The sequence below is a fragment of the Bradyrhizobium sp. Ec3.3 genome, assembly GCF_000472925.1.
Lineage (GTDB): Bacteria > Pseudomonadota > Alphaproteobacteria > Rhizobiales > Xanthobacteraceae > Bradyrhizobium.
In genome coordinates this window covers 1-53,431 of the sequence record NZ_AXAS01000057.1, presented here as the reverse complement: position 1 = coordinate 53,431, position 53,431 = coordinate 1, and the positions used below count along the sequence as shown (strand labels likewise).

64 protein-coding genes (1 of these 64 cut by a window edge) are annotated in these 53,431 nt (G+C 63.7%); 28 read left to right on the top strand and 36 right to left on the bottom strand.

Features of this window, described 5'->3' with window-relative positions:
- The 4 genes from YUU_RS0136730 to YUU_RS0136715 all read right to left on the bottom strand — a co-directional run.
- Positions 1-237, bottom strand: the 5' portion of a protein-coding gene (locus YUU_RS0136730; protein WP_027526803.1) for a helix-turn-helix domain-containing protein. Its footprint begins 312 nt before the window's first position; only the first 237 of its 549 coding nucleotides appear in the window; it begins with the start codon at positions 235-237; the stop codon falls past the left edge of the window.
- Between the two features lie 319 nt (positions 238-556).
- Positions 557-754, bottom strand: coding sequence for a hypothetical protein (locus tag YUU_RS0136725; RefSeq protein ID WP_027526802.1), 198 nt, complete (start codon positions 752-754; stop codon positions 557-559).
- Positions 755-802: 48 nt separating this feature from the next.
- Positions 803-1,099, bottom strand: a complete 297-nt coding sequence (locus tag YUU_RS0136720; RefSeq protein WP_027526801.1) for a hypothetical protein — start codon at positions 1,097-1,099, stop codon at positions 803-805.
- A gap of 18 nt (positions 1,100-1,117) precedes the next feature.
- Complete coding sequence (locus YUU_RS0136715; protein WP_027526800.1) at positions 1,118-1,405, bottom strand: hypothetical protein; 288 nt, start codon at positions 1,403-1,405, stop codon at positions 1,118-1,120.
- 171 nt (positions 1,406-1,576) lie between these two features.
- On the opposite strand from YUU_RS0136715, the gene YUU_RS0136710 reads away from it, so the two are divergent.
- The gene (locus tag YUU_RS0136710; RefSeq protein WP_027526799.1) at positions 1,577-2,569 is read left to right on the top strand and encodes a hypothetical protein; all 993 of its coding nucleotides are present in this window, start codon (positions 1,577-1,579) and stop codon (positions 2,567-2,569) included.
- Between the two features lie 125 nt (positions 2,570-2,694).
- Here the strand turns inward: YUU_RS0136710 and YUU_RS60505 are convergent, their stop codons facing one another.
- The 3 genes from YUU_RS60505 to YUU_RS0136695 form a co-directional block, all read right to left on the bottom strand.
- Positions 2,695-2,841 carry a hypothetical protein gene (locus YUU_RS60505; protein ID WP_198031889.1) on the bottom strand — a complete coding sequence of 49 codons (147 nt, stop codon included), beginning with the start codon at positions 2,839-2,841 and terminating at the stop codon, positions 2,695-2,697.
- A gap of 246 nt (positions 2,842-3,087) precedes the next feature.
- On the bottom strand, positions 3,088-4,008 hold the full coding sequence (locus YUU_RS0136700) for a hypothetical protein (RefSeq protein ID WP_156944708.1): 921 nt from the start codon (positions 4,006-4,008) through the stop codon (positions 3,088-3,090).
- A 283-nt stretch (positions 4,009-4,291) separates the two neighbouring features.
- Positions 4,292-5,698, bottom strand: a complete 1,407-nt coding sequence (locus YUU_RS0136695; protein WP_027526797.1) for an adenylate/guanylate cyclase domain-containing protein — start codon at positions 5,696-5,698, stop codon at positions 4,292-4,294.
- A 190-nt stretch (positions 5,699-5,888) separates the two neighbouring features.
- Here YUU_RS0136695 and YUU_RS0136690 point away from each other — a divergent pair, with 190 nt between their 5' ends.
- A complete protein-coding gene (locus YUU_RS0136690; protein WP_027526796.1) occupies positions 5,889-6,239 on the top strand; it encodes a zinc ribbon domain-containing protein YjdM in 351 nt (116 codons plus the stop codon).
- Between the two features lie 32 nt (positions 6,240-6,271).
- Positions 6,272-6,445: a hypothetical protein gene (locus YUU_RS60500; protein ID WP_016840760.1), complete on the top strand. Its 174-nt coding sequence runs from the start codon at positions 6,272-6,274 to the stop codon at positions 6,443-6,445.
- Positions 6,446-6,569: 124 nt separating this feature from the next.
- On the opposite strand, the gene YUU_RS0136680 is transcribed toward YUU_RS60500, so the two are convergent.
- On the bottom strand, positions 6,570-6,734 hold the full coding sequence (locus YUU_RS0136680; RefSeq protein ID WP_027526795.1) for a Flp family type IVb pilin: 165 nt from the start codon (positions 6,732-6,734) through the stop codon (positions 6,570-6,572).
- Between the two features lie 197 nt (positions 6,735-6,931).
- On the bottom strand, positions 6,932-7,195 hold the full coding sequence (locus YUU_RS0136675; RefSeq protein WP_027526794.1) for a hypothetical protein: 264 nt from the start codon (positions 7,193-7,195) through the stop codon (positions 6,932-6,934).
- Positions 7,196-7,451: 256 nt separating this feature from the next.
- Between YUU_RS0136675 and YUU_RS0136670 the strand changes: the two genes are divergently transcribed.
- Positions 7,452-7,982, top strand: a complete 531-nt coding sequence (locus tag YUU_RS0136670; RefSeq protein ID WP_035664373.1) for a phasin family protein — start codon at positions 7,452-7,454, stop codon at positions 7,980-7,982.
- A 98-nt stretch (positions 7,983-8,080) separates the two neighbouring features.
- Here YUU_RS0136670 and YUU_RS52920 read toward each other — a convergent pair whose 3' ends face one another.
- Positions 8,081-8,557, bottom strand: coding sequence for a hypothetical protein (locus tag YUU_RS52920; protein ID WP_035664389.1), 477 nt, complete (start codon positions 8,555-8,557; stop codon positions 8,081-8,083).
- Positions 8,558-8,716: 159 nt separating this feature from the next.
- Complete coding sequence (gene pdxY / locus YUU_RS0136660; protein WP_027526792.1) at positions 8,717-9,523, bottom strand: pyridoxal kinase; 807 nt, start codon at positions 9,521-9,523, stop codon at positions 8,717-8,719.
- A gap of 287 nt (positions 9,524-9,810) precedes the next feature.
- Between pdxY and YUU_RS0136655 the strand changes: the two genes are divergently transcribed.
- Complete coding sequence (locus YUU_RS0136655; RefSeq protein ID WP_027526791.1) at positions 9,811-10,143, top strand: GYD domain-containing protein; 333 nt, start codon at positions 9,811-9,813, stop codon at positions 10,141-10,143.
- 513 nt (positions 10,144-10,656) lie between these two features.
- The gene (locus tag YUU_RS0136650; RefSeq protein WP_027526790.1) at positions 10,657-11,967 is read left to right on the top strand and encodes a hypothetical protein; all 1,311 of its coding nucleotides are present in this window, start codon (positions 10,657-10,659) and stop codon (positions 11,965-11,967) included.
- 22 nt (positions 11,968-11,989) lie between these two features.
- Here YUU_RS0136650 and YUU_RS0136645 read toward each other — a convergent pair whose 3' ends face one another.
- The 5 genes from YUU_RS0136645 to YUU_RS0136625 all read right to left on the bottom strand — a co-directional run bounded on the left by YUU_RS0136645 (position 11,990) and on the right by YUU_RS0136625 (position 16,308).
- Positions 11,990-12,370: a hypothetical protein gene (locus YUU_RS0136645; RefSeq protein WP_027526789.1), complete on the bottom strand. Its 381-nt coding sequence runs from the start codon at positions 12,368-12,370 to the stop codon at positions 11,990-11,992.
- A 30-nt stretch (positions 12,371-12,400) separates the two neighbouring features.
- The gene (locus YUU_RS0136640; RefSeq protein WP_156944707.1) at positions 12,401-12,592 is read right to left on the bottom strand and encodes a hypothetical protein; all 192 of its coding nucleotides are present in this window, start codon (positions 12,590-12,592) and stop codon (positions 12,401-12,403) included.
- A gap of 163 nt (positions 12,593-12,755) precedes the next feature.
- Positions 12,756-13,043: a hypothetical protein gene (locus tag YUU_RS0136635; protein ID WP_027526787.1), complete on the bottom strand. Its 288-nt coding sequence runs from the start codon at positions 13,041-13,043 to the stop codon at positions 12,756-12,758.
- A gap of 145 nt (positions 13,044-13,188) precedes the next feature.
- Positions 13,189-14,154 carry an SH3 domain-containing protein gene (locus YUU_RS0136630; protein WP_027526786.1) on the bottom strand — a complete coding sequence of 322 codons (966 nt, stop codon included), beginning with the start codon at positions 14,152-14,154 and terminating at the stop codon, positions 13,189-13,191.
- A 228-nt stretch (positions 14,155-14,382) separates the two neighbouring features.
- A complete protein-coding gene (locus tag YUU_RS0136625; protein WP_027526785.1) occupies positions 14,383-16,308 on the bottom strand; it encodes an FAD-binding monooxygenase in 1,926 nt (641 codons plus the stop codon).
- Positions 16,309-16,425: 117 nt separating this feature from the next.
- Between YUU_RS0136625 and YUU_RS0136620 the strand changes: the two genes are divergently transcribed.
- Positions 16,426-16,890, top strand: coding sequence for a MarR family winged helix-turn-helix transcriptional regulator (locus YUU_RS0136620; protein WP_027526784.1), 465 nt, complete (start codon positions 16,426-16,428; stop codon positions 16,888-16,890).
- 6 nt (positions 16,891-16,896) lie between these two features.
- Here the strand turns inward: YUU_RS0136620 and YUU_RS0136615 are convergent, their stop codons facing one another.
- Positions 16,897-17,418: a DUF1993 family protein gene (locus tag YUU_RS0136615; protein ID WP_027526783.1), complete on the bottom strand. Its 522-nt coding sequence runs from the start codon at positions 17,416-17,418 to the stop codon at positions 16,897-16,899.
- Between the two features lie 174 nt (positions 17,419-17,592).
- Between YUU_RS0136615 and YUU_RS0136610 the strand changes: the two genes are divergently transcribed.
- On the top strand, positions 17,593-18,024 hold the full coding sequence (locus YUU_RS0136610) for a hypothetical protein (RefSeq protein ID WP_027526782.1): 432 nt from the start codon (positions 17,593-17,595) through the stop codon (positions 18,022-18,024).
- Between the two features lie 16 nt (positions 18,025-18,040).
- Here YUU_RS0136610 and YUU_RS0136605 read toward each other — a convergent pair whose 3' ends face one another.
- Positions 18,041-18,238, bottom strand: a complete 198-nt coding sequence (locus YUU_RS0136605) for a hypothetical protein (protein WP_198031888.1) — start codon at positions 18,236-18,238, stop codon at positions 18,041-18,043.
- Between the two features lie 126 nt (positions 18,239-18,364).
- The gene (locus tag YUU_RS0136600) at positions 18,365-18,961 is read right to left on the bottom strand and encodes a L,D-transpeptidase (RefSeq protein ID WP_198031887.1); all 597 of its coding nucleotides are present in this window, start codon (positions 18,959-18,961) and stop codon (positions 18,365-18,367) included.
- A 322-nt stretch (positions 18,962-19,283) separates the two neighbouring features.
- Between YUU_RS0136600 and YUU_RS0136595 the strand changes: the two genes are divergently transcribed.
- The 6 genes from YUU_RS0136595 to YUU_RS0136570 all read left to right on the top strand — a co-directional run bounded on the left by YUU_RS0136595 (position 19,284) and on the right by YUU_RS0136570 (position 23,280).
- The gene (locus YUU_RS0136595; protein WP_027526779.1) at positions 19,284-20,228 is read left to right on the top strand and encodes a hypothetical protein; all 945 of its coding nucleotides are present in this window, start codon (positions 19,284-19,286) and stop codon (positions 20,226-20,228) included.
- A 92-nt stretch (positions 20,229-20,320) separates the two neighbouring features.
- Positions 20,321-20,590, top strand: coding sequence for a hypothetical protein (locus tag YUU_RS0136590; protein WP_156944705.1), 270 nt, complete (start codon positions 20,321-20,323; stop codon positions 20,588-20,590).
- 343 nt (positions 20,591-20,933) lie between these two features.
- On the top strand, positions 20,934-21,170 hold the full coding sequence (locus YUU_RS0136585) for a hypothetical protein (RefSeq protein ID WP_027526777.1): 237 nt from the start codon (positions 20,934-20,936) through the stop codon (positions 21,168-21,170).
- 165 nt (positions 21,171-21,335) lie between these two features.
- A complete protein-coding gene (locus YUU_RS0136580) occupies positions 21,336-21,713 on the top strand; it encodes a hypothetical protein (protein ID WP_027526776.1) in 378 nt (125 codons plus the stop codon).
- Between the two features lie 90 nt (positions 21,714-21,803).
- The gene (locus tag YUU_RS0136575; protein ID WP_027526775.1) at positions 21,804-22,925 is read left to right on the top strand and encodes a hypothetical protein; all 1,122 of its coding nucleotides are present in this window, start codon (positions 21,804-21,806) and stop codon (positions 22,923-22,925) included.
- 109 nt (positions 22,926-23,034) lie between these two features.
- Positions 23,035-23,280 carry a hypothetical protein gene (locus YUU_RS0136570; protein ID WP_027526774.1) on the top strand — a complete coding sequence of 82 codons (246 nt, stop codon included), beginning with the start codon at positions 23,035-23,037 and terminating at the stop codon, positions 23,278-23,280.
- A 99-nt stretch (positions 23,281-23,379) separates the two neighbouring features.
- Here YUU_RS0136570 and YUU_RS0136565 read toward each other — a convergent pair whose 3' ends face one another.
- The 4 genes from YUU_RS0136565 to minC form a co-directional block, all read right to left on the bottom strand.
- Positions 23,380-23,565: a hypothetical protein gene (locus YUU_RS0136565; protein WP_027526773.1), complete on the bottom strand. Its 186-nt coding sequence runs from the start codon at positions 23,563-23,565 to the stop codon at positions 23,380-23,382.
- Positions 23,566-23,780: 215 nt separating this feature from the next.
- The gene (minE, locus tag YUU_RS0136560; protein WP_027526772.1) at positions 23,781-24,062 is read right to left on the bottom strand and encodes a cell division topological specificity factor MinE; all 282 of its coding nucleotides are present in this window, start codon (positions 24,060-24,062) and stop codon (positions 23,781-23,783) included.
- A complete protein-coding gene (gene minD, locus YUU_RS0136555; RefSeq protein ID WP_027526771.1) occupies positions 24,059-24,874 on the bottom strand; it encodes a septum site-determining protein MinD in 816 nt (271 codons plus the stop codon). The genes minE and minD overlap by 4 nt, the downstream gene beginning before the upstream one ends.
- Positions 24,875-24,895: 21 nt before the next feature.
- The gene (minC, locus tag YUU_RS0136550; protein ID WP_027526770.1) at positions 24,896-25,591 is read right to left on the bottom strand and encodes a septum site-determining protein MinC; all 696 of its coding nucleotides are present in this window, start codon (positions 25,589-25,591) and stop codon (positions 24,896-24,898) included.
- Positions 25,592-26,012: 421 nt separating this feature from the next.
- Between minC and YUU_RS0136540 the strand changes: the two genes are divergently transcribed.
- Positions 26,013-27,002: a phosphotransferase enzyme family protein gene (locus YUU_RS0136540; protein ID WP_027526769.1), complete on the top strand. Its 990-nt coding sequence runs from the start codon at positions 26,013-26,015 to the stop codon at positions 27,000-27,002.
- A gap of 7 nt (positions 27,003-27,009) precedes the next feature.
- Here YUU_RS0136540 and YUU_RS0136535 read toward each other — a convergent pair whose 3' ends face one another.
- Complete coding sequence (locus YUU_RS0136535; protein ID WP_027526768.1) at positions 27,010-27,267, bottom strand: hypothetical protein; 258 nt, start codon at positions 27,265-27,267, stop codon at positions 27,010-27,012.
- 67 nt (positions 27,268-27,334) lie between these two features.
- Positions 27,335-28,363 (bottom strand): DUF2778 domain-containing protein, encoded by a 1,029-nt coding sequence (locus tag YUU_RS0136530; RefSeq protein WP_027526767.1) that lies wholly within the window; start codon positions 28,361-28,363, stop codon positions 27,335-27,337.
- A 139-nt stretch (positions 28,364-28,502) separates the two neighbouring features.
- Here YUU_RS0136530 and YUU_RS0136525 point away from each other — a divergent pair, with 139 nt between their 5' ends.
- A complete protein-coding gene (locus YUU_RS0136525) occupies positions 28,503-28,943 on the top strand; it encodes a DUF1810 domain-containing protein (protein WP_027526766.1) in 441 nt (146 codons plus the stop codon).
- A 97-nt stretch (positions 28,944-29,040) separates the two neighbouring features.
- Positions 29,041-31,125, top strand: coding sequence for a methyl-accepting chemotaxis protein (locus tag YUU_RS0136520; RefSeq protein WP_027526765.1), 2,085 nt, complete (start codon positions 29,041-29,043; stop codon positions 31,123-31,125).
- A gap of 2 nt (positions 31,126-31,127) precedes the next feature.
- Here YUU_RS0136520 and YUU_RS0136515 read toward each other — a convergent pair whose 3' ends face one another.
- Both YUU_RS0136515 and YUU_RS0136510 read right to left on the bottom strand, forming a co-directional pair.
- Positions 31,128-31,718 (bottom strand): NADPH-dependent FMN reductase, encoded by a 591-nt coding sequence (locus YUU_RS0136515; RefSeq protein WP_027526764.1) that lies wholly within the window; start codon positions 31,716-31,718, stop codon positions 31,128-31,130.
- A 61-nt stretch (positions 31,719-31,779) separates the two neighbouring features.
- Complete coding sequence (locus YUU_RS0136510) at positions 31,780-32,703, bottom strand: helix-turn-helix domain-containing protein (protein WP_371260543.1); 924 nt, start codon at positions 32,701-32,703, stop codon at positions 31,780-31,782.
- Between the two features lie 287 nt (positions 32,704-32,990).
- Here YUU_RS0136510 and YUU_RS0136505 point away from each other — a divergent pair, with 287 nt between their 5' ends.
- From YUU_RS0136505 to YUU_RS0136495, 3 genes are all read left to right on the top strand, one after another.
- Positions 32,991-34,130, top strand: a complete 1,140-nt coding sequence (locus YUU_RS0136505) for a DUF2336 domain-containing protein (RefSeq protein ID WP_027526762.1) — start codon at positions 32,991-32,993, stop codon at positions 34,128-34,130.
- The gene (locus tag YUU_RS0136500; RefSeq protein WP_027526761.1) at positions 34,127-34,459 is read left to right on the top strand and encodes a PilZ domain-containing protein; all 333 of its coding nucleotides are present in this window, start codon (positions 34,127-34,129) and stop codon (positions 34,457-34,459) included. Before YUU_RS0136505 ends, YUU_RS0136500 begins: the two co-directional genes overlap by 4 nt.
- Before the next feature lie 96 nt (positions 34,460-34,555).
- Entirely contained in the window at positions 34,556-35,599 is a 1,044-nt protein-coding gene (locus YUU_RS0136495; protein WP_027526760.1) for an HD-GYP domain-containing protein, read from the top strand.
- A 22-nt stretch (positions 35,600-35,621) separates the two neighbouring features.
- Here the strand turns inward: YUU_RS0136495 and YUU_RS0136490 are convergent, their stop codons facing one another.
- Positions 35,622-35,825 (bottom strand): hypothetical protein, encoded by a 204-nt coding sequence (locus tag YUU_RS0136490; protein ID WP_027526759.1) that lies wholly within the window; start codon positions 35,823-35,825, stop codon positions 35,622-35,624.
- Between the two features lie 257 nt (positions 35,826-36,082).
- Positions 36,083-36,760: a nitroreductase gene (locus YUU_RS0136485; protein ID WP_027526758.1), complete on the bottom strand. Its 678-nt coding sequence runs from the start codon at positions 36,758-36,760 to the stop codon at positions 36,083-36,085.
- A gap of 129 nt (positions 36,761-36,889) precedes the next feature.
- On the opposite strand from YUU_RS0136485, the gene YUU_RS0136480 reads away from it, so the two are divergent.
- Positions 36,890-37,864: an alpha/beta hydrolase gene (locus YUU_RS0136480; RefSeq protein ID WP_027526757.1), complete on the top strand. Its 975-nt coding sequence runs from the start codon at positions 36,890-36,892 to the stop codon at positions 37,862-37,864.
- On the opposite strand, the gene YUU_RS0136475 is transcribed toward YUU_RS0136480, so the two are convergent.
- Positions 37,861-38,319: a cupin domain-containing protein gene (locus YUU_RS0136475; protein WP_027526756.1), complete on the bottom strand. Its 459-nt coding sequence runs from the start codon at positions 38,317-38,319 to the stop codon at positions 37,861-37,863. The two genes, YUU_RS0136480 and YUU_RS0136475, sit on opposite strands and share 4 nt — an antisense overlap.
- A 172-nt stretch (positions 38,320-38,491) precedes the next feature.
- Here YUU_RS0136475 and YUU_RS52915 point away from each other — a divergent pair, with 172 nt between their 5' ends.
- Positions 38,492-39,337 carry a dienelactone hydrolase family protein gene (locus tag YUU_RS52915; protein ID WP_245288210.1) on the top strand — a complete coding sequence of 282 codons (846 nt, stop codon included), beginning with the start codon at positions 38,492-38,494 and terminating at the stop codon, positions 39,335-39,337.
- Positions 39,338-39,423: 86 nt separating this feature from the next.
- Positions 39,424-39,672: a hypothetical protein gene (locus YUU_RS0136465; protein WP_035664370.1), complete on the top strand. Its 249-nt coding sequence runs from the start codon at positions 39,424-39,426 to the stop codon at positions 39,670-39,672.
- Between the two features lie 92 nt (positions 39,673-39,764).
- On the opposite strand, the gene YUU_RS0136460 is transcribed toward YUU_RS0136465, so the two are convergent.
- The 4 genes from YUU_RS0136460 to YUU_RS0136445 form a co-directional block, all read right to left on the bottom strand.
- Entirely contained in the window at positions 39,765-40,700 is a 936-nt protein-coding gene (locus tag YUU_RS0136460) for a GTP-binding protein (protein WP_027526754.1), read from the bottom strand.
- A gap of 5 nt (positions 40,701-40,705) precedes the next feature.
- On the bottom strand, positions 40,706-42,196 hold the full coding sequence (locus YUU_RS0136455; RefSeq protein WP_027526753.1) for an amidohydrolase family protein: 1,491 nt from the start codon (positions 42,194-42,196) through the stop codon (positions 40,706-40,708).
- Positions 42,197-42,273: 77 nt separating this feature from the next.
- Entirely contained in the window at positions 42,274-43,896 is a 1,623-nt protein-coding gene (locus YUU_RS0136450; protein WP_027526752.1) for an ABC-F family ATP-binding cassette domain-containing protein, read from the bottom strand.
- A gap of 117 nt (positions 43,897-44,013) precedes the next feature.
- Positions 44,014-45,612 (bottom strand): multicopper oxidase family protein, encoded by a 1,599-nt coding sequence (locus YUU_RS0136445; protein WP_027526751.1) that lies wholly within the window; start codon positions 45,610-45,612, stop codon positions 44,014-44,016.
- A 247-nt stretch (positions 45,613-45,859) separates the two neighbouring features.
- On the opposite strand from YUU_RS0136445, the gene YUU_RS0136440 reads away from it, so the two are divergent.
- From YUU_RS0136440 to YUU_RS0136430, 3 genes are read left to right on the top strand one after another with little or no spacing between them, the layout of a single operon-like run.
- Positions 45,860-48,628 (top strand): xanthine dehydrogenase family protein molybdopterin-binding subunit, encoded by a 2,769-nt coding sequence (locus YUU_RS0136440; protein WP_027526750.1) that lies wholly within the window; start codon positions 45,860-45,862, stop codon positions 48,626-48,628.
- Positions 48,625-49,149, top strand: coding sequence for a (2Fe-2S)-binding protein (locus YUU_RS0136435; RefSeq protein WP_027526749.1), 525 nt, complete (start codon positions 48,625-48,627; stop codon positions 49,147-49,149). The genes YUU_RS0136440 and YUU_RS0136435 overlap by 4 nt, the downstream gene beginning before the upstream one ends.
- Before the next feature lie 20 nt (positions 49,150-49,169).
- Positions 49,170-49,787 (top strand): hypothetical protein, encoded by a 618-nt coding sequence (locus tag YUU_RS0136430; RefSeq protein ID WP_027526748.1) that lies wholly within the window; start codon positions 49,170-49,172, stop codon positions 49,785-49,787.
- A 219-nt stretch (positions 49,788-50,006) separates the two neighbouring features.
- On the opposite strand, the gene YUU_RS57155 is transcribed toward YUU_RS0136430, so the two are convergent.
- Positions 50,007-50,378 carry a hypothetical protein gene (locus YUU_RS57155; RefSeq protein WP_084801713.1) on the bottom strand — a complete coding sequence of 124 codons (372 nt, stop codon included), beginning with the start codon at positions 50,376-50,378 and terminating at the stop codon, positions 50,007-50,009.
- Between the two features lie 454 nt (positions 50,379-50,832).
- Between YUU_RS57155 and YUU_RS52910 the strand changes: the two genes are divergently transcribed.
- Both YUU_RS52910 and YUU_RS0136405 read left to right on the top strand, forming a co-directional pair.
- On the top strand, positions 50,833-51,183 hold the full coding sequence (locus tag YUU_RS52910) for an MOSC domain-containing protein (RefSeq protein ID WP_371260544.1): 351 nt from the start codon (positions 50,833-50,835) through the stop codon (positions 51,181-51,183).
- A 498-nt stretch (positions 51,184-51,681) separates the two neighbouring features.
- The gene (locus YUU_RS0136405) at positions 51,682-52,026 is read left to right on the top strand and encodes a hypothetical protein (RefSeq protein ID WP_027526745.1); all 345 of its coding nucleotides are present in this window, start codon (positions 51,682-51,684) and stop codon (positions 52,024-52,026) included.
- 541 nt (positions 52,027-52,567) lie between these two features.
- On the opposite strand, the gene YUU_RS60495 is transcribed toward YUU_RS0136405, so the two are convergent.
- On the bottom strand, positions 52,568-52,714 hold the full coding sequence (locus tag YUU_RS60495; RefSeq protein ID WP_198031886.1) for a hypothetical protein: 147 nt from the start codon (positions 52,712-52,714) through the stop codon (positions 52,568-52,570).
- Between the last annotated feature and the right edge of the window lie 717 nt (positions 52,715-53,431).

Genomic DNA, 53,431 nt, shown 5'->3' with positions numbered 1-53,431 from the left:
GCCGATCAGCCTCCCCTTGCGCCACGCGACCCGACAGTCCTTTCGCAGTCCGTTGCTGAAGACCAACGTGAATTGCTCCGGGATCCATCGCGAGCTGTTGAGTGCCTGGCGGGCGCCGGTGCCGGAAACATCGCGGATCGTACAGGGCACGTTGATGATGCGGCCGGTGCCGTTGTCGAATTCGATGATGCCGGTCCTCAGCGTGTGATGTCTGACTGCAGCACGATACTCGCTCATGACTCGTACGCTCCCGTAACCTGCGGCAACGTCGAACGGCGTAGCCGACGCATCCGTAAAATCCAGGCATAGATACCGCAGATTTTTTCCTTAATTCCTAAACCTCCATTGGTTCAACCGGGACTGGAAGCCATGGTAAAGGATTCCCTCCCAATCAATCTTTTCCGGCAGAATGTCTGCTGAGGGTAGATCGGCTCGCAACCCGTAGGATGAGCAGAGCGCAGCGAAACCCATCAATTGCCGCAGCGAAGATGATGGGTATCGCTTCCGCTCAACCCATCCTACAAGCTTTGCCTACCCTACAGACCTGCAGCCGTGGCTAGCCGGTTTTCTTGACCCGCAGCGCTTCGTGCGGGTGGCGACGATCGCCGCGCCGATTTGACTTGCGAACGTAGGTGACGAGGGCCTCGGGGTTCTCGAGCTTGATCTTCAGCGCCGCGACCAATGCATCCTCGGCGTCGATCGTGAGCGCCTTGGCGCGCATCCCGAGCTTCAACCCGACGGTATAGGATGTCATAGCAGGCTCCTCTGGCAGGCTCGATCGATGCTTCGAGACAAAACCGGATCACAAATGTTCTATCAGGGCCGGCGAACCCAGTTCGTCGAACCGAAACAGCTGAAAGACCCGCTGGCCGTTGAAGTCGAGGACCCTCAGATCATCGGTCTCGTGCAGATTGCTTTCGACCGCCTGAAAGTGCCCGCCGTAGCGCGCTCTCGCGAGCGCCAGGGGAACCTCGAAGCCGACGAACTTGCCGATCCCCTTGTTCCTGAGCACCTCAAGGAGCCTCTGGTCGTTCAGGGACTCGTGCGATGTAAGAATGAGCAGCGGCCCGCTCGCCGTGAGCAGCAAAAGCGATTTCATCGCATCCTCCTTTGCTCCCTACCTGATCTTCGCCAAACAATCCTTCAGGCGCTCCAGCTCCGAACGAACCTGCGTCTCCATGGTGTCTTGCAGTGCGCTTATGCCCCTGCTGGACAATTCCGCGGAGGCCTTCCTGTCCAGATTCTGCTTCCAGTCCCGGATGGCTTGCTTGGTGGCCCTTTGGGCCTCCGACGTCGCCTTGAGGTACTCCTTCATGCAGGCGTCGGCCATCGAGCATGTCTGGCAGTCCTGGGCGGAGGCCGGACTTGAAAGAAGCAGGGCGAGTATCGCGGTAAGGACTCTCATTGCACTTCCTCCACGCCATACCATAGCACAACGCACCGCGTGCCGAGGTCGCCATAAATTCTCCCACACCTTCGCGTTGTCTTGATCACGACGGCGGCGGGAACTATCCTCAGCAATCTCGGACTGCCGCACTCATTCCGTTGACGAACGGACTGAATGGAGAGCGCATCGGTGCCTGAGTCGCACGACCCCAAGCCTGACGACCCCATGCCGGACGAGCCCAAGCCGGACGAGCCGAAGCCGGATAATCCGCAGGGCCCGCAGCGCGCCGACGGCGAGCTGACGCGGGCCTATGAACGGATCAAGAGCGCCAATGAAGAACTCGCACGGCTGGACCGACTGGTTTCCGGATTGGAACGCGGCGACAGCCCGCCCCCGCCAGCCCCGCTAGTAGACGCCGGTGCGGAACGAGCCGACGCTCCTCCGGACAAAGCGCCGCCGCCGCCGAGCAAGGTTCGCCCTCAAGGCCTGAAAGCGGACCGGCCCATGCTGCGCGCCTTCGTTGGCCTGTTACTGGCGATAGGCGTCCTCGGTGCTGCCTTCGCTTCGCAATATCGCGACGAGGCCAAGGCGATCATGGCGCGATGGGCCCCGCCGGGCGCGAATCCGCCCCCGGAGGTATCAGAGATTCGCGGTCCGGCGCAGCCGCCAGCGGTCCAGCTGGCTGCTGCCGATGAGCCGACGTCCATGCCGGCACCGCCGGTCCCCAAGGACTCGGAAAAGCAAGCGACCAAGGAAGCGCAAAAGCAAGCCGAAAGCGCTCCGCCGGCCGCCGCCACACCGCCCGACCAGGCATCCGCCGAGCTTACGCAATCGCTCAAGACCATCACGCAGTCGCTTGCGAACATCAACGACAAGCTCGAGCAACTGAAGAGCCGTCACGAGCAAACGCTTCGCGAGCAGGCCGACGCCATTCAACAACTCAAGACGGCGCAGGAGAAAGATGCGGGGGACAATGCGCGCCTCGCCGCGCAGGTCCAGGCGTTGCAAGCGCAGCTTGCTGCGTCATCCGCGAAACCCGCCGCTCGGACCGTGATGAAGGAGAACGACACGGCTGCGCGCCAGCACATAGCCGCACCCGCACCTCGGCGGCCCAGGCCGCCGCGAGAACACTGGATGCCCCCGCCCTACATGATGGACCCTTACGGCTATCCGGAGTGGTGAGCCCTCACGATGGGTAGAGCGTATCCCGTAGCACGGGTGGAGCGAAGCGATACCCATCATCTTCACCGCGGCAAATGATGGGTTTCGCTGCAGCGAAACCCATCCTGCACCCTATGCACTTTCGCTCAGAAGAACCCCGGGCTGAGATCCAGCCCGTAGGTCAAGCTCAGCACGAACACGAACAGCGCGGCCGCGGCGAACAGCGCCATATGCCTGAGAATGAACGCACGCGGCGACGCGGTGGCAATGACAGCTTTCTGCGCAACGGGCATGACGGCCTCCAGTATGATTTCCAGAAATGACCGCTCAAAACGCGGCGGCCCCATCAAGCCGCGCGATCTGCAAAGCAACCATTAAGGAGATCACGTCCGTTTTGAACGGCCATACATAACGAGCCGCGCAGCAAGCGTAGCCCGTAGGATGGGTGGAGCGAAGCGATACCCATCGATCGCGGTTCGGAAAGACGATGGGTTTCGAAGAGCTCAACCCATCCTACAAGCGCTACCCCGCGCCTCGCATCACTTGCCCGCGGGCACCCAATCCACCGTGTTGAGGTCCGGCAGTTCAGGATGACGCGTGTCAGGCGTTTCGGTCCTGTAGAAATTGACAAGATCGCGAACGGCGACGAACTCGGCGTGGTGACGATCCCGCACCGGGCCGGGAATCGAGGCCAGGCCCGCGAAGACCGGTGCGATCTCGTTGAATTCTCCAGGCATCTGGTTTTCACCCTTGTCGCGAAACCGTCTCGCCTCGGCAAACACCGAGAGCCCGACCTTCCAGCACTTCTCCTGCACATCCTCATCCAGCGCGGCCGGCTTCAGGGTCAGCAGATAGGCCGGGCGTAAGGACCAGTAGTGGTTGCCATCGAGTTCGCGTGAGACCTGTTTCACCCAATCGGGATGTTTCTCGAGGCTCGCCAGAGTAGCCGTTGCGCCTCCCTCATTGTCGGGGTGGCGCACGATGTAGTCGACACTGGGAGAGATGGGCCAAACCACGGCAGCCAATGAAGCCGCGATGCCGATGACGAATACGGCGCGCGAGCCCAGATAGCCTCCCACCATCACGGTCAGAGGCAGCAGGATCATCAAAGAGCTAAAAAGCCAATGGAAAGGCGCAATGGAGTCGTCGAGGCGACGGAAGAGAATCTGGAACATGAAAATTTCCAGCACAATGAGTCCGACCATCGCCATGAGAAATCGCAGAATCCCGTAGGGCGCCCACGCCTGCAATCTTCCGTCGATCAGCAGGACGACAAACGCGGCTGACAGCGTCAGCCAGCGCAAAGGAGGCATGAGAACCATGATGCCGAGGCCGGCTTCCCGCCCCCCACCAAAGGGACTGGGCACGCCTGGTATTTGCTCCACAAGAGCCCAGAGCCACAGGGTGACCAGGAAGCTGGCAATCAGGAGCGACGCCGCGAGCGCGGTCTTCATATCCATCTGGTCACCTTGGTGATGAATGCGGATGAGCGTGGCGTGGCCCGGATCGAGCGCAGCGTAATCGGCGTATCGTCCCGCGGGCTCCAATTCCGGATTGCGCTGCGCTTCATCCGGACTACGGTGACGGGCTGTCGCCAAAAACCGCGATGATGAAATAATGCCGATGATTTGCCCGACGCGTCAAGCGACTTCGTAAAATCCGCAAACGCATCACAGGGGTGATCGGCTACTTTGCATGGGGTTGTTTTCGCGCTTTTTGTTTTGCCCCCACCCGGCCCCACCCTCAGGGAATCTCGTACACCGACACCCTGTCCGAGATGCCGCTCAGCGCCACGCTGCGTCGCGTTGGGCTTAGGCCGCCGGCCTCGAGCAAGGTCCGCGTGTCGGCATGCTCCAGCACCGGCTCCGTCACCACGATCGCGCGTGAGGCGGCAAGCCCCTGGACGCGCGAGGCGATGTTGACGGTCTGGCCAAAATAGTCCTGCTGGCCGTTGAGCGTGACCGCGAGGCACGAGCCTTCGTGGATGCCCATCTTGAGCAGCAGGCCCTGATGCTGCCGCTCGGCGCCGAGGTCGCTCATCGCCTCGCGCATGCGGATGGCGGCGGCAATGGCGCGGTCCGGCGTCTCGAAGGTCGCCATCACGGCATCGCCAATGGTCTTCACGATGGCGCCGCGCTCGGAGACGATGATCTCCTGCAAGAGGCGGAAGTGCTCGTTGACGAGATCGAAGGCGACGAGGTCGCCGACATGCTCGTAGAGCCCGGTGGAGTCGCGCAGGTCCGAGAACAGGAAGGTCAGGCTGAGGATCTTCAGGCGCTGGCCGATAGCGAGCGTGTCGGTGCGGTAGAGATCGCGGAAGGTCTGGTTGGTGAGGAGACGCTTTGCCGTCAGCGCCGGCTTGCGCCGCGTCAAGAGATCGTCGAGCGCCTTGTTCGCGACCCACACCGCCGGCAGCACGCGGCCGTCGGTGCGGTTGTCGAGCGCCAGCCGCAGCGGCCCGGGGCGCAAGCTGACCGCTTCGGCAGGCGTTTCCGCCTTGTTGAAGATCATCGAGAGGTTCTGCCGCTCGCTGGTCTCCTCGCCCTTGATATCGAGGAACTGGGCGGTATGCGTCACCGGATCGAACACGATCAACGTGCCCTCTGGCACCTGCAGGGACAGGATGGCCCGCTCGCCCGGCGGCAGGTCGAACGTCTCGAGCGTCACCTCGCGCAGCAGTGTCTCGACGTCGCCCGGAAGATCGATGGCCGAGCTCCAGAAGATCTGGCGATAGTAGTCGGCCAGCGGCAAATCGTCGGGATTGTGGGCCGCGATCTTGCGTACGCGCGGGCTGATCGTGAAGGTCACCTCGACGAGATTGTCGAGCGTCGTCTCATAGCCCGCGGCGCAGAAGGCGCAATGATAATGCGGGCTGTTGAGGGTCTTCAGGCTCTTGTTGGCGGACAGCACACCGGCGCAGCTCGGGCAGATCACGCTCCAGGTCATCTCGGCCATGCCGAGCTGCACCGCATGCAGCAGGCCCGCGACAACGCGCTCCTCATCGAGCCCGGCGCGAACCGCCAGGTCCAGCGCGTTCATGCGGTTCAAGGCATGGTCCGGCGCCTCCCGCACCATGCGCTCGAGCATGTCGACGACGCCTTCGTCGGCCGACTGACGCAACACACCAAACAAGGTCTCGATTTCGCTCATGCGATGATGTTACCTGAACGCGGCGCAAGCGGTAATCCGCTCCCTATCAGCTATGTTTCGCGAGGCTGAGCACAAGCGGTATCAGCCAAATGCTGCGTCACGATGATGGGAGGGACAGGTAGCCCGGATTTCCCTTGCTTTCCCCTCCCCGGCCCCTACGGTGCGCCCGCCTAAAAACGTTGGATTGACGATGACTGACGCCACGAAATGCCCCACCTGCAACTCCGAGCATGCCTACCAGGATCGCGATCTCTGGGTCTGCCCGGAATGCGGCCATGAATGGAGCACGTCGACTGAGGCGGCTTCGGAAGCCGCGCAGGAGGCGGGCGTGCGCGATGCCAACGGCAATGCGCTTGCCGATGGCGACAGCGTCATCGTGATCAAGGATCTCAAGATCAAGGGATCGTCCTCGGTGGTCAAAGGCGGCACCAAGGTCAGGAACATCCGCCTCCAGGACGCCACCGACGGGCACAACATCGCCTGCAAGATCGACGGCATCGGCGCGATGAATTTGAAATCGGAGTTCGTGCGGAAGGCGTAAGGCGGGTCGGGATCAGCGAAGCGAGGACGACGATGAACGGCAATCGCTACTACGGAGTTCGGGTCGAGGGCGCCAAATATGGCGTGGGCTTCGGTTCGGCGCTGGCCATCGCGATCTCCTACACCAAGAACCATTCGATCCTGTGGGCAATCATCCACGGCATTTTGGGCTGGCTCTACGTGATCTACGCGGCGCTGTTTGGTTGATCGGCTCCTCGGCCGGTAGATGCTCCTTTACAATACTTCGGATTTACGGTATTTCTTTAGGCGTCGCGATCCGAGAGGCCGTCGGTAGCCCGGATGGGCATCCGGGCTACGCAGACCGCTCTTGCTACTTCAACGCGGCGGCCAGCGCGTTGAGCTTCTCAACCAGATTGGTGCCGAGCGCATAGATGACTTCGATGATGGCAAGCGCGATGCCGGCGGCGATCAAGCCGTACTCGATCGCGGTCGCGCCGGACTCGTCAGCGATGAATTTTGCGAAAATGCGCTTCAAAAGCGTATCCTTTCCGGTTGTGCGAGGCATGGCCCGCGCGTAACCGGATAGGATGTGCAATCTACGATTGCGTTAATTCGGGTCTGACAATTTGACGATATGCGAGACGAAGGTGCGCCGGGATCGTGCTCGCGGAATGAGCCGGCAGGATGGGGCTGGCCAACGGCGCAGGCCCACCCTGCTCTTTCTGACCTCGCTCAGCGCGCGGTGCCGGTCGTGACCGGCGCGGTCGTTGCGGTCGTCACTTTGGCGCGCGGCGTCAGCACGCTCACCTGGTGCGGAGACGGCGCGGTCGTGGAAGCCGCCTGCTGGTTCACATGCGCGGCGCCGAGCAGGCTCACCTGCACGGGCGAGGCCGCAAAGCCATTGGCCTCATAGCTCGGCAGTTCCGCGGCGAAGGCGGCGGTGGCAGCAGCGACCCACATGGCAGCGGCTGCAATGGTTAACGGAATTGTTTTCACACCGAATCTCCTGGGTAGAACGTGAGATCCGGAACTATGTCCTTATGTTGCAGCGCGGTAGCCCACTTTGCTGCATTGCAACAATGCAGATTTTGCAGATGGCCGGACCGTCCTGAACGCGAAATCCCTCCGGCCTGGCGTTCACCCTGCCAAATCTCATCACACCCCCGCCACGCCTGTGACAAGCCGCAATCGCGATTTCAGCGCAAACGCAGCGGAGGGTTGCAGCTTCATCGATTTGGGGAGTCATTTTGTAATGTTGAGCGTGGACCAGACCAAGCAGACCGGAAAATCCGGCCAGCGCAACCGGAAGAAAAAGACGAAGCAGGCCAAGGCCGACGAGCAACACGCGGCCGCAACGGTTCAGTCGCCGGATCCCGAGCCGGAGACCAGTCAGGCAACCGAGCTGGAGACCGGCGTAGACCTCGAACCACAGTTCCCGTCGACTGAGGTTTCTGCCATCGAGACAGCAAACGTGCCGGCCGCTTCGATGGAACTCGTCCCGGTCAGCATGCAGTCGATTGCGGATGCCTATGGCGACTACACCAGGAAGTCACTTGAACGCGCCTGGTCCTTCATCGGGAAGCTTGCGAGCGCGCGCTCACCCGCGGAGGCGTTTGAGCTTCAGATGGAATTCGCGAAGCAGGCGTGTGAATCCTTCGTCGAAGAAACGCAGAAAATCGCCGACCTGCACGAACAATTGGTCAAGCAGCGGGTCGTAAACCTTGAGGGCTTCGTGGCCAGGATCACCCAGACCACGCTGGAAGTCCGTGCAACACGCCACTAGCTGGTCGTTCGGTATCCGAGGCCGCGAGGCAAAAAAAGAGACCGCCCGAAGGCGGTCTCACACCCCCCGGATCAAGGGGACCGGATCCGGGAGGGCACCTAGGCGCTTTCGGATACCTGTTCCTCTTGGGCGGGCTCCTCCTCCATGGAGGGAACGCTGCCCGCGGCTTCCATTCTGCGCTTCACCTGCTCGCATGTCTTGCGGACGTCCTCGGTGAACAGGGCGCATTCTTCGATCCTTTTGAAGATCTTGCGTCCTTCTTCACGGTAGCCCGCGGCCGTTTCGCGCATATACGCGATCGCATCGTGCACCTGGGCCGTCAGCTCTTCGCATTTTCGCGCAGCTCCGATCAACTCGGCCCCCATCGCCTCGATCTCTTTTGCGGCGGATTCATAATCGCGAATGACCGCCTCTGCGCTGAGGGCGCCCACACGCGTAACGCCCTCCGTGTGCTCGACATAATCAGGCAATGCAATTGAAGCTAATGAACTTCCGTGACGAACCGAAGCAATGTCCGCCTCAAGTTGAACCAGGTTTACCGAGTCCTTTCTTCGCAATTGTTCAACACTTGCCATGGGTGGGTTCTCCCGATACGCGCCCCGAACAACCCCAACGCTCCCAATGTATTACGGGGGTAACTCGCGTTCTAACTGTATATGCTGTTGACTGCCTCAAGCTTGCCGTATTTTACGACATCCGGCCGGACACCTGCAGATAATGAAATTAGCAGCCACTCAACCTGTCGGCGCAATAAGGCAAAGCTCCTCCGATCCCGTTTGATGCGTGCGCGCGAGCACCGTAAACACATGATCGACCGCCAACCGAACCGCCGTTTCGACCGTCGCCCCCTTCGCAAGCCCCGCCGCCACGAGCCCCGACAGCAGATCTCCCGTCCCGCACGGCCGGATCGGCAGCCGCGCTGTCGCAAAGCGCGACAGTTTTTCGCCCTGGCACAGGATCGTCTCCACCTGCCCTGCTTGCGTGTCGACGAGCGTGCAACCGGTAGCGATGACGCCTTTCGGGCCGTGCGCCGCGATGGCGGCGCTTGCTGCCGCCAACAGGCTGGATGCATCCTTGACTGCGATCCCTGACAGTTGTTCCAGCTCGAACTGGTTCGGCGTGATGAAGGTCGCGGCTGGCACGAGCCGCTTGCGAATGACATCCAAAATGCCGTCGGCGACATAGACGTTGCCGTCGTCCCCGATCACGGGATCGCAGAGATAGATAAGGTTTGGATTTCGTCGCAGCGCGCGCTCGACGAAATCGGCGATGGCTTTCGCGTTTGCAGTCGAGCCGAGATAACCGGTGACAAGGACGCTTGCCCGTTCGATCAGGCCACGCTCCTCGACGCCGAGCAGGAGATCGGCCACGAGCTCCGCGTCCAGCACGCGGCCGCGCAGCGTCGGATAGCGCGGGTGGTTCGACAGCAATGTTGTCGGTACCGCCGCGACATCCACGCCCTCCGCCTGCATGGGATAGACGGCGGCCGAATTGCCGACATGGCCGTGAACGACCTGGCTTTGAATGGAGATGACGAGCATGTGCGCGATTTGACTTCGAGGATGGCTGGGAGCGACAGCGATACCTGTCAATTGCTCCACCAAGATGATACCTTTCGCAAGGTCTCAACTCCGTGACCTCATGTGCGAGGCGAAGCATTGTGGCGCTCGAAAAAGGGACTATAGTCCCTCCCCGCTGCCACAACGGACGTGCCGAAGTCCGCTTTGCTTTGAGGCAGCTTGCATGCCGTCGGCAGGCTTGATCCTCGCCCCTGCGGGCGCCTTTTTCAAAAAGCTGATTGTGCGCTCATCACCCAACGGAGGGAACGATGCCACTGTTCATCACCTACGTCTCCTATTCGAATGCAGGCGTGAAGGGACTCGTCGAGAAGCCGTCTGATCGTTCGGAGGTCGTCAACAAGCTGGTCGAGAAGGCAGGCGGCAAGCTGCTCGGCGCGTTCATGACCACCGGCGCGCATGATGCCGTGATCGTCACCGATATGCCCGACGGCTCCGATGCCATCGCGATCGGCATGGCGGCTGCTGCAAGCGGCGCGGTGTCGAAGATCGAAACGGTCCGCGCCTGGAAAATGGGCGAGTTCAAGTCGGTCGCGGAAAAGGCCTCGCGTCTCGCCGCCGTCTACACGCCGCCGGGCAAATAGAGCCGGCGATCGCGCGCGATGCTGACGCGTTAGCACAATCTGCACATCGTTATGGCCGGGGCGTGTCCCCGCCAAGACGGTTCGCGCTGCATCGCGCGTTAAGGTTTTGCATTAAGCGAAGTCACAATTCCTCATTTACGCGTGCAACAATTTTCCATTAAGCTCCACGCGACCGGGCAGGACGTTTGAGCTCGTGCCGATTTTGAAAAACCCGGGGCTGGCTTTGCGGTACCTACTTTGATTGGCTCTGCGCTTTATGACTTCAAAGGCCGCCGCTGGGCGGCCTTTTTGTGTCTGAAGCATCGTGATCATGCGAGGCTCAGCGACGGCCGGCTGAGACTCTGAGGGAACTGCATGGAACCCGCGCGTGTCCGCCGGGCCACACTCGCGCTGAAAAGCTCTGCCTTCGCCTTTTACGCCATTGCGCCGCCATATCCTCGCCCGAACAATTGCTGCGTCGCATGCTTGGCTGTTGCAATCGGGTTCCGGCAGGAGCCTTTGGAGGCTGGGATGATGAACGATCAACGCTCTCTCATCGTGGCGGTGTCGTGCCCTGCGGCGGTTCTCGCGGGTTCCTTTGCACTGTGGCTTGCCTCGGCTGCTCCGGCGGCAATCGAGAACAGCAGTGCCAACGTCGCTGCGGACTCTTCCACACCAGCTCTCGCCGCGCACACTGAACTTGCCGACGTCCCGCGTGCTGCGAGCGCGAGCGAGCCCGTCGCCGTGATCGACGTGCCGACGATCGCACTGCCGGCGGTGAGCACGACGACCGACGTGGCACCAGCCACGGCCACACCCGAACCAGCCATCAAGCTTGCATCGTCCGATCCCGTGCAAATGCTGCCGGCGGAAAGTTCGCCGCCGCTCGCAAGTTCAAGCACGCCGGAGACTGTCACCACCACACAGGCGCAAGAGCCGACCGTCAAGCTCGCTTCCGCCGATCCGACGGACGTGCTGCCCGCGGACACGCCGCCGCTCGCCGCAGCGAGCGCGGAGCCCGTCGTGACCGACGCGAAAGCAACTACGCGCGAGGGTCCGGATCCGCTCGAAGTCGCCGACGAGTGCCTCGTCGTCGACGTCTGCATCGACCGCTATCTCTGGGCCCTCTATCAGCGCACGCCCAAGGAGGACTCGATCAAGGAGCAGGAGCGGCGCAGCGTCACGATCAAGCGGCGCGGTAAGATGGTGACGGTGATGAGAACCTTCACCAAGCTCGTTGACGAGGATTTCGCCTGGAAGGATCCGAAGGCCGCCGACAAGGCCGGCATGTCGCTGATGGATTACGTGATCGGCGGTATGGACCGCAGCTTCAAGCTCAAGCTGTTCCACGCGCTTCATGCTGCGCAGGCGGCGGGTCTCGAGCCCGGCATCACCAGCGCCTTCCGCGACGACTATCGTCAGTCGATCGCGAGCGGCCTGAAAGCCGCCTCCAACCGCTCGTATCATGGCGGCAGCACGCGTGGCGGTTATGGCCATGGGCTCGCCGCCGATATCGTGAGCGTCAAGGGTGAGAACCGCGCGCAGCGCTGGGTCTCCACCGAATTGCTGTGGAAGTGGGTCGATGCCAACGGCAAGGCGCTCGGAATCGGGCGGCCCTATCTCGACCACGATCCGCCGCATGTTGGCCCGATCGACGGCCAGGAATACGTCTCCCGCCGCGGCGGCGGCTCGACCTCCAAGCAGGCCGCGGCCGAGGCGAAGCCGCACAAGAAAGTTGCTGCGAGGAAGCTCGCGGCCGCACGCGCAGCCAGGCACACCGCCGCGCGCGATGCGCGAGGGAAACATCCGCAGGCTTCGCGTGCCTCCAAAGTGCGCACGAGCTGAGCGGGTAGCCGCGTAGGGCCGATTACCTTTGCGGAACCGGCGCTGGCGGCCGCAGAGACGACCGCGGCGCACCGGCCGGCTTCGAGGATTTCGCGGCCGCGCGCGGCTTGCCGGCAGGCGGGCTGTCGACGCTCTCCAGATAAGCTGCCAGCGCCTTCGCCGAGTCCGCGCTGCTCGCGTAATGGTCCTTCAGGAACCAGTAGAGCGTGAAGCTGAAGCGCCCCTTGGCAAGCCCGCGCGGGCTGCGGTGGCAGCTCGCGCAGCCATCGGCAAACAGTTTTTGCGGCGGCTTGCCCTCGTCGAGATTTTGCGCACGCGCAACGGTCGCGGTCAGCAGGACGGCTGCGGCCACGGCGAACAAGCGCGCGATCAGCCTGCGCCCCGATCGATCAGATGACGTCAAAATTGTCCCCTACCCCAATCGAGCAGCCGGTCAGGCCGCCGGCAACGCCTCGAACTCGGCTGGCGCGTAGGCCTTGCCATCCTGGTCGGTGATCACGACCTGCCAGCCTTCGCTCGCCCACACCCGAGCCTTCGCCACGATCACGAGCCGGCTCTCACGCTCGAACCTATACGTCTCATTGTCGCGTTCTGCGACCATCTTGTAAGCCACAATCGTCCCCATCGCACATCCCCTGCACCCGCTTCTCACGTGCCAGCGGGCTTTGGCGGCAATTCGCCGGGAGCATGGCAATTTGGTGCCGTCCAGAGCATCGTGCAGCCTCGCGACCGCCGCCGCGGCGCGCGAAACCCTCAGGTTATGGATGTCGGGGCGCGCTGGGCGGCGGTCAATGCACGCGAATGATGTGCGGCCGGCCGAGGTCGATCAATCCTTGCACCGCCGAGAGGCGGTCTTCCAATGCTGCAATCGTCACAAGCAAATTATTACGCCGCTCGTCCAAGATGCCTTTTTCGGCGTCGGACAATTTCGTCCGCGTCCGCTGCTGGTCGAGATCGAGAAGCGAACCGCGATAGCCGGCGATCACGCGGGCAAGCTGCTTCGCCTCCTTCGACATCGATTTCATCGCGACATTTTGCCGGCGCGTCTCCGACTGGCCTTGCTGTCTCATCGTCATCCTCCCGTAAGCCCCTTGCCCCGAGTGGACGAGCGAATCATCCGGTGAAGTTGTTACGTTCGATGAAATCTACCTCTGCGTAATTGCCTCAAATTGTGCACGCCGGAAAGAAAAAGCCCGGCTCTTGGCCGGGCTTTCGGTCTATTTAGTGCCGTTCGCGGCCCGGAGGGCCTCCGGCCGGCGCTCCGCCGCCATGCGGCGCGGCGTTGATATGGGGGGCACCGCCACCACCGCCGACATGGGGCGTCGCGGGTGCAGCCGCGTGCGGAGCCGGCATCTGCGCATGCGCGTTCATCGGCGCGCCGTGGCTGATATTGGGTTGCGCGACGTGCGGCATCGCGGGACGTGCCGCAGGGGCCGCCGAGACGCGCGGCGCCTCGTGGCCACGTGCGATTTGCGGCTGCGGACGTGCCATCGGCTGCACGCGGGCGGCGGCACGCGCGTTCTCATGGGCAGCGGCGCGCGCATTCTCATGCGTCGCACGCACCTCGTTCTCACGCGTCATCCGCGCCTGTGCATCCGCCGGGCGGCCGCGGATCTCGCGTGCCTGCGATTGCTCGCGCGTCACACGAGCTTGAGACTGCTCGCGCGTTACGCGCCCGGCTTCGCCTGCACGGGTCCGACCTTCGACGCCGATCGCGGCGTCACGCGTCGCGGCACGGCCGATGCGCGCGGCCCGCGGATCAAGCGTCAACCGCGTCACGTCGCGCTCGTGCGAGGTCCAATAGTTCGCCCAGTAGTCGCGGCGGTGATACCAGGGTCGGCCGGCGTAATAGCTCGACCAGTACGAGCTCAGCACGAACGGCACCACCGGAACGTCGATCTCGTCGACATAGTCGGGCAGATAGACGTAGTGGTTGCGGTAGAGATATTCGAGATATTGCGATGACACCCAGCCGCGGTCATCCGACCAGCTCACGTCGCACCAGGCATTGCCTCGCAGGCAGCCGTGAATGTTGACGCGTGCCCCACCGGGAATACGGTCGACCATCGGAAAGCCGGGCCCCGGCCCTGCCCTCAATCCGACGGACGCAGTGACGATGCCAGGCGCCGCAAGCGCGGCGGTCGGCGCGAGCAGCATGGCTGCAGCAAGAACAAGTCTAAGCTTCATGGCGTGATCCTCCTCGTACGAGCAGGAACGTCCGAACGGAACGAGCGTTCCGCGTCATCGCGTCGAACTAGCCAAAAGACCGTTGGCGGACGGGTTCAATATTCATCCGCCGTTCATCACACGCTCTTTGAAGCGTAGACCGGATGGAGCGAAGCGTAATCGGGGTATCGTCCCGCGGGCTCTAATCCCGGATTGCGATTTGCTCCATCCAGGCTACGATTTCCTCGCTCAATTCACCTGCAGCATGAAGTCGTCGAAGAACGCCGCCAGCTCTGCGTAGGCATCGAGCGGCAGCACATGTGCGACGTATTGATCCGGCCGCACCACGACCATGCATCCCGCATTGCGATCGATGCCGCGCATCGCAAAGATGTCGTGACCGCCCTTGAGATCGGGGCAGAACATCTTTTCGTAGTCGCGAAGTCCGTAGCGTCCTTTCGCTGGCAGAAGCAGTGACGGCATCGCACCGATTGCGAGCTCGCGATGATCGTGCTGGAACACCGCGCGCACATCGATCACCGAGTCGATATCCGCATCTCCGGGCGTATAGCGTCGCACCGGCGACTCCCGTCCCTGGCTCAGGAAATTGCAGAGCGCGGCAATTGGGCCCTCGCCCGCCGAGGGGTTGCCCGCACCCGCAAAGGCAAAAATGCGCCAGCGGCCGTCCGCCCTGGCGACGTGGCCGAGGTGAACGGGTTTTGCATCGGCAAGGCGGATGACCGGCCCAGAGTGAAAGCGCTTGCCGATCACGAGACCGCTGGCCAGATGCTGATGTGTGGTGTTGCCGGTGAGAAGGGCCGGCCGATAATGCGTCGCCGTGCCTGCGGTGTAGCGTCCGTGGCGGACAAAATAGTCCTGAGTCTTGGCGGCATCCGCAGCCTTGCCGTCGCCCTTGGCCGAGGCCAGGATCGTCGCCCATTCGCGATCGAACTCGATCAGCTCTTTGGCCACTGCCTGGCGTTCGGCCGAATAGCTGTGCAGAAGGCGCGGCGCGCACTGCTTGCGCAGCACTGCGGCGAGCTTCCAGCCCAGATTGAAAGCGTCCTGCATCGAGACGTTCATGCCTTGCCCCGCCTTCGGGCTGTGCGTGTGGCAGGCGTCGCCGACGATGAAGACGCGCGGCAGTCGCATCGCGATCTCCGCCTCCGGCACGTCGTCGAACTTGTCTGTCAGGCGCTGACCGATCTCGTAGACCGACCACCAGGCGATTTCCTTCACATCGAGCGTGTAGGGATTCAGAATGCGGCGCGCCTTTGCGATCAAATCGTCAGAGGTGATGTTGCGGCTCGCAACACGCTCGCCAATGTCGAGCGTCGTCAGCTCGACATAGAGGCGGACGAGATAGCCGCCCTCGCGCGGGATGATGATGATGCTGCCGTCATTGGCCGACTGAATCAGCGCCTTGAAACGGATGTCGGGAAAGTCGGTCACCGCGAGCACGTCCATCACGCCCCAGGCGTGGTTGGCGGAATCGCCATGCAGCTCACGGCCGATGGATTTGCGCACGGTGGAGCGCGCACCATCGCAACCGACGACATAGCGCGCCTTCACGGTTTCGATCTCGCCCTGATGGCCGGGATCAACGCGCTCCAGCCTCACCGTCACCGCGCGTTCCTCGAAGCGCGCCGCGGGATCGACATGGAGATCCATCAGACGCCGCGCGTAATGCGGCTCGAGCTTGGCGGGCGACTTGCGCATGACGTCGAGAAAGCCGTCATGCACGCGCGCCTGGTTCAGGATGACATGCGGAAATTCGGACAGCCCGTCCTCGACGTCCTGCACCCGGCCGCTGCGCACGATGTTTGCGCTGTGCTTGTCGTCGGGCTTCCAGAACGTCGTCTCGTTGACCCAATAGGCCTCCTTCAGCACCCGCTCGGCAAAGCCATAGGCGTGGAACATTTCCATGGTGCGGCAGGCAACGCCGTCGGCCTGGCCGACGAGAAGCCGGCCGGGCTTCTGCTCGACGATGCAGGTCTTGACGTCGGGAAACGCGGCGAGCTGCGCCGCGAGCGTGAGGCCGGCCGGACCGCAACCGACGATCAAAACGTCGACCTGGTCCGGAACGGAGCCGGTCGCACCGGAGGCTTGAATGCGCTCTGCGGGGTCGGCGATATCGGGGTCGCCGGGCAAAAATCCATTGAGATGGAACTGCATGAGACCTGCTCCTCCCCTCTTTCGGGCTTGCTGTCGGCGTTAGCCCCTTCTTCAATATTGATCAGTATACTGACCATCAGTATACTCGTCAACACCCCCCTATCCGAGGAGCGCCCGGTGAAAGACAACAACGACATGCCCGGCCATCTGGCCCGTCGCTTTCAGCAGATTGCAGTGGCGGTGTTCCTCGCCGAGGTGGAGGACGCGGGGTTCGATCTCACGCCCGTACAATATGCGGCGCTCGCGACCATCAAGGCCAATCCCGGGCTCGACCAGGTGACGTTGGCAGGCCTGATCGCCTACGACCGCACGACCATCACCGGTGTGATCGATCGCCTCGTGCAGAAGGGCCTCACCGAGCGTCGCGCCAGCAGCCGCGACCGGCGCGCTCGCGAACTCGAGATCACCGACGAAGGACGCAAGACGCTGCGCGCCATCACGCCGGCAGTCGAGGCGGCGCAGCGGATCATGCTGCGCGGCCTGACGGACAAGGAGGCCAATGAATTGACGCGGCTCTTGCGCAAGGCGATCGCCGCGGGCAACGAGCTCAGCCGCGCGCCGCTGCGCGAGGCGCCGACGTGAGCGCGCTCACGTCTTCAGATTCAGCCGGCCCATGAAATCGCGCTTGCCCAGCGGCGCGCCCTTGTGGCGGAGGATGGCATAGGTCGTGGTCGCATGGAAAAAGAAGTTCGGCAGCGAGAACGACATCAGAAAACCCTCCGCGGTGAACGGCAGCGTGCGGTCACCGACCTTGAAGGTGACATCGCGGCCGATCAGAGCATCGACGGCCTCGGGGGTCAGAGCGGAGATCTCGTTGCGTGCTTCGGTCACCAGCGCCTGAAGCGCGGCGTAGTCGAGATCGGGCTTGATGCTAGGCGGGACGAACACCCCGTCCCTCGCCGCTGCGAGCGCGCCGCGCGAATGATGCGCGACCGAAATCACCTGGGCGCGCAGCGGCCACATGTCCGGCGCAAGGCGCGTCTCCACGACCTCGGCCGGATCGATGCCCTTCTCCTTGAAATGGACAAGGCTCTTGTCGAGGAAGCCGCCGACCGCACCCAAAATCTGGAGATAGTTGGCAACCGTTGCGTCGTAGAGCGAAAAGGCCATGGCGTAACTCCCACTTGGATATCGCGTGCGATAGAGTTCCCGCAAATCCTCGCCGATTGCAACCGGTGCCCAAATTTGTCGCAACGCGGCGAAACCTGGAACTAACTTTCGGCTGCTACCGTCGCCCCCATTCTGCGCTTAACGCGTGCTTAACTTTGCGATCGGGGGCCTTGGATGTTCAGGTTCGTCATGGCGGCCTTAGCCGCACTGCTCTTTTCCGGGCAGGCGCTCGCCAACGGACACGGCTCGGATGCTCCGCCGCCGCCAAAGCCCGACGCCACGACCGCGCCTGCGCGCGTGATCCTGACCAAGCAAGGGCCAAAGCTGGTCGATCTCAAGGGTATGACCCTTTATTACTATGAGCGTGACACCAGCGGCAAGACGTCGAATTGCGACGGCAAATGCACCCAGAGCTGGACGCCGCTGTCAGCGCCCACCGACGCCAAGGCGGTCGGCGACTTCACCGTGATCACCCGCAATGACGGCAGCAAGATGTGGGCCTACCGCTATCGCCCGCTCTATACGTCTCCCGCCGACAAGGAGCCCGGCGACACCAATGGCAACGCCACGACATTGCAATGGCGGATTGCCCGGCCCGACGAATAGCAGGACCGCTCGAATCTCAGTGCCTCAGGCTGCTCGCGACCTTTACATGCGCCACGGAATCGACGGCGGCGTAGTTCACCTCCGGATTCCAATGCAGCGCCGCGTACAGGATCATTCCCGCGAGGATTGAGGCGTAGAAGCCGACACTGGCCCACCGCCATTTTCGCGCAATGCGGCGGTCGTCATCTTTCAATTGATGAAAGAATTTCTGCATGGTGCCTCCCATGGCAGCCAGCCCGTGAGGCATCGCGCGCATGCAGCAAATCCGCTGTGCGGCAGTTCACGTTTTGCAGTTCCATAGCGCCACGCGCAGAGGTGATTTCGCCTCTGCGGTTATTCGCTACCCGCGCAAGCCATCTGCCGCCCCGAACTGCGCTGTCCGTCCCGGCGGCAGCACCACCACGGTCGACCCCATCTTCACCCGGTCGTAGAGATCGATCACATCCTCATTGCGCATCCGGATGCAGCCGGACGAGATCGCCTGGCCGATATATTCAGGCTGGTTGGTGCCGTGGATGCGGTAGAGCGTGTCCTTGTTTCCGGCGTAGAGGTAAAGCGCCCGCGCGCCGAGCGGATTGGCTGCGCCACCGGGAACGCGCGAAGGATAAGGCCCCAGCCTCTCCTGGATCTCCGGCGTCGGGATCCAGTCCGGCCACGCGGCCATTTTGCCAACCCGCGCCACCCCGGAGAATGCCATCGCTTCCTCGCCGACGGCGACGCCGTAGCGGATCGCCTTTCCGTCCGGCAGGACGTAGTAGAGATAGCGCGCGTCGGTATCGACCAGGATCGTGCCCGGCTGCTCCTTGCGCGAATAGTCGACGATGTGGCGGAGATATTGTTCGGGCACGCTCGCCTGCGCGTAGGGCGTATGCGCCAGCAACTGCCGGTCGCGCGGCGTCATGCTCGCGTTGTTGGACGGCGACAGTGTCGCCTGCATGCAACCGCCCAGTGGCAGCAACGCGGCTACCAGTATTGCGATAGAGGATTTTTGCACAGCCTGCCCCAGGTTGCGCCCCCAACCATAGACATCTGCTGCCCAAATCGTGCTGAAAAAATGGCAGCACCGCGGGAAAATTGACAAGTGTACGGGAGCGAGGGTTCCGCCGGCATGTCCGGCAAGGGGCGGCCCCACACTCTCCTTCCCGGCGCCTTGCTTTCGTCAAACCCGGCTGGACTCGTGCGCACTGGGGGCGGAGGACCGACTAATCTCGTTCAATCGGCTCGCGCAAATGCGGACGACCAAGGTTTAAGGAGCCTCGATGCTCGCGACGCTGAACAGCAAGCAAATCGTCGATGAAATCGTCAAGGACACGGCGAAGGATAACGATCCGCACGACGCGCTCGATATTGCACCCGAGATCGTCCTCGCCTCGCGCCCGGACAAGGCCGCGCCCACGCTCGTGCCTGACAGCGCACTACGTCCGGAGCCGAAGATCAATCTGGTGACGGAGGCTCCCGCTGCGGCGCCGTCGGTCGACACCGCAGTTCGCGCAGCGGCCGGCGACATCAGACGCAAGCGCTCGTCGGTCGGCAGATGGCTCAGGGGCGCGTTCGTCACCCTGCTGTTCGCCGCAGGCAGCGCCGCCGCCACCGTCGCCTGGCAGACTCACGGTGATACCGCGAAAGCGATGGTCGCTGCATGGATGCCGGCCCTGGTCGCTTCGCCGTCGCAGGCAACGCCGCCGGTGACGGAGCAGCCTGCGTCAACCGAGCAGCAAGCCACCACGGCTGATCAACCCGCCGAGCAACCGGCAACTCCGGTTCAGGCGCAGGACAACAGCAACACGAGCGCACCGGCGACCGCGTCCGACGCGCCGCAGTCGCTCCAGTCGATGACGCGCGATCTCGCCGCGATGACGCAGCAGATCGAGCAGCTCAAGGCCAACATCGCCGAACTGAAAGCAAGCCAGGAGCAGATGGCACGCGAGATCGCGAAGGCCTCCGCACCGCCGAGACCGGCTGAGGCCAGGATTGCCGATCCACGCGCGAAGCTCTCTGCTCTGCCGCCGCGGCCGCCCGCGCCGCCTGTGCGCAAACCCAGGCCCGTGGCCGCCGCCCCGGCCTATGCACCGACTTACGCGCCGGCGCCGATCGCACCTCCGCCGCAAGCTGCTGCCGTTCCGCCGCCGCCACCGCCTGCTTCCGCTTCGCAGCTCGCTGATGACGACGGACCTGTGGTGCGCCCGCCGATGCCGGTGCACTAGTCTCAGGCTCGTGAACCCTTCGGCGGCACAGCGAGACCAAGGCAGAGGACCGGTTCGCTCACCGACCGGACATGCGCCTCGGGCTGACCACCATGCTGACGATCAGACGCTTCATTTCGAATCTATCGCTGGCGGCAACCCCGCTGGTCATTCTGTTCGCGATCGTCGGACTGTTTGCGCTGATCGGACTGGCAAGCTGGATCATTTCAGCGATCGCAGGGCCGCAGGCCGCGGACAACTTCGTCGCCAACGTCATGACGCTGTTCGGCATGCTGGTGCTGTTCGCACCGCTTGCGATTATGATCTACGCGCTCGTCTCGCTCGTGCGCTGGCTCACGCGAAGCAGAGGTGACGCTGTCTGAGTCGTCGTGAGACATTGAGTCCGGGCGACTACGGTAGCGGGGATTTGTGCTTGTGCACGGAAAGAGAAAAGGCCGTCGGGATCTATGCCGCCGGCCTTCTCTTGCAACTGCCGGTTCCCGGAGCCCGGTTCTGCTGCAATTTCATGCCGCGAGCATGACGCGCGCATACTTAATAAAATCTTAATGACCTCGCGCGCTGCACATGATTTTTGCGTCATACGCACAGAGATTACGCGGACGCTTCGTTCGGAAGATGTCGACTCAGTGGTATCATCTTCGATGTGAGACTTGTCGCAGAGCTTGAGAATTCAGGACTTGAGTAGCCAAGACTTGGGGACCTCAGATGCCTTACTACTCTTTCGATCTCGTCGTTGGTGAAGAGTTCAAGAACCAGGGCGGCATTATCCTCGAAGACCTCGAGGTCGCCTCCGATCGCGCTGAACAACTGGCCAACGAGTTGTCGCAGGTGAATCCTGATCTTCAGCACAGGGGCTGCGCCGTGCGCGTCACCGACCGCGATCACAACGAGGTCTATCGGACGCCGCTCGATCCCGTTCCGAGCTGGCAACGGTCCGGTTAACTCGTCACGCACCGCCATCCCGAATTTGCTATCGCACGACGGGGCGGCATTCCTCGTGTGTGGCGTCCTGACCTGACGGCCCGCACCAGCGCGCGCGATCTTCCACCCCCATTGCGCAGCGGGACGCCGGACGCTAGCCTCCCAAAAAAACGGGAGGACATTGGAATGCGCTATGGTTGGTTGATCGCGGGCTTGATGCTGATTGCTGCACCCGCCCAGGCCACGCCGCGGTCGGTTTATGTGACGATGGTCCTGCAGGCCTTCGCCGCCAAGGTCGAATGCCCGGGCACCGATCTCGTCTACCAGGACCTGGTGAAGCGAGCGCAGGACATGCAACTGCCCGACGGCACGACCGAAAAAGTGCGCAAGGCCATCGCCTTTATGCACACCGGCGGCAAGATGGGCGAGAAGCAGGACGATGACCTGATGGCCGAGGTTGCGGTCGCAACCCAATCGACCGATCTCGACCAGCGTCGGCTCGGGATGAGCGGCTGGTGCGAAGCCCAGAAGACCAACCTCGCCGGGCTCATTCACGCCAAATGACGGTCCCGCAGCCCATCCTGCGCCCCCGGTGAACCTCAGCTCCCTCCTTCGCGTCCAACCCCTCAAGCTCAGGAAAACGCGAGAGGGGCCATGCCTCGGGGACATACGCATTGGAAGCGCTGGACGGCGGCGCTTGCGGCGCTCATCGCCGCAACATTGCCCGCCTGCGCCGCGACGGCGGACAAACCCGTTGCGGGGCAGCAGGTGCGCTTTCCGCAAGGCGTCTGGAGCGCCGTGCCCCAGGTCGGACCGGACGGCAAGGTGAGGCAATGCGTGCTGGTCGCGCCGAGGCAGCGCACCGAGGCGGGCGGCAAGGTCGATACCCGCTTCGTGCTAAACATCAGCCGCGGCTCGGGCTTTGTGATCTCGATGATGGATGACGGAATGCCCACTGAGCAGGTGCTGGACGACCAGGCCGAGATCGTGATCGATAATCGCAGCTTTCCGGCGGTCGGCTTCCCGGTCGGCACCGTATTCGCGCTCCATCCCGGCGATACCGACGGCGCGCTCACGGCGCTCGGCAAAGCCAACGCCGTGACACTGCGCTCGCAAGGCGCCGGTGTCGATTCCGGCGCGATCGCGCTCAACCTGCCTGCGGACGCGCTTGCGTGGCTGAAGCAGTGCAGCAAGATCTTCGATATCGCAATCGACAGGCCGACCGATCCCAACACGCCGGAGATGCCCGCGCCGCGGGCGCGCTCGCCGAAGATCGCCGTGATGCAGCCAACGCCGGCCGGCCCGCCCGGAATCGAGGACAAGCAGAAGATCGAGGGCTGGGACGCCTCCGAGCTCCGCAACCGCGACGGCGCGATCATCATCTGCCTCATCCGCCGTCACTATGTCGGCGGCACGGACACGCCATCGCGCCGCCTCGGAACTTTCCTGATGGTGAGCCGCGCGAAGGGCCTGACCATGATGCTGAAGGATTCCAAGCTCAACCTGCCGGAAGGCCAGGCCATCGAGGCGACGCTGAAGGTCGGCAACGCGCCGTTCGGCGACTTCTCCGCGCAGGTCCAGGGCCCCGACGAGATCGGCATCTTCCCGCAGCACGGCGCCGCGCTTGCGGCGGCGATCGAGAAGGACTCGAGCCTTATTGTCAGGGCCAAGATGGTCGAGGACAGTTACGGATTCTCGGTGCAGCCCGGCATCATCGGCTGGCTGCGCGCCTGCGCCCGCCGCAACGACATCGCCATCGAGCCCGCGGGACACTGAGGCGTTCGTGCGCAAACGTTAGCCATGCCGCGATGGAACCGCTGGCATTGGCCAACAATCGTCACAATCCTCGCAAGCATGCAGGCGGCTTCGTCAAGGAGACCCCAAAATGCGGATTGCCCACATTCTGCTTGCAGGTGTGCTCGCAGGCGCGTTGACCGCGCCCGTGCTCGCCAGGAATTCCAATAACCAGCCCGCTGAAGACAAATCGGCAGCGTCAACGTGCAGCGCCTATCAGCAGGCGCCGGACGGTTCGTGGACACAGCTTCCCTGCAAGGAGACCGGCGAGCGCAACAACCAGGCGCAGACGCAGCACAAGCCGCCGGCGCCGGGCACTCAACCGGACGCGCACTAGAGCATGATCCGGAAAAGTGTGAAACGGTTTTCCGAAAAGATCATGCTCAAACAAAAAAACTAAAGCGCGATGAGCGCTTGAGGCGACCGCCGCGTCAGCTCAGCTATGGTGCGGGCCTTTCATGATCTTCATGGCGTCCTCGATGTGGCGCCACTCCTTCGCCTCCTCGGCCTCGCCGCGGCTCTCGCAGGCCTGCGCCTGCTGGGCGGCCTGAGCAATCGCAGCAAAGCCGTGCTTCTCGAGCATCTGACGCGCGATGGTATGGACCTGGACCTCGGACATCATGGGCGCTCTCCCGGTTGACGCATCGCAGCCGCGGCATAGACGCCGCCACGACCTCTAACAAACGGCCGAGCGTAAGCCGGGTTCCCGCGCGTCACATCACGTCGGCAGGCCCGGGAATTTGAAGGGCTCGGCCTTGCGAACGCAACAAAGGCAGCCCGCTGTCGCCAGCGGACTGCCTTTTCATCCACCCCAAGTTAGACGACTCCGCCGGGCCCCTACCCGACCGCCACCCGCTTGCGCTCGACATCGTTGGGCACCTCGATGTCGACCTCGAGCGTCGAGACTTCGTCCCCGCGCTCCAGCCGCACGATCACCTTGGTCGGGTCGAGCTTGACGTGTTTCGAGACGACGGCGAGGATTTCCTCACGCAGCACGCTCAGCAGATCGGGCTGGCCGCGCAGCCCGCGTTCATGCGCAAGCAGGATCTGCAACCGCTCGCGCGCGACCGGAGCGGTGGCCTTGTTGCCGCGGAGAAGCCGGAGCAGACCCATGCTCATGCTGCCCTCCGTCGCAGGAGGCGATCCATGAAGCCTTTTTTCTCGGCAGGCACTGTCATCCGAATGCTTTCGCCGCACAACCGCTTCGCCGCGTCCATGTAGGCCCGCGCTGGCGCGCCGTCCGCATTGGACAGCGTCACGGGCGTACCGACGTTGGAGGCCTTCAGCACGTCCTGGCTCTCCGGGATGATGCCGAGCAGCGGCGTTGCGAGTATCTCGAGGATGTCGTCGATGTTCAGCATCTCGCCGCGCGATGCACGCGAAGAATCGTAGCGCGTGATCAGGACGTGCTTTTCGACGCGCTCGCCCTTCTCGGCCCGCACCGTCTTGGAGTCGAGCATGCCGATGATGCGGTCGGAGTCGCGCACCGAGGAGACCTCCGGGTTTGTGACGATCACGGCCTCATCGGCAAAGCGCATCGCCATGGATGCGCCGCGCTCGATTCCGGCGGGGCTGTCGCAGATCACCCAGTCGAACCGGCTGCGCAGATCGGCGATGACGGCGCGAACGCCCTCCTCGGTCAACGCGTCCTTGTCGCGGGTTTGCGATGCCGGCAGCAGCCAGAGGTTCTCCAGCCGCTTGTCGCGGATCAGGGCCTGCGGGAGCTTTGCAACCCCCTGCACCACGTTGATGAGGTCGAACACCACGCGCCGCTCGGCGCCCATCACGAGGTCAAGGTTGCGCAAGCCAACGTCGAAATCGACCACCACGACCTTGTCGCCGCGCTGCGCCAGCGCCGCCCCCAAGGCTGCGGTCGTCGTGGTCTTGCCGACCCCGCCCTTGCCTGATGTCACGACCAGTACCTTACTCATCTGAAATCTCTCCTTTGCTGGTCAGTTCAGTGCTGTAATTCGCATGGTATTCCCCTGCAGCCAGGCCTGCGCCGGCTTGCCGCGCAAGGAGGCGTCGATGTCGTCCGCAGTCTGGTAAAATCCATCAATTGCAAGCAGTTCAGCCTCGATCTTCTGACAATAGATACGCGCGGAGGAGTGGCCGTTGACGCCGGCCATGGCGCGCCCGCGCAGCGCGCCGTAGACGTGGATGGAGCCGCCTGCGACGACCTCGGCCCCGGAGCCGACCGAGCCAAGGATCGTCACGTCACCGTCGGGGAAGATCACGGTCTGGCCCGACCGTACGGGGGTTTCGAGCAGCAGCGAGCTCGGCTGCTTCGTGACCTCGACCTTCTTCGGCGCGCTCGGCTCGAGCCCGCAAGACCGTCCGCCCGAGAGCAACGGCGGCATGTTCGGCGTGAGCCGCGCCTCCTCCACCCCCTCGAGGCCGAGCACGCGGATCCCGCGCTCCTGGAGGCTTCCGAGCAGATGCGTGATGCCGGACTGGCTGAGATCGACCGAGGACAGGTCGACCACCACCGGCCGACCGGCAAAGAATCCCGGCGAGCGCGCGATCGTGGCGTCGATCTCCTGGAGCCAGTCGACGATCGGAACCGTCGGCACGAAGACGAAGGCGACGTAGGATCGGCCGCGCAGGCGCACCAATTGGCGTTGTGGTCTTGCTGCTGCTGCCTCCATGGCTGCCGACTCGTCCTTGTTATTGAATGGTTAACGATGCGGCGGATTTGGTTAACGGCCGGTTAATTTCCCATTGGGTTACATCTCTCGGAGTGTGCGCCTTGGGCACCGTTCCTGGCCCTACCCGACTGGCGAACTTTTTGATCTGCGGATTATCCGAAGATTCCGGCCTACGAGGGCAGCGGCATGACCAACGACGCAGCGAACTTTGCCTGCGTCGATCCGGGCGGCGATCAAGACTTCTTCGATGACGACGACGGTCGCGGCCAGAACGCGCAGTAATCGTCTCAGTCGCTCACACTACGACAAAGATGCCGCGCTCCATCCAACGCGGCGCGGCATCGCTGTTTTCGAGGCTCCGCCTTCCCTCGCTGAAGAGCCCGCATTAGGATCGCCGCCGGTCCCCGCTTGAGCTTCAGTCTTGGTCGATTTCGAACCCATCTACACGATATCTCCAGCGGAGGCGGTCGCGCGCTTCCTCGCCGAGCGCTATGCGCTGGCAGCGCCCCTTCAGTGCCGCATGGTCAGGCGCGGCTTCAACGACACCTACCGCATCGTTACGGCCAGCGACGAGCGCTACATCTTCCGCTTGTCGCATCATCGCGCACGCGGGGCTGCCGACGTGGGGACGGAAACGGATTTCCTGGCTCACCTCGCCCGATCCGGCGTGCCGGTCGCTGCGGCCGTCCGAACACCTGATGGCGCTCTCTTCGTTCGGGCACAAGCGCGCGAGGGCCAGCGCGAAGGCGTGCTCTTCCATGAACTCCAGGGGCGCGCGCCTGAAGCAACATCCCTTGCCGATGCGCGCGCCAACGGCGTGACACTGGCCAAGCTGCACAACGCCGCGGACTCCTACAGCGCGCCTGCGCCACTTTACAGACTCGATCTCGATCATTTGTTGCGCCGGCCGCTTGCGAGAATCCGCAAGAGCGGACTCTTGGAGGACGCGAGCGCCGAAGCCGCCGATCTCGAGGCCATCGCGACACGAACCACTGAGCGGATCGAAGCCCATAACGAATTGACCTGGACCCATTGTCACGGCGACTGCCACGGCTCCAATGCATTCATCACCGAGGCGGGCGAAGCGGAATTCTTCGATTTCGACGATGGCGGCCCGGGCTATCTTGCCTACGACCTCTCGGTCTTCCTGTGGGCAAAGGTGTCCTTTGGCCGCAAGCTTCACGCTGTGTGGCACGCCTTCGTCGATGGCTATCGAAGCGTTCGTCCCATCACGCAAAGCGATTTCGAGGCCGCGCATGCGTTCGTCATCGTCAGGCACTTCTGGCTGATGGGCGAGTACGCAAGCCGCACGCGGGAATGGGGCACCGAGCTGACCAAGTGGGTCGCCCGCGAGGGTGAATTCCTGAGGGCATGGGAGCGAGAGCAGCTCGACGGTCGACTGCTCTTGTAGATCCGCGCTACAACAGCTTCGCGCTCACGAACAGCGCGCGCACGGCGTTCGTCGCCTGCACGGCAAGCATCGCGTTGTCCGCGGCGCCTTCGAGCGCGGCGACGGCCTCCTCATGGAGCGAACGAAATTCCATCCACTCCATCGAATTGTAGTTGGTGAGGAATTGATAGGCCTGCCCGACGGTCGCGATCGCCAGCGTGTTGCCGTTCAGGCGAATCTTGAACGTCGTGCGCAGCGGAGTGTCGGAGCTGGATGGATCGGTCATGGGCTGCTTCTGCACGAGAACGGCTTAACGAAGGGAAAACGGCCGCCCCCGCCGTTTGTTCAGACTTTTAGGAGTCCGAGGCCGATGCGCGCTGCGACACCGACGTGGCGCCCTTCAGGTTCGGCACCACGATCAGACGGTTGATCTCGCCGTCGTCATAGGCCTTCAGGAAACGATCATAGAACTTGATCGAGACGCAGCCGTTCGAGTCGCCGCGCGGTCCGAGCATGTAGCTGTGCGTGAGCAGCCCGACGCGGCCAAGAGCGCTGGTCCCGTCGACCGGCGTCATTCGCAGCGCGCGCACGCCATGGAACAGCTTTTCGCGCGGCTTCAGCTCGTAGGTCGCCGGTGGGGTCGCGCCAACCATGCGCTGGTCGACATGGTCGGGGTCGTCCATCATGGAGCCCATGCCCGAATGCGCTTCCAGCGCCACGCCGTTCGGCAGGTACACTGCCTTCGCCGAGATGTCGTATACCGCGGTCTGCGAACTGTAGCCGAGCGCGGCGAGGTCAGGCCCCTGGCGGAACAGGCCGCTGTCGGGCGTCAGCGAGGCGAGCCTGATCTTGCCCGGGAACATGTCGGAGAATTTTTGCAGCAGGCTGCGGTTGTCGCCCTTCGGCAGGGAATCGGCGAAGGCCTGGCTGGAGGCGACCTGGGAGGCGAGATCGGCCTGGACCGGGCGCGACCGGGGCATCGGGACGTCAGGCTTCTGCGATGACGGCGGCGCCGCCTCGGCCACCTGCTTATCGTCTTCGGTCAGGGTCGAGCGCCAGTCGTCACGGACGAGCTGCTGGGCGAGCAGCGCCTTGGCATCGCGGAGCTTGAGTTGGAGCATGCTGACCGCCGAGCGCTCGACGGGGCGTACACTGGCGTCACGCGCCGGCGAACTGGGCTGGAATCGGTCCTCAAAGGATGTCGTTGGGCCGCTGGGCGGCAAAGCGGCAGAGGCAAGCGAGGCGCTGTCGTTGCCACAGGCGATCCAGGCAGCCGCGCCGACCGATAGCGCTACTGCGGCCAAAGACAGCAAAAGTGTTTCCGACCGCCCGATACGGCGGCGCGACAAGAGCTTGTTGGCCCGTGCTGCGTCGGAAACCATCAGATCCCCAAATCGACCCGCTCAACCCCGTCTCGAACCCCTTGGGGTGCCCAACCCCGTCGAGACTCTATAGTAGCTACCACATCAGGAGCCAAAAGTTAGGCATAATCGCGGCCGGGGCGGTAGCTGGAGGCGGTTAATGAGCGATCCTTTTGACCTTAAACGCTTCATTCAGGCCCAGAACGCCATCTATCCGGGGGTCGTCGGGGAGCTTTCGGCTGGGCGGAAGCGCAGCCACTGGATGTGGTTCATCTTCCCGCAAGTGGCGGGACTCGGCTTCAGTGCCATGTCGCAGCGTTATGCCATCGCCTCTCGGGCAGAGGCCGAGGCCTACCTCACCCACCCCGTGCTCGGGCCGCGCCTCGTCGAATGCACGGGCCTCGTGCTCGCGGTGAAGGATCGCAGCATCAACGCGATCCTCGGCGCGCCCGACGACGCCAAGTTCCGCTCATCGATGACGCTGTTCGAAGCCGTATCGGGTGAGGCGATCTTCGGCCAGGCGCTTGCCCGCTATTTTGCCGGCGCGCGCGATGGTGCGACGCTCGAGATCCTTGCCGCAATGGACCGCAGCACGGGCTGACCGGCTGAGGCCTGCGCCTACCATCGTAAACCCCGGATTAAGCGGCCCCGCATATCCTTTGGAGCGATTTTTACCCGCGACCATTGCCGGACAACCCATGAAAATTGGTACGCTTCTGACTGCCGCCATCGTCTCGCTGTCGACCGTCGGCGGCGGACTCGCCGTCTTTGTCGCGGTGACCAAATATCAGACCATGGACCGGGTCGCGGAGGCCCAGAGTCGGCTTCAGATCGTGCGCACGGTCGGCGATATCCCGCGCTATCTCAATCCCGAGCGCGGCTACGCCACCAACATCCTCTATGGCCCGGCGACGGTCGATCCCGCCATGCGCACCGAGTACGAGAAGCTGCGGAAGCTGACGGATGGCGCCCGCGACAAGATGAACGCGCTGCGCAAGGAGCAGCTTCCCGGCGGTCTCGACGACGGCAACACCATCGCGAGCAGCATCGATGCGCTGAATGCGAAGTTCTCCGCCCTGCGCGAGGCCATCGACAAGGCGATCGACGGGCCGGCCGAGGCCCGCAAGGACGCGGCGCGCAAGATCGTCGCCGACAATGCCGTGTTCAATAACGGCATCACCGCGCTGCTCAACGAGCAGGTTCGCCGCATGGCGATCCTCAATGGTGATGCCTATCGCCAGGCGAGCTACGCCAATATCGCCTGGGCGCTGCGTGACGTCGGCGGCTTCAATGCCAGCCTGTACAAGAACCTCGTCGGCTCCAAGAAGGTGGCGAGCGAGGCCGAGAAGATCGACATCAGCCGCGCGCAGGGCCGCAACGACCAGATCCTGATGTCGCTCCAGGAGTTGCGCGGCAATCCGACGACGCCGGCGAACGTCGCGGCCGCGCTCGAGAAGATGAATGCCGACTATGTCGAGAGCTTTGGCCGCGACCTCAAGCTCATCAAGGACGGCAGCGCGAGCGGCAAATACGACATCGACGTCGACACGTTGTATGCGAGCTCGCAGCGCGGCCTGGGCGCCGTCATCGGCGTGCGCGAGGCCTTCTACGAGAATGCCGAGCAGATCCTCGGCACTGCCTCGGCCGCCGCGCGGCTGAGCTTCATGGTCGCGCTGGCAGGCCTGGCGGCCGTGCTCGTCGCAAGCATCGGCCTGATCGTCATGGTCCGCCGCCGCGTCTGCGCGCCGATCGTCAACCTGACGACGCGGATGTCGCGGCTTGCCGCCGGCGAGATGGCGGACGAAATTCCGGGCGCCGCACGCTCCGACGAGATCGGCGCGATGGCGGCCGCCGTGCAGGTTTTCAAGGACAACATGATCGAGGCCGAGCAGCTCGCGGCCGAGAAGCAGGCCGAGAACGACGGCAAGATGCGGCGGGCCCAGATCCTCGACGAGCTCACCCGCGCCTTCGAGGCCAAGGTCTCCGAGCTCGTCGGCGGCCTGTCCTCGGCGTCGGTCACGATGGAGAGCACGGCGCAGTCGATGACCTCGACGGCGTCCGCGACCAATAGCCAGGCCGCGGTCGTCGCGGCCGCCTCCGAACAGACCTCGACCAACGTGCAGACAGTCGCAAGCGCGACCGAGGAGCTCAGCTCCTCGATCGCCGAGATCGGCCGCCAGGTCGCTCAGTCCACCGAGATCGCGGCGCGCGCCGTCGACAATGCGCGCCGCACCGGTGACACCGCTCGCACCCTTGCCGAGGGCGCGCAGAAGATCGGCGACGTCGTCACGCTGATCCAGAGCATCGCCGAGCAAACCAACCTGCTGGCACTGAACGCGACCATCGAGGCGGCGCGCGCCGGTGACGCCGGCCGCGGCTTTGCCGTAGTCGCCTCCGAGGTCAAATCGCTGGCCGGACAGACCGCGAAGGCCACGACCGAAATCTCTGAGCAGATTTCCGCGATCCAGTCCGCGAGCGACGAGACGATCGCCGCTATCCGCAACGTCGCCGACGTTATTGCCGAGATCGACCAGATCGGCACCGCGATCGCCGCCGCGATCGAGGAGCAAGGTTCGGCGACCAAGGAGATCTCCCGCAGCGTCCAGGAGGCCGCGCGCGGCACCCAGGAGGTCAATTCCAACATCACAGGCGTGCAGCGCGCCGCCGACGATACGGGAGCTGCCGCCAATCAGGTGCTGGGAGCGGCCGAGCAGCTCTCCTCGCAGTCACGCGACCTTGCCGGCCAGGTCAACCGCTTCCTCAGCGAAGTCAGGGCCGCGTAACGTCAGTACGGCGGCTGCTTGCGCGCGCGCTGGGCCTTGGCAGCCTCGACCCACCAGGTGAGATCGTCGGCAAAACGCGGGAACGAGCGTTCCAGCGCCTTGCCGCCCTCGCCCGTCGGCTCGCCCTCGGCCGACAGCGTCTGCGCGATCGGGCCGACCGCGATCGTGCTCGAGATCACCACCATGCCCATTTCCGACAGCGTGCCGTGCCATGCGGTTGCGGCGCGGGCGCCGGAGAAGCGACCGGCGGAGTAGCTGGCGATTGCGGCCGGGCGCCAGAACCACTCCTCGAGAAAATGGTCGGTGAGGTTCTTTAGTCCCGGCTGAATCCCCCAATTGTATTCGCCCGAGACGAACACGAAGCCGTCGGCATCGCGGATCTGCGTCGCCAGCCTCTCGAGTGCCTCCGGCGCCTCCCCTTTGGGATGCTCCTTGTACATGCGGTCGAGCATGGGAAGGCCGACCGCCTTGGCGTCGATCAAGGTGACCTCGTCGCCGCGGCTCCGCAACCCGTCGACGACGAAATGCGCGAGGCGAATGCCCATGCGATCTGAGCGGTAGGAGCCGTAGAAGACGAGGATGCGATTGCCCATGATGGGCCCATCTTAGCATGAAGCGTGATGCCGACCTATTCACGAAAGCCGCGACGAAAGGTCAGGCCCTTCGGGCTCGCTCCAGCGTCTGCGACGGCGTTTCGCCGAACTGGTGCCGATAGCTTCTCGAGAAGTCGCTGAGGTGCCAGAAGCCGAAGGCGAGTGCGGCGGCCTTCACGCTCTCGGGGCCCGTCAGCAGTCGTTTGCGCACGAGCCAGAGCCGCCAGAGCCGCAAATAGCGGTGCAGGCTCATGCCGCGATAGCGCTGGACCGCATCGTGCATGCTGCGCACGGACAGGCCAAGCTTGCTGGCCAACTCCTCGCTGTAGATGGGCTGAGCGAGGTCATCCAACAGAAGTGCGCGGATGTCCTGGAATGTCCTGAAGTGCCGCTCGTCGTTGGCCCGTGCGGTCCAGCGCGCCGGAACGACGCCAGCAAACGCCGCATCGATCGCGGCGAGCAGGGATTCCCTCATCGCCGATGCTTTCATCGGCCATTCAACGGCATCGACGGGTTCCGAGGCAGCACTGATCACCTCCCTGATCAGCTTGCGCAGCCAGCTCAGTGTTAGCGCGCTCGTTTCATAGATCCGGAAATTCGCTCTCGTCTCCGGCCAGCCGCGCCCCGTCACCTCCGGCGTGAACATCACCGAGGCGTATTGCCGCTCGACTTCCTCGACCGTGTTGAAGGCAGCACCACCGCCGCCGATGATGATGGCCGCCCGATCCCGCTGCGCTCCGTTGAAACGGATGGGAACCTCGTGATCGTCCATCGTGAAGCCGACCGCGGTGCAGTTCTTCACGAGCTGCGCATCCACGATACGTGGAAAGGATTTCGTGAAATTGACGTCGCAACCCGGCAGATTCAGGATGGTCTGCTCGGCCGCGATCTTCCGCACGAGCGGCGTGAACTCTACGTCAAGGGTTCGTATCGCACTGCGAAATTCATCAACATCGTCAAATCTAAATATCTTTGGCGCCGACATCGGCATCCCAAAATGTCATTCATCGCGAATCAAGAAATCGGTTCAACAACGGTCACCCAATCCGGCCATCAGCTCAACTGTATCTTCGGTTCCGTCGGGAGCGCTTGTCTGAGCGCGCAAAAATAGAAAAAATCCCGCAGTCGCTTTGCCGAATTTCGATATCGATTCAAATTCGGAGGACGGTGCGATGGCACCACCGACAACTCAGCTATAACCGATGTTTAACAACTTTGGCGCGCAATTGATTCCGTAGAAACACAGTCGTTTTTTTGCGGACCAGGCCCGCCATGAATGCCATTTTGCCTGCCGATATTGTTGCCGAGCTCGAGAGCACCATCGCAGGCTGCGCCTATGAGCGCCGCGTCCGCATGCTCCGGCGGACGACCGATCTGCTCGTTGCAGGTCGCGATCGTCTTCAGGAGCCCGAGATCAGTGCGCTGGACCAGGTCCTGCTTCGCATTGCGGAACGCATTGAGCCGAAGGCCCTCGCGCAGCTGAGCATAGCGCTGGTCGATCTGAGTTTGGCACCGAGGGAAACGTCGCGCCGTCTTGCTTTCCATGAAGACCCGATGGTTGCGGGCCCGCTCCTTCTCAAATCGCGCACGATTTCGGCGAATGACCTCGAGACGATTGCAACCTCGCGCGGGGAGCAGCATCTGCTGGCGATCTCAGGAAGGAACCCGGTTGATCCGGCCCTGACGGACATCCTGCTGAAGCGCGGCGGCAAGAATGTCGGTCGCGCGCTGGTGAACAATCCGGGCGCCGCTTTTTCCGCCGCAGGCTATGCCATGCTGATCGCCAGGGCCGAACATGACGGCGAGATCGCGAGGGCGCTGGCATTCCGCCCCGACACGCCCGACAAAATTGTCCGCGGGCTCTTCCCCAGGCTGACGCCGGACGCGAGGGCCTCCATACTTGATGCTGCCGCCCCCGCTTTGCGCCATCGGATCGAGACCGTGCTCAGTCCCACACCGGCCGCGGCACGGCCGAAGCTTCCATCATCGATCGACTATGCGGAAGCCCGGCTCTCCGTCGTCGCGCTCAACCGCGTCGGCAAGCTCAACGACTCAACCGTCAACCGCTTCGCGATCCGGGGCGAGGCAGCCAATCTGATCGCCTCGCTCTCGGTGCTGTCGGGTACGCCGATCGACGTGATTGAAAAGATCATCGCAGACGAGGATTGCGAAGCACTGGTCATGGCCTGCCGCGCCTCCCGCCTGAACTGGCAGACGACGCTTGCCATCCTCTGCAATCGCGGCGGCCCGCGCCTTTCCTACGAGCAGCGCGAGCGGGCCCAAAAGCTGTTCGACGAGCTCTATCTTTCAACAAGCCAGTGGGCGGTGCGCTGGGGCGAAATGGCCGCCAGCGGCGGCGCCGTTACTGCTGACAATAACAACAAGCGCGGGAAATCCGGGGGCAGCCGATGAGATTTAACGGTCGCAAAGCACACCGCGTTCGGATGGATCACAAGCAGCCGGTCAATCTGATGGGGGCGGATGGCACCTGGCGCCGCGCCTGCGTGCTGCTCGATGTTTCGGATAGCGGCGCCAAGATCGAGGTTGAAGGAACTCTCGACGTGCTACAAGCGAGGGAATTCTTCATGCTGCTGTCCTCGACGGGCCTCGCCTATCGCCGCTGCGAACTGGTCTGGATCGACGGAACGATGGCAGGGATTCACTTCGTCAAGGCGGGAACCAAGAAAGGGTCAGCGAAAGCCGACAACGAACAAGCGACGCATAAGAACGCGAGCAAGTAGCCGTCGCCGAAAGCCACAGTCGTGCCAAGTTCCAGTTTCGTCGCATCAGTCAGAGCTCAAAGCAGCGTCCCGGAGCCTCGGGCCGCGCACGCGTTCGTGCATGTGCTGGCTGACAGCTCTGACAAGCTGTCCGGAGTCTGCTCGATCGTCGAACGGAAATTCGCCGTAGCTGGCGAGCGGCTCGATGCCGAGGCACGCCTGCCGCACTCCCCGCTTGCCGTCGTCGTGCGCGCGGACCTTCGCGACGTCGGCAACATTGCTGCGCTGAAGAAACGGGCTGCACGGCTGGCCAAGGCGGGCAAGCGCATCTTCCTGGTCGAGCCGCCCACTCACGTTTGCATCTCGCAGGCCTACGCCCTCGGCGCCACGCACGTCCTGCCGGGCGCGCCCAACCAGACCAAGCTCCTGGCGGCGCTATTCGGGTCGCCGAACCCGGATGCGACATCCGCGGATGGACAGTCGCAACCCGACGATGCCGTCGAGGCGGGCGCGAGCGCCATCGGCTCGATGTTCAACTCGGTCATGCTCGGTGAGACCATCGACGTCGACGGAACGAAGGAGGCCGGCCGCAAGATCGCCAACCGCATCGCCGAGCACGGCCTGTCGGAATGGCTCACGACTGTGCGGCGTCATCACGAGGGAACCTACCAGCATTGCCTGCTGGTCACCGGCGTCGCCATCGATTTTGGCTTGAGTCTGGGTGTCAGGAAAGACGACCTCGAACGACTGTACTCGGCGGCCATGTTCCACGACATCGGCAAGGCAAAGATTCCGCTGGCGATCCTCGACAAGCCGGGACGCCTCGACGCCGAGGAGCGCACGCTGATCGAGACGCATCCGATCGCGGGATACGAGGTTCTGAAGGATTATGCCAACATCTCGCCCGAGATCCTCGATGCGGTGCGTCACCACCACGAATATCTCGACGGCAGCGGCTATCCGGACGCGCTTTGCGCCGACAGCATTGCGGATGTCGTTCGAATTCTCACCATCTCCGACATCTTCGCCGCGCTGATCGAGCACCGGTCGTACCGACCGACAATGCCGCGCGAGGAGGCCTACGGCATTCTGCTGGGAATGCAGGGCAAGCTGGAAAAGGCGCTGGTCGCCTCATTCAAGCAGGTCGCGCTGACCCGCTGATCGTGCATTCAATGCGTTGGCCTTAATGCGTCGCGCGGTATTTGGCGCGGCGCGGGATCGACCGGCACGCCAAGCGCTCCGCCAGCCGCTTCATGTCTTCATGTTTGCCGCTGCTGATCAGCCGGCCAAACTCTTCGGGAGTGAAGGGAAGGCTTGGATCATCATCAACCGGATACCGCACTCGCGGCCCGAACAACCAACGCACCAGGCTAGCCAGCCGCCGCATGTCAATTCCCTCGCGCCAGCAACAAACCTTTCACCGCGCTTATTGTTCCTCCTGACGAGTCGAGATTGCAAGAGCCGGTTGGGAGTCCGCACTAAAAATTTCGGCGGAAAAATACTTCGTTCGTAACCCGCAACGCGCACCTTGAGTATGCAACCTTTAGAGCATGATCCGGAAAAGTGTGAAGCGGTTTTCCGAAAAGATCACGCTCAAACAATAACCTGAATCGCGATGACGATTCACCCCAATCTCATCGCGCTTTAGTCGGCAAATCCGACGAAGCGCACGAACTCGCTGTTCTCCTCCCGATCCGATCGCACGGCGTTGGCGGCAAACGTGTCGTCCGGATATCCCATCGCAACGCAGGTCATGATGACCTCGTCGTCGGGGATATCTGCGACCCCGCGCACGATGTCGGAGCGCATGATGCCCTGCCCGTTGATCACCGAGCCGAGCCCGCGATCCCATGCCGCGAGCACGATGCCGTAGCAGAGCGCGCCGAGATCGAAGTGGCAGACCGCACCGGGGTCGAGCACACGGTCATAGGTGAGCACCAGCGAGACCGGCGCATCGAACTGGCGGAAGCCGCGCAACACCCAATCCTGCCGCATCGGCTTGTCGTCGCGCGCGATCCCCATCGCGCCGAACAATTTCTTGGCGATATCGACCTGACGCGTGCGGTGAATGCCCTGGTATTCGCCATGGCTGACGATGTCGCGCTTGACCTTGGCGCCGGCGACCATCTCTTCCATGTTGCGCCGGCGCACCTCTTCGAGCGGCGTGCCGGTGAGCACGTGAACGTGCCAGGGCTGGGTGTTCATCGAGGACGGTGCGCGCTTGGCCACATCGATGATCGCCTCGATCTCCGCACGCGGCACCGGGTCCTTTTTGAAACCGCGCACGCTACGACGGGACTGCACCAGCGTTTCGAAATCCACCTTTTCCCCCTGCTTCTGCTGCTTTCCGTGCCACGCAATTCGGCAAGACGCGGCCGCCGGTTGCCCAAGCGGCGCTCGGAACCTATGCTAGCGCGCAAGCAAAACCAAGAACCTGGAAGGACCCCGCCGATGGCCGCGCCGCTCGATCCCGTCATTGCAGAGATCATTCCGACGCTGCCGCTGCGCGATCCCGCGACGATGACACCGCAAAGCGCCCGCGAGTCCCTGCGCGCACTTGCTGCCGCGCGCGCCGCCGTGCCGCCCCCGCCCGTGGACGAGGTCCGGGATATCGAGGTGAAGGGCGGCGCGGGACCGCTCGCTGCGCGCGTCTATCGCGTCGGCTCGGCCCCATCGCCGACGGTCGTCTTCTTCCACGGTGGCGGCTGGGTTGCAGGCGATCTCGACACCCATGACCGGCAGGCGCGCTTTCTTGCGATCGAGACCGGCGCGGTCGTGATCTCCATCGACTATCGGCGCCCGCCCGAGACGCGCTTTCCCGGCGCATTCGAGGATGCCTTTGCCGCGGCACGCGACGTGTTCGACCGCATCGCGGAATTTGGCGGCGACGCAAAGCGCGTCGGCGTCGCCGGTGACAGCGCCGGCGGCAATCTCGCGGCAGTCACGGCAATTGCCTGCCGCGACGCCGGCATCGAACTCGCCGGGCAGTTTCTAGTCTATCCCGCGACCGACACGGTCGGCAGTTATGCTGATACGACCGAGAACGCGCGCTTCCCCTCGCGCAGCGAAAACGCGGAGGGCTACTTCCTGTCGCGCGCGGTGATGGAGTGGTTTGCCGGCCATTACCTCGCCGATCCCTCGCACGGGCAGGACTGGCGCGTCTCGCCGCTGCGGGCCAAATCGCTCGCCGGCGTTGCGCCGGCCGTGGTCACGACGGCCTGGTTCGATCCGCTGCGCGACGAGGGCGCGGCCTATGCGCAGGCGCTGGAAGCCGCCGGCGTTCCCGTCAGGCATCACGAGGGCGCCGGCCTGATCCACGGCTATTTCAGCATGGGTGAAGCCTCCGAGGTTGCGCGCCTCGAGGCTCAGCGCGCACGTGCCGATTTCAAGGCATTGCTCGCCCGCGGCGCCGTGAGGAGCGGTTAGCTGCGGCGCGCCCGTTGCGCAGCCCTGTGGCCCCAGGCCTCGTCCCAATCCGCACCCGAGGCGTCGACCACCCGGCCGTCCGCCTCGAAGAACTTGTTGGGCACCTGGAAGATCGCAAGGATCAGCGCTCCCTCCGGGCACCAGGCGGCGAGACGGCTACCGGCCTCGCGCCAGATGAACTCGCCGGCCCCGCACGCGATGTCCTTGGCGGGCCCCTCCTTGTCGACCAACGCCCCTTCAATCACGTAGCTCTGCTCGATGCCGACATGCTCGTGATCGGGCAGCACCGCCCCGGGCGCAAAGCGCATCAGGGCCGTCATCAGTCCCGTTCTGCGATCGAACAGCAACGTCTTGGCCTCGCAGCCCGGAAAGCGCGTCTTCTGCCAGTCCATGATTTGGGGTTGAACCAGGTGGGAATGCCGGTCGGCGGTTTGCGGGCCTGTCGAGGCGTCCATCGCAATGCTCCATTCCTGCTGGATTATGAACGAGGCTAACAGGTTCGCAGTAGCCGGTCAGCGCGCGGTGCAGCAAGCCGGGTTGAATCTTCGCCTCCGCCAGTGTCTCCTGTCGGCAGACCCGCGATTCTCGACGAGCATGCCAGCCCATTTCTTCCGTATTGTCTTAGCCGTGATCACCTTGACATGGCTCATCTCCGAGGCGGCGGCCGCACCAGAGACGGTCTATTTCCGCAGCGCCGACGGCCGCACGCAGCTCGTCGGCTACCTGTTCCGGCCGCAGGCGGCGGGTCCCGCTCCGGCCATCGTGTTGCTGCACGGCCGCGGCGGGCCCTATTCCAGCAACGTCAACGCGGACTGCACCGTCGTTGGCCCCAAGATCTCCTCACCGTGCAACGCCACGACCCTGGCGAAACGGCACGCGATGTGGGGCCAATACTGGGCCGCGCGCGGCTACCTCGCGCTGCTGCCGGACAGTTTTGGTCCACGCGGCAAGGCCTACGGTTTCGGCCGCTTCACCCATGACGATCCCGATCGCGATGACGTGAACGAGAAGACCGTGCGCCCGCTCGATGCCGAAGGGGCGCTTGCCTATTTGCGCGGCCGCGGCGATGTGATCGGCAACCAGATCTTCCTCCAGGGCTGGTCGAATGGCGGCAGCACCGCGCTGAACGTGATGATCCGGCAAGGCGCAAACCTGGCAGCCGGCTTTCGCGGCGTACTGGCGTTCTATCCGGGTTGCGGACCGAAGGCGCTGTTGCAGCCGACGATCTCCACGACCGCGCCAATCGCCATGTTCCTGGGCGCCGACGACGACCAGGTGTCGCCCGCTTTCTGCCAGCAGGCCGCCGACCGGGCGCGCCAGGCCGGCAGCAAGATCGACGTCACGGTCTATCCCGGCGCGACCCACGATTTCGACGATCCCTCGCCGCGGCACCAGTCGGTCGCCGCGAACCAGGCGGCGCGGAACGACGTGCAGGCCAAGGCGATTGCCGCAGTTGCACGCTGGAAAAATTGAAATGATCGCCGCGCCGCGCGCCGATCTTGCTTGATTGCGCCACGATTCGGAGTTCCAATTCCCGAACCATTGTTGAGGAGACACCCATGATGAAGCGGATTTTCCTGGCTGCCGTCGTCGCCACCTTCGCGGCCGGCTCGGCCTTCGCGGAGGATACCTGCGAAAGCAAGGCCGTCGGCAAGGACGGCAAGCCGCTGGCCGGCGCCGCCAAGACCTCGTTCATGAAGAAATGCAAGGAAGACGCCTGCGCGCCCAAGGCGCTCGGCTCGGACGGCAAGCCGCTCGCCGGCGCCGCCAAGAACAGCTTTATGAAGAAGTGCGAGACGAGCGCCTAAGGCGCAGCGCAATTAGCCTTCGATCCAGATACGCCCGCTCACCGCGGGCGTATCTTGCTTTGGAACGGGCCATTGCTTGAAACGGAAGGCTTTCACGCCGCGCCAGCCTCGATGCAGCCTTCCATGGTCCGATCGATCTCCTCGCGCGAGAGGACGCCGATCTCGGCAACGAAGACGATCCGCGTTCGCGGCGTCCCCGCTGGCAGCGTCCCGCCCGCGGCCAGCGTCGCCCGGCCGCCGGCGAATTGAAACACCATCATCCGCCCGGGCTGCTCGACAGTCTCGAACAGCCCCTTCGCCCGCGCCAGTTTCGGCGCGATCCGGCCGATCGCCGCCTGCAATCGCGGCAGCGACACCGGCCTGTCCGACATCCAGCTCATGGTCTCGAACCGCTCTGCGGCCGGCCGTTTCGGCCCCGGCTCGCGCGGCACGAGCGCGCGGTCGACGTCGGGCGAAAACAGCAGCGCCGCGGGCACTTCGCCATGGACAGCGTCAACCCGGACGGCTGCGGGGCGCATCGCGCGGATGGCATCGCGCATCTGCGTGGCGCCGGCCGCGTCGGACAGATCCACCTTGCTCAGCGCGATCACGTCGGCCGCCCGCAGCTGCGACCGCAGCAACGCGTCGTCCAGCATGGCCACCTGCATCGTCGCGTCCACCACGCACAAAACGGTTTCCAGCGGCGCTTCGCGAAAGATCAGGGGATCCATCAGGTTGCGCACGACATCCGCCGGATCGGCTACACCGCTGGTTTCGATCACGATGACGTCCGGGCGCGGATCACGCCGGAGCAGCACGGCAAGCGTGCGCAGGAGATCGCCTTCCAGCGAGCAGCAGATGCAGCCATTGGCGAGGCTCACCACGCCGTCGGCGGCGCCCGTGATCAGCTCGGCGTCGATGTTGATCGCGCCGAAATCGTTGACGACGGCCGCGATCCGACGTCCTTCGGCATGCGCCAACAGGTGGTTCACGACCGTGGTCTTGCCCGCCCCGAGGAAGCCGGCCACGAGCAGAACCGGAACGGGCACAGGCTTTAGTCCTCAACGACGGGCCGGCGTACCGGCCGGCCGGGCCTTGCCGCCACATCCAGCACACCGTCCGTGATCAGCGGATGGCCGCTCACCACGAGATGACGTACGCCCTCCGCGGCACGATTCATCGCCGAAAACTCCGCCCGGTCGGTCAGTGTCTCGTAGTCGAACACCACGATGTCGGCATCAGCGCCGGCTGCGAGCCGTCCCTTGGCCCGCATCGCGGGCGTGCTGTGCTCGAGAATCTGCGCCGGGATCAGCGCGCATTTGCGGATGCCTTCCAGCAGCGACACCGTTCGGCGCTCGCGCACCCACTCGCGGATGAAACGCGTGAAGCAGCCCGCCGAGCGCGGATGGGAGGTGGCATCCTTGGGCAGCGGCCAGGCATCGCCGGTGTAGGTGCGGCCATCGGAAAGCGTCCAGGGCATGGCGTCGGACGCGATCGCGCCGCCGGGATACAGCACCGACATGTCGAGGAGATCGCGATGGTGTGCGTTGTTCTCGATATCGAGGATGTGCCAGAGCACCAGCGTGGAGGGCTCTGCGGCCTGCGCCGCCAGCAGCTCCTCCCGGTCGCGGAAGCGCCGCCCATCGGCGACCCGCTGCACCGAGTCGTAGCCGGTGCCGTTGCGCGCCACGAATTCGGGGTCGCTGAAGAACGCCGCCGCAAGCACCGTCGAACCGGTGCCGTAAGGGTAAGCCTCGACCGTGATCGGAAGCCCCTGCGCCTGCGCCTTGGCCACCAGCTCCACGCAACGCTCGATGTCGGTCTTGCTTGAGGAGTTGAAGTGGCAGATGTGCATATGCGCCCCGGTAGCGCCGGCATAGCCGATCAGGCGGACATAGGCCTCGGCCGCACTTTCCGGATCGATGCGCGACATGAAGGCGACGTGGGTGAAGGTCGGCACGTCATGGGTGGCCGCCAGCTGGCAAACCGCGGTGAGCTCCTGCACGCCGGCGCCGGGAGCGTAGGCGTTGAGGATGCCGATGCCGATGCCGCCTTCGTCGAGCCCACCGGCGAGACGATCGAGGATGCCGCGCACCTCCGTGTCGCTCGCGACGTTGTCGATCCAGCGGCGATCACGCATGGCATTGCCGAACGCCTCCAGCGAGCTTTCCGAGTTGGAGCCCGTCATCGCGCCGATGCGCGCGAAAGCCCAGTTGGCGGAGGCGCCGTAGTTGAGCACACGCCCTTTCGCCGCCTGCTTGCGATACCAGGCCGCGACCGGCAGCACACCGGCCTCGAGGTCCAGCGTCGTCGTCACGCCATCGAACGCCTGCATGCGATCGGCGGGAATCGACTGGCCATGTGCATGCAGGTCGATGAAGCCGGGCGCCACCACGAGGCCAGTCGCATCGATCGTCCGCTCGGCGCCGCCAAGTCCGGTGCCGACCGCGACGATCCGGCCGTCCATCACAGCCACGTCGCCGACGGCATCCATCCCGCTGGCCGGATCGACCACCCGGCCACCCGTGATTACCAAGCCGCCCATTCTCGCAACTCCCGCATTCCAAAAAGCGCGGCGAGCGTAGCGAGACGCATCGACGCGTCAAGGCACGTACGGGAATGCTAGCTCCGCAATCCCGGCGCTTCCTGGCCGGTGCGGGCGACGTATTCGGTGTAGCCGCCGCCATATTGGTGGATGCCCTCGGGCGTCAGCTCCAGCACGCGGTTGGAGAGCACGCTGAGGAAGTGCCGGTCGTGCGAGACGAACAGCATCGTGCCTTCGAAATCCGACAGCGCCGTGATCAGCATCTCCTTGGTGGCGAGATCGAGATGGTTGGTCGGCTCGTCCAGCACCAGGAAGTTCGGCGGGTCGAACAGCATCTTCGCCATCACGAGGCGCGCCTTCTCGCCGCCCGAGAGCACGCGGCAGCGCTTCTCGACGTCGTCGCCGGAGAAACCGAAGCAGCCGGCGAGCGCGCGCAAGGACCCCTGCCCCGCGGTCGGGAATGCATCCTCGAGCGACTGGAACACGGTGCGGTCGCCGTCGAGCAGGTCCATCGCATGCTGGGCGAAATAACCCATCTTGACGCTGCCCCCCAGCGCCACCGTGCCCTGATCGGGATCGCTTGCACCGGCCACGAGCTTGAGCAAGGTCGACTTGCCGGCACCATTGACGCCCATCACGCACCACCGCTCGCGGCGGCGGATCATGAAATCGAGCCCGTCATAGATGCGCTTGCTGCCGTAACCCTTGTGGACATTCTTCAGCGCCACGACGTCCTCGCCCGAGCGCGGCGCGGGCAGAAAGTCGAAAGCGACGGTCTGGCGGCGACGCGGCGGCTCGACCCGCTCGATCTTGTCGAGCTTCTTGACCCGGCTCTGAACCTGCGCGGCATGGGACGCCCGCGCCTTGAAGCGCTCGATGAACTTGATCTCCTTGGCGAGCATCGCCTGCTGGCGCTCGAACTGCGCCTGCTGCTGCTTTTCATTCAGCGCGCGCTGCTGCTCGTAGAACTCGTAATCGCCTGTGTAAGTGGTGAGCGAGCCGGAATCGATCTCGACCACTTTGGAGATCACGCGGTTGATGAACTCGCGATCGTGCGAGGTCATCAGCAACGCGCCTTCGTAATCGTGCAGGAATTTCTCCAGCCAGATCAGGCTTTCGAGATCGAGATGGTTGCTCGGCTCGTCGAGCAGCATGACGTCAGGTCGCATCAGCAGGATACGCGCCAGCGCCACGCGCATCTTCCAGCCGCCGGAGAGCGCGCCGACATCGCCATCCATCATCTCCTGGCTGAAGCCGAGGCCGGACAGTGCTTCGCGCGCCCGGCCGTCGAGCGCATAGCCGTCGAGTTCCTCGAAACGATGCTGCACCTCGCCATAGCGCGCGATGATCTCGTCCATCTCGTCGGCCTTGTCCGGATCGGCCATCGCGGCCTCGAGCTCGCGCAGCTCGGCCGCGACCACGCTGACCGGGCCTGCGCCATCCATGACTTCAGCCACGGCGCTGCGGCCACTCATCTCGCCGACGTCCTGGCTGAAATAGCCGATGGTAATGCCGCGATCGATCGAGACCTGGCCTTCATCGGGCAGCTCCTGCCCGGCGATCATCCGGAACAGCGTGGACTTGCCGGCGCCGTTCGGGCCGACAAGCCCGATCTTCTCGCCCCTGTTGAGGGCGGCGGAGGCTTCGATGAACAGGATCTGGTGGCCGGCTTGCTTGCTGACGTTGTCGAGGCGGATCATGGGTCTTTGGGGGAATTTTGCGTTGCAGCGTCATAGGCCATGCCGGCCTTCAGGGGAAGCCCGGCCGCACCGGGATTCCCCCGTCAAACGCCAAATTCCTGCAATTTTCCCCGAGGCTTAGGGCTTATAGACCTCGACCGTCTGCATCATGCCCATCTCCTCATGGTTCATCATGTGGCAGTGGAGCATGAAGACACCGGTGAAATCGAGGAAGCGCGAGCGGAACACGACCTCACCGCCCTTGCGCTCGACAATCACGGAATCCCGCCATTCCGGCGTCGCCAGCGCCTTGCCGTTGACCGAGACCAGCTGGAACGGATTGGTGTGGATGTGGAAGACGTGGTCGTCATGCTCGTGCGTATTGACGATGGTCCACTCCTCGACCGCGCCAAGTTTGACCCGATGATCAATACGGGTGGGATCGAATTTCTTGCCGTCGATGAAGAAGCCGAACTCCTGCCAATGGCCGGCGGCATCGGCCTCCGGCGCGGTCGCCGACAGCACCACCTTGCGGCGGTTGGTGATCTCCGCGTCCTTGATGGTCGCGAGCGGTGCTTGCGGAAGCGCGCGCGGCAGCTTCATGTCCATCGGCGCACCCGACACCACGACCCGCGCCAGCGGGCCGACCGGGGACGGATGCCCCTGATCGTAGGGCGCCGCGTTGAAGGCATAGGTGCCGGGACTACCGGCCTTCACCAGGATGTCGGCGCGCTGCCCCGGCGCGATCAAAAGCTGTTTCAGCGGCTGCACGGCGCCGAGCTGGATGCCGTCATAGGCGATCGCATGCAGATCGTGCTTCTCCAGGTCGAGCAGCATGTCGTCCTGATAGGCCGCATTGAGGATGCGCCAGCGCTGCACCTCGCCGGGGCGCATCTCGATCACCGGCCGCCGCTGGCCGTTGATCGCGAGGAAACGCGTCGCCGTCTCCGGAAACAGCGTCTCGAAATTCTCGATCATGCCGTTGGCATCGTACACCACCTGGCTCAGCACGAGCAGGCGCTCGCGCGCTGCCGCGATCTCCGGAACGTCGGCGAAATCGCCCTCGATGATGACGGCCCCCACCATGCCGCTCGACATCTGGATGTCGGCGCTGCCGTGGTGGTGGGGGTGATACCAGTAGGTGCCTGTGGTGTGGTCGGCCGGCAGCGTGATCTCGATGTTGTAGCTGTGGCCGGGCGCCATCGAGCGCATGACGTTGTCGGCAATGCCGCTCGGACTGACATGCGCGCCGTGGAAATGGAAATTGGTGTTATTGAATTGATGCGGGTGGCTGATGTCGGCAGGCAGTCCGTCGCGGTTCGGCGGCAAATCGTTGATCATCTTGATCCGCAACGTCTCGCCGGGCTTCATGCGCAAGGTCGGTCCCGGACTGCCACCTTCGTATGATCTGACATAGAGCCTGACGCCGCCGATCTGGCGATACGCGTAGCCGCAGCGCAAAGTCGTGCTCAATACGCCATTGACGGACCTCCGCACCTCGGGCTCGACCAGGGACTGATCCATGGTGGGAACCGGCGTTTCCGGCACCATGCCCATCGTAGGCGACATATCCGCGGTGTGCGCGGCGCCGCCATGATCGTGCGTGGCATGCTGAGCCTTCGCGGTGCCGGCAAACAATGACAGCGCGCCCATCTTGAGACCGCGATCGAGCAGTTGGCGCCTTGTCATTCCGGTCGACGTGCTGACCGGAAAGAGATCGTTCGAATCCTGCTGCATGTGAGTTCCCGCCCCTCGTGATCCCATCCCCTCAATCAATTTGATTCGACTGCAAGGCAAGCGGAAACGAAATTCTCAATCCGCGCACGCGCGACAGGCACCGTCTTCATCTGATGTAAACGCCCTACCCGTTTCTATTCCTGCATGACGAATCATGACAGGTTCACGCGAGCGTTGGCGCGTGCCCTCCGGGCACCGATGCCGTCAGCATCATGATGTGCTCGAAATCTTGTACAAGGATCAGAACATGCGGCCTTCGCGACGCGAGCTCGTGAAGTGGTTGTCGGCAGGCGGCATCTCGGTCAGCCTGTCGCATCTCGGTCTGGCGAAGGAGGCTCCCTTCGCCGCGCACGAGACGCTTCCCGGACGCGGCAATTTCAATCCCGCGACAAAAGGCGCCGGCCGCGTCGACGGCGTCGCCAAGGTGACGGGCGCAAAGCTGTACGCCTCCGATTTCCGCGCCAACGACCTTCCGGGCTGGCCACAAGCCACCTCGCACGCGATCCTGGTCCGCGCCAACGACGCCACCCATGTCTACACCGGCTTGGATCTTGCGCGCCTGTCGGGCGCACTGAAGCCTTCCGTCGTCATCACCGCCGCCGATCTCGACCGCATCGGCACGCAGGTGCCCGAATTCTACGCCGGCGATCTGTTTTGCCCCGTCGGCAAGTCGCCGCTCTATCTGGGTCAGCCGGTTGCGCTCCTCGTCTTCGAAAAGTTCGACGCCTTCGACCAGGCGCGCCTCGTGCTGCGCGACGGGACTTTCGTCAAATTTGGAGAGGAAACCGGGCCGGTGATTGCGCCCGACTACGGCTCGTTCCGCTTCACCCGCGTGGCAGGTAGCGGGCCTGAGAAGCCGGATATCTATTCGCCGATCCAGGCCGGCTGGGTTTCACCCAAGAAGGTCCAGAACGCCGCGCTGCCGGTGTGGTCGCCGCTCGCCAAGGAGATGCCGCCCGACTACGCCAAGGCCGCCAAACATGGCGAGCAGATCCGCGCCGAGCTTGCGGCGGAGAATGCTTCGCTGCTGGTGCTCGACCGCGAGTTCGAGACACAGTCGGTCGACCCGATGTTCCTCGAACCGGAATGCGGGCTCGCCTGGTACAACAAGGGCGGCAATCTCGAGCTCGTGCTCGGCGTTCAGTCGCCCTATGAGGCCGCCGAGTCGATCGCGCATTTGCTCGCCAAAGCCCGCGGGCCCTACAAGCCCGCGCATATCAATGCGCAGTTCGCCCATGTCGGCGGCGGCTTCGGCGGCCGCGATCACACGCCGTTCATTCTCTATGTCGCGCTCGCGGCGATCTGCTTCCCGGGCAAGCCGGTGCGGCTCGCGCATGACCGCTACCAGCAGTTCCAGGGCGGTATCAAACGCCATCCGATCAAGATGCGCTCGCGCATCGGCATCGATCGCGCGAGCGGGACGATCAAGGCGTTTGCCGCCGATCACGTGCTCGATGGCGGCGGCCTCGCCAATTTCTCGGCCAACGTCGCGGTCGTCGCCGCCACCGGCGCGATCGGCATCTACGATATTCCAAAGGTCGACGTCACGACCGTGGCGCTGCATTCGCGCGGCGTCACCGCAGGCTCGATGCGCGGCTATGGCACGCTGCAAACCATGACCGCGCTGGAAGTGCTGATCGACGAGGCGGCAAGCGAACTGAAGCTCGACCCGATCGAATTCCGCCGCCGCAATGCGCTCAAGCAAAACGGCCGGACCATGACGGGCAATCCCTACATCGTCTCGGTCCGTACGCCCGAAATCCTCGACAAGCTCGAAAAGCATCCAATCTGGCAGCAGCGCGCAAAGTTCAAGCAAGGCGCATCCGACCGGCTGGTCGGCACCGGCGTCGCCTGCGTGACCAAGGACTACGGCTCCGGCGCGGACTGCTCGCTCGGCCGCGTCGAGCTGACCGCCGACGGCAAGATCGCGATCTTCTGCGACCACGTTGAGATGGGCAACGGCATCGGGACGGCGCTGGCGAACCGGGTCGCGAGCCATCTCGGCACGATCGCCGACGAGGTCTCGGTCGCCCGCGTCGACAGCTACGACGCCCTCGGCCTCGTCAGCTCCGGCGATCCCTACACGATGGATCAGAAGACCCAGGATGCGGCGGCGAGGAATCCGCGCTGGGTGCCGGCGATCAGCTCGGCGACATCAGCCTCGATCGGCGCGCATGTCGGCACGCATTCGTCTGCGGAAGCCGCCCGCGTCATCTTCCGCTTCGGCCTGTGGCCGGCAGCACTGGAGCTCTGGCGCATCCCGAAGACCGACGCTCGTGCAAGGCAATGGGCCAGCGCGCACTGGCAGAACGGCCAGCTCGTCATGCCCGGCCTCGAACCACTTGCGCTGCCGGCGCTGGCGGCAACCGCCCATGCGCGCGGCTTCGTCACCGGCGCGGTCGCGCACAGCTTTTCCCGCTGGGCCTGGTCGCGCGCCGGCTTCCCGCTGTTCGGCGAGCAATATCGCGCCGAGATCGATGCCCTCGCAATCCGGCGGGGTAACGGCAAGTTCGAGCGCATCACCCGCACCAGCGTCAAATTTCCCCCGACCGACAACAATCGCATCGGCACCGCCTACACCTCGATGTGCGGCACGCTCGTCCGTGTCGAGATCGAGCGCGCGACGGGCGCCTTGCGCATCGCCAAGGCCTACAGCGTGTTCGAATGCGGCACGGCGCTCGTGCCCGAAGTCGTCATGGGTCAGGCCCATGGCGGCTTCGCGATGGGCGTCGGCTATGCGTTGCTCGAGACGCTGCCGCCGTTCGAGGGCGGTCCGGGCAACGGCGAATGGAATCTCGGACGCTACCTCGTCGCGCGCGGCTCGGACCTACCCTTGCGCGATCTCGAGATCGAGATGCTGAAACCATTGACGCCGGACGAAGAGCCGAAGGGCATGGCGGAGGTCGTCATGATCCCGATCGTGCCGGCGCTCATCAACGCCATCGATGATGCCACCGGCCACCGCTTCCGCGCGCTGCCGGTGACGCCAAGCCTTTTGAAGGGAGTGCTCGCGTGACGACACTTAGCCTCACCATCAACGGCCAGAAGCATGGTCCGGTCGAGGTGCGCGACGACCTCTCCATGAACGATTTCTTGCGCGAGATGCTCGGCATGACCGGCACGAAATTCGGCTGCGGCGCCGCGCAATGTTTGAGCTGCGCCATCATCGTCGACGAGCCCGACGGCACCAGCTACACCAGCCCGACCTGCATCGCTCCGGCCGTGAATTTCGACGGCAAGTCGATCCGCACCGTCGAGGGCCACGCCAGGGACGGCCAGCTCTCCGCGCTGCAAAAGGCCTTCATCGATCATTTCGCGTTTCAGTGCGGCTACTGCACGGCGGGCTTCCTCAACGAGGGACAGGTCCTGCTCGAGCGCCTGGCGCGCAAGCCGGTCCCCCGCGAGGCGCTGGAGCAGACGATCTCCGACGCACTCGACGGCCATCTCTGCCGCTGCACCGGCTACATCAAGTATCACGAGGCGGTGCGCGACGTGATCCTCGCCGATTCAAACCGCTACCTCATCGCTACCAAGTAAGCGCGCGAAGGACACGAGCCATGATCTCCGACGCGCGCTTCAAGACGATGGCCGTGATCGCGGCGCTCGCCAGCGGCCTTTGCGCGGGCTACGCAGCCTCCGAGACGGCGAGCCATGCCCTGGCCTCGCCCGAGAGCTTCGCCAACATTGCCGACACCGAGAAGCGCTCGGCCGCGATCTTCACCGAGCTCGGCAAGGTGCTGACGCATCCGCGCTGCACCAACTGCCATCCCGCCGGCGACAGCCCACGGCAAGGCGACAATCCGCATCTCCATCAGCCGCCGGTCACACGCGGTGCCGACGGCCATGGCCTGGAGTCGATGCGCTGCCACACCTGTCACCAGAAGGCCAATTTCGAGCCCGGCCGCGTGCCCGGCCATCCCGAATGGCATCTTGCGCCGCGCGAGATGGCCTGGGAGGGCAAGACGCTCGGCGAGATCTGCGAGCAGATCAGGGATCCCGCGCGCAACGGCGGGCGCAAGGTGGAGGCGCTGATCGACCATATCGGCAAGGACACTCTGGTCGGCTGGGCCTGGAAGCCCGGCTTCGGCCGCTCGCCGGTGCCCGGCAAGCAGGCGCAGGCCGGTGCGCTGGTCGAAGCCTGGGTGAAGACGGGTGCTGCATGCCCCACACCGTGACAAGGCGCCAGGGCGAGTACTCATAAACGTCGACTTCCGAGGGTAAAGCGGAAGTCGCCCCGCTTGGTCGTCATCGACGGCTTGTGGAGCGAAAGCGGACATAGAATAGTACATCGCACCGGCCAGTTATGCGCCAATGGCGGTGGGCAGCGAGAACGTGCCTATCGATCGTGATGTTGGTGAGCGTCTCGCCGCAGAAGCAGCGCGCAATGCCGCCGATCAGGTCACGCAGCGGCCGGGCGGCAGAATCCTCGCGACTTCCGTGAGCACGCTGACCATGGGCTCGCAGGCGAGTGTCGGCTTGCTGCTTTGATTCCGCGTTGGCTTGGTGACGCGGGTCTGCGCAGACGGAAGGCGCAGCAGGACCGAGGTATCGGCGAGATCGTTCGGGCGCAGGGAAACCGTTTCCATCGGAACTGCAAGCCGCTTGAGGTCGCCGAGGCGATCTGTCTTGCTGGCGCGGTTGACGACGTCGCTTGGCCGTTCGGCCTGCCAGCGGTCTACGAGGTCGTGACCTGAAGCGAACTGCACAGCGCCGACTGTCAATGTGATCGCGACAGCGCCTAAGAGAGCTTTACGAAGCTGTGACATTCTGTCCCTCGCTCGATGGCGATTTGTCGCCATCTACGCAGCGCCCTTGGCCCGTCGTCTTCCCTAATTGCCGAAGATTTCACCTTGGCTTCGTGAAAGCCGGAAAATGGTTTCATCCCTGTTTCGTCGCATCGAAGGAGGTCGTGGTTCCGGCCGGTACGTCTGCGCGGGTCCTCCACAGGCAGCAGCGCGCCGGGAAGGAGACAACCCGACGCGCCCGTGCCGCATACCTATTTTCTCTGCGCTGGTGGCGGCTGCGCGTAAGCTACTGTTCTGAGGGGACGTTGCGATGCTGGACAAGACCACCGACGGACCGGCGAAGACATCTGTCAAACTCGGATGGACCAGCGTAGCCCGCTTCATCCACATCACTTCGCGCGCGTTTCTGCCAATGCGCTCTGTGTCCTAGGTTACTTTGATCGCTGGCAAAGGCATTGAGGGCGATCGCTACTTGATGAAGGAAGGGTTTTATTCACCCCTTCGCAAGGAGGGCGACCAGATCACCTTGTTCGAGTTTGAGACGCTGATTGCACTCAAGCACGAGGCCGGGATCGAACTCGGCCCAGAGGAGCACCGGCGCAACGTGACAGTCGAGGGCGTTCCGCTAAACCACCTTGTGGGCGGTCGCTTCTGGCTCGGCGAGACAATGTTGGAAGGGGCCGGGCTTGTGGACCCGTGTGGGCACGTCGAGAAAATCACCGGCAAGAAGATCTCCAAACACCTGATCAATCGCGGTGGGCTGTACTGCAAGATTATGCGGGACGGCCTTGTCGGGGTCAGCGACGCCGTGCGTGGAGTTCAATGATCTTTGTTGCCTTTCTGGGAGCTAGATCGTGCTGTCACGATGGCGCGTGCGAATGTTGTGACTGCGGAGGCAACGCCGCTGGCCGAGCGTTCAAGGTTCGACGATGCAGTTCTGAGGCGCGATGGCGTTGATGCTCGGGCCTCCGCCTGCCGGAGGTCATCTTCGGTCGCGAGTGGAAGCTCTTGGGGCGGCGGCGCGACAACGGACTGGGCGTTCATCGCTAATGGCGGCGGCGCGCCCAGATGGCGTGCTCTGCGGCAGCACCTTACCCTTTAGCAGCCTCGGCAGATCGAGAGATTGGGCTTCAGTTTCTCAATTTCTTCTTGATCGCCCAGCGACTGTATCGCCGATGGTCTCTCGGCAACGTCGGCCTTTTGCCTGACCTTGGACTTTTTTGGGCGAGGTCTAATGGGCAGCGGCTCGCCTGTCTCCTCGCCATCGTCGATACCTACGGTAAAGCCATCGGGACCGGGCTCCCGTGCCGGAGACAGCTTGCCCATGCGCGACCTGGGCAAAATATCGTCGATGGCCGGCGTGGGCGAAATGTTCTCGATGGCCGGTGCCGGCGCGTCTTTGTCATTGGCAGGCGGTGGCGAGTTCTTGGCGGCTGCGGATCGTGGCGAACCTTTGGCGGTCGCTGTTCGCGCTGGAGCGTCGTCGGTCGCCATTGGTGGAGAAACGTTTTTGGTGGCCGGTGGCGGCGAACCTTTGGCGGTCGCCGATGGCGGCGAGGCAAGGATAACGGGCGGCGGATACATCGGGACTTCTGGCGCCATTGTCGGCGGAGGTGACGAACCTTTGGCTGTCGCCCGGGTGCTGCACATATTGAGACCGCCCCAGTGACACGTAGCCGCTGGTGGCGAACCTTGGTCGGTCGCCAAGGGCGGCGGGGCCAGCGAGGTTTGACATCGAGCGCCGCCATGCAGCCAAAAACTGACAAACAACGAACCGAGGACAAATAATGCAGCGCTTTTCAATCGCATTCTGCAATCCGCTTCGCTGTTGAAATCACAGACACCTTAGCTGCGCGCAATCTGGACTACTCACATCGCGATCAAAAGGTGACCAAAATAGGGAGGATGCACTGGAGACGATGCGGGTTACTGGCATCCTGAAGTATGCCTGATCATGCGCGGCAGATACTATCCGTCGATCCTGGAGTCGGCGCGCAAGCTCCGCCAGAAGCAATTCGTGCTGGACGGCGAAGCGGAACACACAGCGCCACCGCGAAATCACAAGGGGGGCGGGTCCCCGCCCCGGCCAGCCGGGATCGAGTGCGATCAGGTACTGGTACAGGTTACTGACGCTTATTTTCTTGACCACACCTAATTGCTACGACTTTTCCTCGGCTGGGCGCGATCCAGCGCCACAGTAGCGGCAGCTCTCACTCCAGAACCTCGTACTCGAACGCGACGCCCTCGGGGTCGTTCTCCTCGAACCATTTCTCGGCGGCATCCACATTGGTGAACACCTTGATGTGCTCCTTGTCGCCGACCTGGTTGGCGGCGTTGACGTAGACGAAGACGGTCATAGTTCTCGCTCCATCGCCGGATGGCTGCGGTTCTTCACCTTGTATGGGGCTTTCCTTGTCAAGGGTAAACTTCCCCACACGCTGCTCTCTATCCACTTGTCGAGTCCGACGATTGGTTCGGTGTCAGCGAGGCGCTTTCTTCCATTCTCGGCATGAAGGGCCCCCTTTGCTTGGCCGCGCTGAGCGGTCAATCCCTGCAGCCCGCAAGGGGCGCGCCTTTTGGCGCGCGGGATTGACAGCGAAAGCGCGTGCCGAGCGATAATGCGCCATTCCAAGAGTGGCCTGGCGGCGAAGTTTACGATCTTCATCTTCACACGCCGTTGGTCGTCTCACCCGTGAGCATGACGTCACGTGTACAGCGGCATTGGCACGGCGACAAAATCCGAGGCGAGCCCGCTATCAGGCGCTGATCGCGCCGCAGCCTTGTATTCGGTCGATCCTTCGAGGATCGCACCATGATGCAATCATGCGCATCGGCGGCGAGCTCCGGGGCGGCGGGTCCATCCTTGATCGCGGCTTGAAAGCCATTGTGAAAAGCGAATCACCACCGCCTCGGATCGTCATCGGCAGACCACACCTCCACGGCCCGCCAAAACTGTCGTGCTGTTATCTGATCTCCTTTCCCCTTCGAAGTTATCGGTTATGACGCAGGACGCAGGACAATGCCGTCCGACATTTCGCCTGTTGTAACGAGACGCCAGAGTGCAATGAGCAGCT

Bases quoted from the DNA above. Each gene is read 5' to 3' on its own strand.
- YUU_RS0136725 (WP_027526802.1), bottom strand. From the start codon at position 754: ATGACATCCTATACCGTCGGGTTGAAGCTCGGGATGCGCGCCAAGGCG.
- YUU_RS0136720 (WP_027526801.1), bottom strand. From the start codon at position 1,099: ATGAAATCGCTTTTGCTGCTCACGGCGAGCGGGCCGCTGCTCATTCTT.
- YUU_RS0136715 (WP_027526800.1), bottom strand. From the start codon at position 1,405: ATGAGAGTCCTTACCGCGATACTCGCCCTGCTTCTTTCAAGTCCGGCC.
- YUU_RS60505 (WP_198031889.1), bottom strand. From the start codon at position 2,841: ATGCCCGTTGCGCAGAAAGCTGTCATTGCCACCGCGTCGCCGCGTGCG.
- YUU_RS0136700 (WP_156944708.1), bottom strand. From the start codon at position 4,008: ATGGATATGAAGACCGCGCTCGCGGCGTCGCTCCTGATTGCCAGCTTC.
- YUU_RS0136695 (WP_027526797.1), bottom strand. From the start codon at position 5,698: ATGAGCGAAATCGAGACCTTGTTTGGTGTGTTGCGTCAGTCGGCCGAC.
- YUU_RS0136690 (WP_027526796.1), top strand. From the start codon at position 5,889: ATGACTGACGCCACGAAATGCCCCACCTGCAACTCCGAGCATGCCTAC.
- YUU_RS60500 (WP_016840760.1), top strand. From the start codon at position 6,272: ATGAACGGCAATCGCTACTACGGAGTTCGGGTCGAGGGCGCCAAATAT.
- YUU_RS0136670 (WP_035664373.1), top strand. From the start codon at position 7,452: ATGTTGAGCGTGGACCAGACCAAGCAGACCGGAAAATCCGGCCAGCGC.
- YUU_RS52920 (WP_035664389.1), bottom strand. From the start codon at position 8,557: ATGGCAAGTGTTGAACAATTGCGAAGAAAGGACTCGGTAAACCTGGTT.
- pdxY (WP_027526792.1), bottom strand. From the start codon at position 9,523: ATGCTCGTCATCTCCATTCAAAGCCAGGTCGTTCACGGCCATGTCGGC.
- YUU_RS0136655 (WP_027526791.1), top strand. From the start codon at position 9,811: ATGCCACTGTTCATCACCTACGTCTCCTATTCGAATGCAGGCGTGAAG.
- YUU_RS0136650 (WP_027526790.1), top strand. From the start codon at position 10,657: ATGAACGATCAACGCTCTCTCATCGTGGCGGTGTCGTGCCCTGCGGCG.
- YUU_RS0136640 (WP_156944707.1), bottom strand. From the start codon at position 12,592: ATGGGGACGATTGTGGCTTACAAGATGGTCGCAGAACGCGACAATGAG.
- YUU_RS0136635 (WP_027526787.1), bottom strand. From the start codon at position 13,043: ATGACGATGAGACAGCAAGGCCAGTCGGAGACGCGCCGGCAAAATGTC.
- YUU_RS0136630 (WP_027526786.1), bottom strand. From the start codon at position 14,154: ATGAAGCTTAGACTTGTTCTTGCTGCAGCCATGCTGCTCGCGCCGACC.
- YUU_RS0136625 (WP_027526785.1), bottom strand. From the start codon at position 16,308: ATGCAGTTCCATCTCAATGGATTTTTGCCCGGCGACCCCGATATCGCC.
- YUU_RS0136615 (WP_027526783.1), bottom strand. From the start codon at position 17,418: ATGGCCTTTTCGCTCTACGACGCAACGGTTGCCAACTATCTCCAGATT.
- YUU_RS0136610 (WP_027526782.1), top strand. From the start codon at position 17,593: ATGTTCAGGTTCGTCATGGCGGCCTTAGCCGCACTGCTCTTTTCCGGG.
- YUU_RS0136605 (WP_198031888.1), bottom strand. From the start codon at position 18,238: ATGCAGAAATTCTTTCATCAATTGAAAGATGACGACCGCCGCATTGCG.
- YUU_RS0136600 (WP_198031887.1), bottom strand. From the start codon at position 18,961: ATGCAGGCGACACTGTCGCCGTCCAACAACGCGAGCATGACGCCGCGC.
- YUU_RS0136595 (WP_027526779.1), top strand. From the start codon at position 19,284: ATGCTCGCGACGCTGAACAGCAAGCAAATCGTCGATGAAATCGTCAAG.
- YUU_RS0136590 (WP_156944705.1), top strand. From the start codon at position 20,321: ATGCTGACGATCAGACGCTTCATTTCGAATCTATCGCTGGCGGCAACC.
- YUU_RS0136585 (WP_027526777.1), top strand. From the start codon at position 20,934: ATGCCTTACTACTCTTTCGATCTCGTCGTTGGTGAAGAGTTCAAGAAC.
- YUU_RS0136580 (WP_027526776.1), top strand. From the start codon at position 21,336: ATGCGCTATGGTTGGTTGATCGCGGGCTTGATGCTGATTGCTGCACCC.
- YUU_RS0136575 (WP_027526775.1), top strand. From the start codon at position 21,804: ATGCCTCGGGGACATACGCATTGGAAGCGCTGGACGGCGGCGCTTGCG.
- YUU_RS0136570 (WP_027526774.1), top strand. From the start codon at position 23,035: ATGCGGATTGCCCACATTCTGCTTGCAGGTGTGCTCGCAGGCGCGTTG.
- YUU_RS0136565 (WP_027526773.1), bottom strand. From the start codon at position 23,565: ATGATGTCCGAGGTCCAGGTCCATACCATCGCGCGTCAGATGCTCGAG.
- minE (WP_027526772.1), bottom strand. From the start codon at position 24,062: ATGAGCATGGGTCTGCTCCGGCTTCTCCGCGGCAACAAGGCCACCGCT.
- minD (WP_027526771.1), bottom strand. From the start codon at position 24,874: ATGAGTAAGGTACTGGTCGTGACATCAGGCAAGGGCGGGGTCGGCAAG.
- minC (WP_027526770.1), bottom strand. From the start codon at position 25,591: ATGGAGGCAGCAGCAGCAAGACCACAACGCCAATTGGTGCGCCTGCGC.
- YUU_RS0136535 (WP_027526768.1), bottom strand. From the start codon at position 27,267: ATGACCGATCCATCCAGCTCCGACACTCCGCTGCGCACGACGTTCAAG.
- YUU_RS0136530 (WP_027526767.1), bottom strand. From the start codon at position 28,363: ATGGTTTCCGACGCAGCACGGGCCAACAAGCTCTTGTCGCGCCGCCGT.
- YUU_RS0136525 (WP_027526766.1), top strand. From the start codon at position 28,503: ATGAGCGATCCTTTTGACCTTAAACGCTTCATTCAGGCCCAGAACGCC.
- YUU_RS0136520 (WP_027526765.1), top strand. From the start codon at position 29,041: ATGAAAATTGGTACGCTTCTGACTGCCGCCATCGTCTCGCTGTCGACC.
- YUU_RS0136515 (WP_027526764.1), bottom strand. From the start codon at position 31,718: ATGGGCAATCGCATCCTCGTCTTCTACGGCTCCTACCGCTCAGATCGC.
- YUU_RS0136510 (WP_371260543.1), bottom strand. From the start codon at position 32,703: ATGTCGGCGCCAAAGATATTTAGATTTGACGATGTTGATGAATTTCGC.
- YUU_RS0136505 (WP_027526762.1), top strand. From the start codon at position 32,991: ATGAATGCCATTTTGCCTGCCGATATTGTTGCCGAGCTCGAGAGCACC.
- YUU_RS0136500 (WP_027526761.1), top strand. From the start codon at position 34,127: ATGAGATTTAACGGTCGCAAAGCACACCGCGTTCGGATGGATCACAAG.
- YUU_RS0136490 (WP_027526759.1), bottom strand. From the start codon at position 35,825: ATGCGGCGGCTGGCTAGCCTGGTGCGTTGGTTGTTCGGGCCGCGAGTG.
- YUU_RS0136480 (WP_027526757.1), top strand. From the start codon at position 36,890: ATGGCCGCGCCGCTCGATCCCGTCATTGCAGAGATCATTCCGACGCTG.
- YUU_RS0136475 (WP_027526756.1), bottom strand. From the start codon at position 38,319: ATGGACGCCTCGACAGGCCCGCAAACCGCCGACCGGCATTCCCACCTG.
- YUU_RS0136465 (WP_035664370.1), top strand. From the start codon at position 39,424: ATGATGAAGCGGATTTTCCTGGCTGCCGTCGTCGCCACCTTCGCGGCC.
- YUU_RS0136455 (WP_027526753.1), bottom strand. From the start codon at position 42,196: ATGGGCGGCTTGGTAATCACGGGTGGCCGGGTGGTCGATCCGGCCAGC.
- YUU_RS0136450 (WP_027526752.1), bottom strand. From the start codon at position 43,896: ATGATCCGCCTCGACAACGTCAGCAAGCAAGCCGGCCACCAGATCCTG.
- YUU_RS0136445 (WP_027526751.1), bottom strand. From the start codon at position 45,612: ATGCAGCAGGATTCGAACGATCTCTTTCCGGTCAGCACGTCGACCGGA.
- YUU_RS0136440 (WP_027526750.1), top strand. From the start codon at position 45,860: ATGCGGCCTTCGCGACGCGAGCTCGTGAAGTGGTTGTCGGCAGGCGGC.
- YUU_RS0136430 (WP_027526748.1), top strand. From the start codon at position 49,170: ATGATCTCCGACGCGCGCTTCAAGACGATGGCCGTGATCGCGGCGCTC.
- YUU_RS57155 (WP_084801713.1), bottom strand. From the start codon at position 50,378: ATGTCACAGCTTCGTAAAGCTCTCTTAGGCGCTGTCGCGATCACATTG.
- YUU_RS52910 (WP_371260544.1), top strand. From the start codon at position 50,833: ATGAAGGAAGGGTTTTATTCACCCCTTCGCAAGGAGGGCGACCAGATC.
- YUU_RS0136405 (WP_027526745.1), top strand. From the start codon at position 51,682: ATGCGCGACCTGGGCAAAATATCGTCGATGGCCGGCGTGGGCGAAATG.
- YUU_RS60495 (WP_198031886.1), bottom strand. From the start codon at position 52,714: ATGACCGTCTTCGTCTACGTCAACGCCGCCAACCAGGTCGGCGACAAG.